Genomic DNA, 53,200 nt, shown 5'->3' with positions numbered 1-53,200 from the left:
TGGAATGGCCTCCTCGCGGATTTCAACGGCCTGGGGGAGCACCTCGACCTCCGTGTTGTAGGTTATCTGGACTATGCCCCTGGGAACGGTGTTCACGACCACGAACTTGAGCTCTCCGAAGCCTATGGGCATCGTTTCGAAGAGTCCCCTGAGCAGTTCGTCGAAGGGTGAACCCCCGTAGTAGCCGCCCTCGCTCCTGCTGCTTGCAACTATGAGGTCACCTTTGAGGACGGGCCTCCCGAGGAGGTTCTGCTTAACCATGTCCCCCGGTATCTGGATGAAGACGCCCTTTTGAGCCGGCGCCAGCACGACCTTCTTGGCCTCCTGAACCTCCGCTTTGGCAACGGTAACGTAGTCGCCGATGCTCACCCCTGCGTTCCTCCTTATGTAGCCATCCATCCTGATTATGTCGAGTCCCCTGTCGTCTGGATGGGGGTTCGCGACTATCGCGGCGGTGGTTCTCTCCCCAATGAGCTCGACTATGTCTCCGGGCTCGACGCCGAGCTGCTTCTGATACTTTCGGTCAAAGCGAACTATCCCCCTCCCAACGTCTCTCTTAAGGGCCTCGGCAACGCGGAGCTTTATCTTCTCGTACCTCTCCTCGTCCTTTCCAAAAATCATCTTGACCGCCTCCTCTGCTTTTCGATAGCCTCCTCAAGCGTCAGATTGCCCAGGGCCACCTCACGGGCGAGCTTTGAGGATATGGTGATGTTCCCGCTCAGCTCGCGGCTCCGTCTCTTTATGTCATCAATCTCACGCTTCGTAGGCTCTTTCGTCTCTATGAGCTCCCCGATGGGAACCTCCCTCCCCTCACGGAGCCCTATGTTTATGGCAGCCACGATGTCCTGAACCTGGGAGACCTCTATTCCCCCGACCTTGGGGGTAGTCCTCGACTCGTTGACCACGATGATCGGGTAATCGTATCCCAGCAGGTCTGCGAGGGCTTTCAGCATGAGAACCCTCTGCCTCTTGGCCCCGTGTCCGATTTTGATTTTAGCACCGGGGTACTTCTCCAGCAGGTCGAGTATTATTCCAACGTCCCGGGGGCTTTTGAGGTGGTGAACCTCAAGTACGCGGTTGTCGGCAACGACGCTCAGGCCGGGCCTCTCACCGGGGTCAATGGCTATGTACACCCTTTTAAACCTCTCCCTCCCTTCGAGCTTGGCGAGGAGTTCATCTATGAAATTCTCGTTCCTTACGATCACCTTGACCGGAAAATCCACCCCTGGATAGTCCCCCTCGCTCGTCAGGACGACCTCGACATCGAACGGTATCCTATCCCCCACCCTGATGCTGTGGAAGGGTATGCCGTACTCCTTCAGCACCCTTGTGGCCAGGTAGTAAACCCTGGCGTCGCTTGTTACGATGGCCACCCTCATGGTCTCTGATACGTCTCCACAATTAAAAACCTTTCTAACCGTTCTAATCAAAAATTTTGACCGTGAAAGGCTTCGATTCTGTAGAAAAAAGTTTATAAGCCATTATTAGCTATTGGGAAGGGGGATTGGAATGCAGCCTCCTAAGAAAAAGAAGAAGGTCGAGGAGTTTGAGGAGGAAGACCTCTTCGAGGAAGAGGAGGAGTGGGAATTCGAGGAGGACTGGGAGGACGAGGACTGGGAAGAGGAGTGGGAAGAGGAAGACTGGGAGGAAGAAGAGGAGTGGTGAGTTAAACGTTTCCTTTTACGCAACCCATTTATAGAACCGCGCTTTCTTTTCTCCGGTGATAGAATGGCGTTCCTGAAAGTTGTTCCTCTGGAAAAGGCGCTTGAGGTCATAAACTCATTTCCCCTGATGCCGGAAGTAGAAAAAGTTCCCCTGGGGGAGGCCCTTGGCAGGGTTCTTGCGGAGGACGTGGCTTCTCCCATAGATGTTCCCCCCTTCGACAGGGCAACCGTTGACGGCTACGCGGTTCGCGCCGAGGACACCTTCATGGCGAGCGAGAGCGAGCCGGTGAGGCTGAAGGTCGTCGGTGAGGTGAACGCCGGTGACTTTCCCGATTTTGAGCTCAAGCCGGGCGAGAGCGTCTACATCTCCACCGGTGCACCGCTGCCGAAGGGTGCCGACGCGGTGATACAGTTCGAGGACGTGAACAGGGAGGGCGATGAGGTGGTCATCTACAGGCCAGCATATCCTGGTCTCGGCGTCATGAAGGCCGGAGCGGACATTCCGAAGGGCAAACGCCTTCTGGGGAAGGGAACGAGGCTCGGCTTCAAGGAAACCGCCATTCTCTCCGCCGTTGGGATTTTTGAGGTCCCCGTTTTCAGGAAGCCCAAGGTGGCGGTGATAAGCACCGGCAACGAACTCGTCCTCCCGGGGGAGGCGCTAAAACCTGGCCAGATTTACGACATCAACGGTAGAGCAATAGCCGATGCCGTGAGGGAGCTTGGAGGTGAAGCCGTTTTCCTCGGCATAGCAAGGGACGACCGCGAGAGCCTCAAGGCCCTCATCGAGAAGGGAGTCGAGTGTTGCGATGTGGTGATCCTCAGCGGTGGTGCGAGCGGCGGGATAAGGGACCTCACCAGCTCGATAATCGAGGAGCTGGGCGAGGTGAAGGTACACGGCATAGCGATTCAACCTGGAAAGCCGACGATAATCGGTCTAATCAACGGAAAGCCGGTCTTTGGCCTCCCCGGCTACCCCACCAGCTGTCTCACCAACTTCACCCTGCTCGTTGCACCCCTGCTCAGAAAACTCCTCGGCAGGGAGAGCGAGGTCAGGAAGGTGAAGAAAAGGCTCGCCCATAAGGTCTTCTCCGTTAAAGGCAGGCGTCAGTTCCTCCCCGTCAGGATAGAGGGTGAAAAAGCTGTACCGATACTCAAGGGGAGCGGGGCAGTCACGAGCTTCATTGACGCCGATGGCTTCATAGAGGTGCCGGAGAACGTCGAGATACTTGATGCCGGTGAAGGTGTGGAGGTTACGTTCTTCGGCTGAGACCGTCGTTTTTCCAAATCCCCCATCAAAACCTTTTTTAAACTCCTTCACCTTCTCTTCCCAGGTGAAAGGTTATGCTGGACATAAAGCTCATCCGTGAAAATCCCGACTTGGTCAAGGGCGATCTCATAAAGCGCGGGGAGATAGAGAAGCTCAAGTGGATAGACGAAATCCTTGAGCTTGACAGGAAGTGGCGTGAGAACCTGAGGAAGATAAACGCCCTCAGAAAGGAGCGCAACCAGCTGGCGGTGCAGATAGGCAAGCGCAAGAAGGCCGGAGAGCCGATAGATGACCTCCTCGCGAGGAGCAACGAGATAGTGAAGCAGATAGAGGAGCTTGAGAAGGAAGTCGAGGAGCTGAGGAAGAAAATCGACTACTACCTCTGGCGCCTCCCGAACATCACCCACGAGAGCGTTCCCATCGGTAAGGACGACAGCGAGAACGTTCCTATAAGGTTCTGGGGCAAGGCGAGAGTTTGGGAAGGTTTCCTGGAGACGTTCAAGGAGCAGAGCCTTGGCAAGATGGACTACGAGGTTCTCGACTGGAGGCCGAGGCTCCACGTGGACATGCTTGAGCTTTTGAGGGGGGCGGACCTTGAGAGGGCCGCCAAGGTCAGCGGTTCGAGGTTCTACTACCTCATGAACGAGCTCGTCATACTTGATTTGGCACTCCTACGCTTCGCCCTCGACAAGCTTATCGAGAAGGGTTTCGTCCCTGTCATACCGCCGTACATGGTGCGCAGGTTTGTGGAGGAGGGAGTCACCAGCTTTGGTGATTTCGAGGACGTCATATACAAGGTGGAAGGTGAAGACCTCTACCTCATCCCGACGGCCGAGCACCCGCTGGCTGGACTCCACGCCAACGAGATAATCGAGGGGAAGGATTTGCCCCTCCTCTACGTCGGCGTAAGTCCATGCTTCAGGAAGGAGGCCGGAACGGCCGGGAAGGACACCAAGGGAATCTTCAGGGTGCACCAGTTCCACAAGGTCGAGCAGTTCGTCTATTCGAGGCCCGAGGAGAGCTGGGAGTGGCACGAGAAAATTATAGCAAACGCGGAGGAGATTTTCCAGGAGCTGGAGATTCCCTACAGGGTCGTAAACATCTGCACCGGCGACCTCGGCTATGTCGCCGCCAAGAAGTATGACATCGAGGCCTGGATGGCCGGTCAGGGCAAGTTCAGGGAAGTTGTAAGCGCGAGCAACTGCACCGAGTGGCAGGCGAGGCGCTTGAACATCCGCTACCGCGACAAGACCCATGAGAAGCCCAAGTTCGTCCACACGCTCAACTCGACGGCCATAGCCACCTCAAGGGCAATCGTTGCAATCCTTGAAAACTTCCAGACGGAGGAAGGAGTCGTCAAGCTTCCGAAGGCCATCTGGAAGTACACCGGCTTCAAGGAGATTCTGCCAGCGAACATGAAGGAGCGCTGTTGCGAGGGCTGAGGCATTTTTCTTTCCTTCGCTCGTTCACTGCTTGTGGGGGAGTTTTCATGCTGTATGCAGCCTCCTACGGATTTAGAAGTTCCTCCTGGAGGAAACCACCAAGAGGTTTTCGTTCCGGGCCATGTCTTCAAAATCTTCGTCGAGGGTTATTATTCCCTCGAGGTTGTAGAAGAGGGCCGTTGCACCTATCAATGCATCGTTGGGAAGGAGACCGTATTTTTCAATCAACTTTTTGGACAGGGAGAAGACGAACTCATTTGTCTCTAGAAACCGGAACAGTGAGAGGAGCTCGTAAACTGGCTCTTTCGGAACTGTCCTGACCAGCTCGGGCTTTTTCTTCAGTGTCCTGAAGCTTTTGCCGGTTTTAATTTTTAGATACACAAAAATTACCTCGGATGCAACGGTTTCATTTATGTAGCCAATCACGTTCTCCCAACCACAGCCTCAAGGAGGTCTGTGGCCTTTGGATTTCCCTTCAGGTGCTCGATGAGAACCGTTGAATCAACCATAAATCTCTTCATAGAGCTCCACCTTGAGTTCCTTGGCAGATTTCTCAGTTTTCATTATCCCTGCTGTTTGCTTTAGAATCTCCTGCCTTTTCTCGAGTTCCCGGAGGTATGCCCTAACCTTCTTCTCAAACTCCTTTGGAACCTTTACATTAACGGTTTCCACGCTCCCACCTACTCAATCTTCTCGCCGGGGAATATAAAGATTGCTAAACCCCTCCCCTCTCTCTAACCTTTCTCCTCACGTTGGGGTCGCGGTCCGCTATGAGCTTCAGTGCCTCCTCAAAGGTCATCCACTCTGGAACCTCTTCGTTCAGGTAGATGCCGGTCCTCCCAATCGCGTCCCTCCTCGTTAAAACGTGGACGCGCTCGGTGACGATGTCCACGCTCACGCCGAGGGTTCTGGCAACTTCACTCTCACGTCCGACCACTTCCCTCTCGATGTGCCCCCTTTCTGTTGGGATTATTAGAATAAGCTTCTTGTTTACGCCTGGAACGCGCTGCCCCGTCTTCAAGCCCCATAAATCTGTCATTCCTCCCCATTTGTAAAACTCCAGCTCCCTGCCAGTTGGCTCAACCAGGGGAAACGTTACAGTAGTTTCATCGTCTATCTCTATGACCCCCTTTATCAGGTGCCAGGGCGTCGCCATGACTATCTTCCGCCTGCCCACGAGGCCCTCAAGGGCCAGCTCAACTAGGTAGCTCGGAACCCTGTAGGGTATGAAGATGTCCACGTCGCTGTCCTTTCTTACGTCTCCCCTTGCCACGCTGCCGTAGATTTGGGGATCAAAGCTTTCAAGCCTTTCCATGATCGAAAGTGCCTTCTCCCTCTTTTCCCAGAGATAGCGCCATCTTTTGGGGGTATACACGACCTCCCTTTCATCCCAGACGCGAACAACCTTTTCCCTCGGCATCGAGCTAAGCTCGACCGGAACGTTTAAAGCCCTACCGATAGCGTTTTATATAGCCGGAACCAGTTTTGGGTGGTGAAAGAGATGCCAGTGCTTGGGTTCAACATAACCAAGATAGAGCTTGAGAAGGTTACCCTAGCGGTGCCCCAGGGCCAGATAGAGGTCAGGCTCTCCCCCAAGGTCAAGGAGATGCGCCTCGGGGAGATACGCACTCCAACCGGAAAGATGAACGGGATAGAGATACTTTTCAGATACGAGATTGATTACAACCCCAGAATAGCCCAGGGTGCGATTGAGGGCGCGATACTCTACCTCCCGCCCCAGAAGGATAAAATGGACGAGATACTGAACCTCTGGGAAGATGAGAAAAAGATAGACTCCCTAACCTTTGCCGAGGTCGTCAACTTCATAACCAAGGAGGTTTCTCCCATTCTCATGTTAATGGCCAAGGAGATGCGCCTGCCCTACCACATACCGCTTCCCAGGGTTGAAGTCAAGTCCCAGCCTCAGTGATTTCTTTCCCTTCTTCCCTTAATGATATATGCCCTCTGCCTCGTGGATTCTGTTTGCGGCATCTTTGAGGCCTTCTCTCATCATAGCGTTCTCCGCAAGTTCCAGAGCCCGCAGGTAGGCCTTCTTGTTGAAGTAGTACTCAACGGTCTCTATATCCTCCAGAACCTCCTCAGACCCGGTGGACGCCGCGAAGTGCTTGAGAGCGGCTATGCGGACTCTGACGCGGAACCTCAGGTCGCTCTTGGTTTCCAGGACACTCTTGTATGCCTCCATGGCTTCGTTGAGCTTGCCCATGCCTATGAGGGCTTCCGTTAGCTCGGTGAGCTTTTCGGCTGCCATCTCATCGTCGCCTTTACCCCTGTAGGAGCTCACTATCTGGTAGAGCATCCTCGCGGTGTTGAGCCCGATAAGCTTTGCCCTGCTGAAGTTCTTTGCGAGCAGATACGCGTACTGGGCCTTCACGAGGCAGCTGGTCGTCCTATCGAGGTCTCCGTGGGAGTAGGCTATCTTGCTCGCCTTCTCGAAGTTCTTGGCGGCGGTGTCCATCATCTCTATGAAGTGTATGTCGTATCCGAATATTGCCCTGATGAAGCCTGCCAGGCGGTAGAATGCTTCCGCTGCACCTCTGGCGTCACCTTTCTCCAGCCTGCTCTCGGCGATTTGGCCGTAGAGGGTTATCAGTGTCTCGGCAAGCCTTCTGTATGACTCAACGTCGTTTATGGTTCTGTAGTAGCGATAAGCCGCTTCGTATGCTCTTATGGCCATCGGTATATCATCGTTGTCCTGGTAGGAGTTGCCCAGATCCTCGTAGATGGCCGCGAACTCCTCGGCGTACTTCATCAGGTTTTTCTCATCGTTAAGCGTCATGAAAATCTCAAGGACGTTCGAGCAGTACTCATCAAGAATGTCCAGGTCAACTTCGGCCCGGGAGATTTCCTCCTCTATGAGGTCGATATACAGATAGGCGCTCTTCAGGAGGGAGGGGCGGGCCTTCTCAATGGCCTTCGTCTTTTTGAGAAGCACGTATCCCAGGTACTTGTAAAGCCTAGCCGCGTCCTCGGTTTTACCTTCCTCTTCATAACCTTTCGCGGCGCGAAGAACCAATTTTAGCCCGTCCTTGATTCTTCCCTCATTGAGCCTCTTAAAGGCGAGCTGTTCTAGCTCTTCTGGCCCCTCTAGTCCAATGTTCGCTGGCAAATTTCTCACCCCACATGATTCAAGTCCAGGGCTTGCTGGCTAAATTTAAGGGCTCCAGATATTTAAGCGTTGTCTATGCCCAGACTATCCTATAGCCGGCGGCCTTTCTCAGACGGTTCATAACGGCGAATCCAAGGCCCCTCTCCTCGATGCCCTCTGCGATTATGACATCAACGCCCCTCTTATCGAGCTCACGAAGGGCTCTGAAGAGGTTTCTCGCGACTTCTCCCTCACTCCTCCCCAGGTGGAAGAACTCGTCCGCATCGTACTCCTCCGTTGCCATGACCCCAACGCGGAGCCCCTTGGAGCGGTACTCCTCAACGAGCTCGGCTATTTTCATCCTCACGTTCTCACGCCTTCCCTCGACCACTATCACCTGCGCACTGGGCGAGTAGTGCTTGTACTTCATGCCCGGCGAACGGGCGACATCGACGAGCTTTCCCCTCACCGCGGGGTGTATCTCGACCTCACCTATGACCTCCTCGATTTTCTCCAGGGGCAGACCGCCGGGCCTCAGGAGGGTGGGCTTTTCGGAGCTCAGGTCTATCACCGTCGATTCCACTCCTATCCTCGTCTCGCCCCCGTCTATTATGGCCTCGATTTTTCCGTAGAAGTCGTCTATCACGTGCTCCGCCAGCGTTGGGCTGGGCTTCCCGCTTATGTTGGCCGAAGGAGCCGCAATCGGAGTGCTGGCGCGTATCAGGGCGAGCGCTATTGGATGCGCAGGCATCCTGACCGCGACGGTGTCGAGGCCGCCGGTGGTAACCAATGGAACTTCCTCCCTCTTCGGCAGAACCATCGTCAGGGGGCCCGGCCAGAAGCGCTCGGCGAGGAGCTTTGCCTCCTCCGGGACATCCCTCGCCAGCTTTTTCAGGTCGCGGAAATCGGCTATGTGAACTATGAGCGGATTGTCGGCAGGTCTTCCTTTTGCCTCGAATATCCTCTTCACGGCCTTCTCGTTGAGAGCGTCCGCCCCAAGGCCGTAAACAGTCTCCGTGGGGAACGCGACGAGTTTTCCCTCCAGTATGAACCTCGCGGCTATCCTTATCCTCCTCTCGTCCAGCCCATCTCTCATGTTGATTACTACCGTCATTCTCTCACCAAAGATCCACCGAGAGGAGGCCGTTAAAAACGTTATCCAACAACCTCTTCGTAGACCCTCTCGACCTCCCGGGCAACCGCGCTCCACGTGTACAAACCCGCTATCCTCCTTCCAATGGCCCCAGCTTTGGCGTTGAACTTTGGTTTCAGAAGCACCTTGACGGCCTCTACCAGCTCATCAAAGCTCTGGAAGGTCAGTCCGTTCTTCCCTTCGCGTATGAGCTCGGGAATCGCACTCACACGCCTTCCCACGGCGGGAACGCCCAGGCTGTTGGCCTCAAGCACAACCAGCCCAAAGCCTTCCCTCAGGGACGGCAGAACCAGCAGCTTGCTCCGTGCCAGCACTGCATCCACGTCATGGCGGTAGCCGGTGAACTTAACGTTGGAGGGTGCGGTTGCCTGGAGTTTTTTTCGGAGCGGACCCTCGCCAACAACCAAGAACTTTTCGTCCGGAAATTCACGGGCCAGCTCTATGAAGGTCTCCGGGCTTTTGTAGTCCCTGAGAGCGCCGATGAATGTTATGTACTCCCGCTTTCCCCCGGATGAGGGGAGGGACCTAACACCGTTGGGCACTACCCTGACCCTTTCCGCGCCGAGAGATGAGGCCTTCACCGCGAGCCAGTGACTGACGGCTATAATCGCATCGGCCTCAGCGAGGGTTCTCTTGACATAAAACCTGCCCAGGGTCAGCTTCGCCGTGTGCTCCAGGTCGCTGCCATGTGCGGTGACCACCAGGGGCAGTCCTGTTCTTCCTTTTGCGAGAACGGCGGCATAACTGGTTGTTCCAATGAAATGGGCGTGAACCAAATCAAAATCAAATTCTTCGTGCAACCTGCGTATTTTCCTCGCCCCCAGCAGGGCAAACGTTGTCCCCCTGATTCCGTACACCGGGGGGACAGTGACCTGGTGCACCAACCCCGCTTCAAAGGTTCTGGGCTCTATGGGCCCGTACGTGAGAACGTGAACCTCATGACGCTTTCTAAGCTCCCCCACAAGACTGTCCAGGTGATTGGCAACCCCTCCTCCGTGGGGTGGGTAGTGTCCTACCATCAGAATCCGCATTTTGACCGGAGAAAATGGAGAAGGGACGTTAAAAAGGCTTATGGTCTTTTGTGGTTCTTTCCGCCAGGTATTCCGGGCGAGGGCCTCTTGGTCGTCAGCTTGGCGATGGTCTCCTTTATCTCCGGAATCAGCTCGTTGAGGAGAAGGGAGTATTTGCCATCCTTGAGGGCCTCTTTTGCCTGGCTGATCAGGGATTCCAGCTCACTTACGTCGTAGCCCTTCCTCTTGAGGACCTTGGCCATAATCTCGAACTGCTGAATTTCCCTCTGGAGCTGCATGTTCGGCAGACCCTGATAGACGGTTCTCATCTCACGATAGGCCCGGGATATTACGAAATCCGCGTTGAAGCTTGCGACCATGGCCAGCTGGTAGGCTCTGGAATAATCGCCTGAGTTGTACGCGCTCCATGCTAGGTTGAGGGCATTCTTCGCTTCCTCCAGCTTTCTCCGGGCATCGGGCACCCTGAGACCGTCGAGCAGCTCCTCTGCGCGCTCTGTCTTGTTCTGGACGTTGATGAGCAGGGAATGAACCTCCCCTTCAGTGGGGGATCGGGCGAGAGTATCCTCTGTGTAGGAAGCGAAGTGGTTCCTCATCCAGGCATCAATCTCCTCACGATTCAGCGGGAACATCGGCTTTTCCCTTCCGGAATACGTCGCCGCGTACTTAACCTCGGATATGCGCACGAAACGCTCCAGGGCGGCTATCGTAACGTTTTCCCTCCCCTCGTCGGTCAGTATGAGAATCGGTTTTCCCTTGAACTCGTACGGTCTCAACTTCATGGCCTCAAGGTAGCCTTCAATGGCCAGCGCATCGCGCCCGTTGGCTATGACGATGGTTCCTATTTCGTCGAAGGCCTCAGGGAACTCCTCCCCAAGTGCCTGGATCACCACGAAGTTCGTCTCGTACCGGGTTTCGCCGTACCAGCGCTCGTAGGGGATTCCAAACTCGTCAAAATCCTTTGTGTACTCCTCCGGTATTGCCACCGGCCCGCCTATGATTATCACCCTTTCCGGCTCAACACTTAGTATCTCGGCGCTCACAGCGGGGTCGTACGTCCCCCACGGGCTGACTATGAGATGCACCCCGAGGAGGTCGGCCACGTTCTGGGCTATCGCCCAATCCGCCTCGTTGTCGCTGACCAGGATGACCAGCCTGGTGTTTTCAGCGAATGCGCGGGGAAGGGGCACGGCACCCAGGATGAAGATAAGACTCATAAGGATTACAAGGCCCTTTTTACCTATCACGTCTTCTCACCTGCTTTTACCTTGGAAAAAGGCTTATTTAAGCCTTTTTCACGCAATCGTTTGCCCCCGTTCGGAGCCAACAGAAACAGGGGGAGGAAAACCTCCCACCAGACGCCGCAGGATTAACGGACGTTCAAAAACGTTTACTCACGTTTAAAAACCTCTCTAAAAGCTTTTTGAGCGTAGCCGTTCAGGGTCAGGCCTTCACTCTTAGCCAGCTTTTCGAGCAGTTTCTGGGCGTGGCTTCCGTACTGGGCTGCCTTCTTCTCGCGCTCGGCTATCTCCCTTGGCAGGCCGAGTTTGAGGGCCACTTTCCTGAGAATGGCCTTTCTGACGCCGTTCTCAATCTTTGCTGTTACGGGAGTTCTCATAGCGATGGATACGACCGCCAGATCAAGGAACGGCACGCGCCCCTCAACCGAGTTGAGCATGGCTATCTTGTCGTCCCTGGCCAGGTTCCTCTCGCCCATCTCGATTAGGTCTCTCTCCATCAATGCAGGGTCTCTCAGGTACTTGGCGTAACCGCCGAACAGCTCGTCCGCACCCTGACCCGTGAGGAGAAGCTTGCATCCATCACTTCCGGCCAGCTTTGTGGCGAAGTAAATGGGTATGCCTATGGCGAGGTTCATGGCGTTCGGTTCCTCTATGGCGAAAACCACCCTGGGAACTGCCTCCCGGACGTCATCCATGTCAAAAACGTACTCCCTGAGGGGAAGCCCAAGGAGTTCGCTGGCTTTTCTCGCCCACTCAAGGTCTGGACTGCCCTCGGCACCGGCGGTGTACAGGACGACATCGGAGTGGCGGGATACCAGGAGTGCCACCAGCGAGCTGTCCAGTCCCCCCGAGAACAGGACTCCGGTTCTCTTTCCGGTTCGAACCCTCACAGCGTGCCTCAAGATGTTCAAAAGCGCACGCTCTCCGGCATCTGGCCTTAGGGTTGTCCCCCCAAGCTCCGTAAGACTGAAAATCCTCCTTCTCTCTACTCCCCACCGGGAGATTGAGACGAGCTCCCCCGGCTCCACTGGAATAGCGTTCTCCCCTATCGCCCAGAGGACCTTCCTCTCTGAGGCGAAGAAACCATTGGGAGAGTAGTAGAGGGGTCTTACTCCAACTGGGTCGCGGAAGAGGTAAATTCTCTCCCCATCGCTGAAGGCCACCGCGTAGTCCCCTTCGAGCATATTCATGGCCCTTCTCACGGCTTCCTCCACGCTCAGTCCCTTCCCCAGAAGGCTCTCAATCAGCCGGAGGATTACCTCGCTGTCGATGTCCGTCTCAAAGGAGACGCCCTTTCCCTCCAGATATGCCCGTAGATGGGCGTGGTTGTATATCTCTCCGTTGTGGACGAGGGCGAGGTCATTGTAGAAAGGCTGGGTAAACGATTTGGAGCCGGTTATCGCCAGCCTGCATTGTAGAAGGCCTATCCTTCCGTCGGGAATCTCTGAAACCCGCGAGAAATCGTCGGATTTGAACACCCCCTGCTCGGTCCACACACCGAAGGAGTCCTCTCCCCTGTGCTTTCCGGCCATTATCATTCTCACGAACCTTTCCCTTAATCCCTCACCGATTCCTCCCGCTATCAGACACATGCTCCCACCACATGAAGTTGGAGTACGATGCCAAAAGGCTTCTTCATTATCCCTTGAAAGAGTTTCCATAACCTTCGCGGGAAACTGAAAACCCGCTCAAAAACGACGTATCGCGCTGAACTACGTCAGGTCACCGCAGGTGCAGTAGTGCTCGTATGCGAGGGTCTCAAGGTCATCGAAGCCCTCCCCTGTCTTGGATGAGAGGTAGAGGACTCTGGTTGGGGGCGCCAGCTCCGGAAAAACCAGGCACATCCTGTGGGCGAGAAGTCCCTGAGTGGATGGTTCCAGCCGGAGTCTGGCGGTGAGGTACTCGATATCGTCCAGGTACCGTCTGTATTCATCGATGTTGCTCACTGTGTCAACCTTGCTCATCGCCGGTACGGTTGTTGTTCCGAGGCGCAGTTCTATCATCAGTCCGAAGAAGCGAGCGAAGCAGAAGTCAGCGGGCTTCCGCAGTATGTCTGGGCTGAACAGATAAACCGTGAGTGGCTCGGGGAGGTTCTCCATCAACCGGACGCCGAAGTCGTGGAAGAGGAACGTCTCCATCTGGCCGGGGGTGTCCAGGAGAACGTAGTCGCTCCTCCCGTTCAGCTTCATAATTGAGGAAATGTACTCAGAAACCCGCGGAAGGAGCCTGTCGTAGCTCTCCACTATGGCCCCGTTGGGACCGTAGCCTTCTTCCATAATCTCCCAGGCGGTCACATCGTCCCTAACGTCGAGGTCGGGCTTGTATGGCAATCTCTTCGCACCCGTATCCAGGTTGACGTACGAGACTCTGTAACCGTTCCCCTCAAGGTATTCCCCAAACGCCCTCGTCAGGGTGGTCTTTCCGCTTCCGGCGGTGCCCACGAACGTCAGTATCATCTCATCACCCTGGCTTTGAGGCCGGATATTCTGGATATCCTCTCAGCCAGCTCCATGAAGGCCTTCGCACCCTCGGAGTCGGGTTTGTATTCCACAACGGGGACGCCCTCAAGGGTCGCCTCCCTCACCGCGGGATCCTCCGGGATGACGGCAAGAAGGGGCAGTTCCATTACTTCCTCGGCCACCTCCGGCGGGATTTCCGTCTCGCTTCGTCCGTAACGATTCAGAACAAAGCCCAGAATTGCCAGGCCGGCCTTCCTTAAAACCATCCCCACCTTCATCGTATCGGTAACGCACGAGATTTCAGGGTTCGTGACAAGAAGAACCTCCTCTCCGCTCAGCATGGCGTTCATGGCGTCCATCTGAAGGCCCGCAGGAGAGTCTATGACAACGAAATCGAACTTATCCTTCAGCTTCTTTATCGTCTCGGGGAGCTTCCTGGGGTCGGCCCGTATGACGTGCTCCCAGTCTATTGATGCGGGAACGAGGTGAACGTTCTCGTAGGCAGTCGCGTATATTGCATCGCTTATGGTTGCCCTTCCAGCGAGAACATCGTGAAGGGTAGTGTAAGCATCGTCTATTCCCATCACAAGACTCAGGTTGGCCATGGTGAGGTCGGCATCAACGGCGCAGACGTGATAGTTCATCTTTCCGAGGGCGATGGCGAGGTTAGCCGTCGTTGTGGTCTTTCCCGTGCCTCCCTTGCCTGAGGCTATGGATATCAGCCTACCCATTGTCCCACCCATTTATTTTTCGGCTAAACCTTTATGAACCTTTAGCTGTAGCACCCCTTTGGAGTAACATAATCGAAGGAGAGTTTCGAATCTTCTGAGGTGAGAGAGATGAGGATGTTTGTTGCCGATACGAGCGTGATTGTTGACGGCAGGCTTACGCAGTTCCTCGCGGGTGTCGAGGGCGAGGTTAAGGTCATCATCCCGGAGGCAGTCATAGCGGAAATAGAGCACCAAGCCAACGAGGGGAAAGCGATAGGTCATGTGGGCCTTGAGGAACTCAAAAAGCTCCGTGAAATGGCCAACGAGGGCAGGATCGTTCTTGAGTTTCGCGGGGAGAGGCCCGAGCTCTGGCAGATAAAGAGGGCCAAGTCAGGGGAGATAGACAACATGGTCAGGGAGATAGCCAGAGAGCTCGGAGCCACACTGATAACCGGCGACCAGGTGCAGAGGGACATCGCAATAGCCAAGGGCATAGAGGTTATTTATTTGACCGCCCGGAAGGAGGTAAAGCACCGCCTTGAGGACTTCTTCGACGAGACCACGATGAGCGTCCACCTGAAGGCTGGCCTCAGACCCCTCGCGAAGAAGGGCCGTCCGGGGGAGTGGAGGCTCGTTCAGGTTCGCGATGAGATTCTGACCGACGGGGAGCTGGAGGAGATAGCGGACGATATAGTCGAGAGGGCGAAGAGAGACCCGGAGAGCTTCATAGAGCTCGACGAGCCCGGAGCTACCGTCGTTCAGCTCAGGAACTACCGTATTGTCATAGCCAAACCTCCCTTCGCGGACAGGATAGAGATCACCGCCGTGAGGCCGGTCAAGAAGCTCAGCATAGAGGATTACGAGCTGAGCGAGAAGCTCATGGAGAGACTCAAGGACAAGGCCGAGGGAATACTCATCGCTGGAGCACCGGGAGAGGGTAAGACAACCTTTGCCCAGGCTTTAGCGGAGTGGTACGCGGGGATGGGCAGGATAGTGAAGACCATGGAAAAGCCGCGCGACCTGCAGGTCGGGGAGGAGATAACACAGTACACTGCCTTAAACGGCAGAATGGAGAAGACCGGCGACATACTCCTCCTCGTCAGGCCGGACTACACGATATTCGACGAGATGAGGAAGACGAGCGACTTCAAGATATACGCCGATTTAAGGCTCGCTGGGGTTGGAATGGTCGGTGTGGTTCACGCGACCAAGCCTATCGACGCGGTGCAGAGGTTCATAGGAAGGGTCGAGCTTGGAATGATACCGCAGATAGTTGACACGGTGATCTTCATCAAGGCCGGCCGCGTTGCCAAGGTTCTCACGCTCGAATACCTCGTCAAGGTGCCGAGCGGCATGAGGGAGGAGGATTTGGCGAGGCCCGTCATAGAGGTCAGGGACTTCGAAACTGGCGAGCTGGAGTACGAGATTTACACCTACGGCGAGGAGATAAGCGTCGTTCCGGTCAAGAGAGAGGAGAAGGCTCCGGCATTAAGGCTCGCCGAGAAGAGGCTCAAGCAGGAGATAAAGAAGTTCCTGCCCGACGTTTATGCCGAGGTCGAGATAGTCAGCCCGCACAAGGCGGTCATTTATGCAGATGAGTTCGACATTCCGGCCATAATCGGCAAGAAGGGCAAGCGCATAACCGAGCTGGAGAAGAGGATAGGGATAAGCATAGACGTCAAGAGCTTCGCCGAGAGGGAGGCGGAGAGGCCGAAGGAGAAGATACCCGTCGAGGTTGAGGAGAAGAAGAAAACGATAGTCCTTAGAGTTTCCCCGGACTACGCCAAGAAGCCCCTCAAGTTCTACGGCGGCGAACAGTATGTCTTCACCGCAACGCCAAGCAAGAAGGGCCTCGTTAAGGTGAGCAAAAACACGCCCATAGGCAAGGAGCTCAAGAGGCTCATCGAGGCGGGGATACCGATATGGGCGACCGCCTGACCTGCTGACTTCGAAAACCTTTTATAGTTTGATTTCTTCTTTTATTTGGTGGTAAGCTTGGGCGCCGCCGACATCATAGCCATCATCGGGGCAGTCTTTTTCATCCTCCTGATACTCGTCCCCTTCATCCCAGGCGCCCCAGGAGTGGTGCCCCTCATAATCAAGTTGCTACCCCTGCTCCTTCTTCTGGCACTCATGGTCAAGACGTGGGAGATCAGCGATGACATCAGAAGCCTGAAGAGAGAGCTCGAGGCATTGAAGAAGGGAATGGAGGGAGGGGAGGGTGGAGAAGAGGCATGACGCCCTTGAGGCCGTTGGGGCGATTGTGGTCGGACTCGGGCTGGTATTGATGTTCGCAACGTATGGAGCCGGCCTTTTTGCCGGGGCCCTCCTGATGGGAATCGGCCTCGTCGTCTGGAAGATGGGTGAGATGCGGAGGGAGTTCAACGGGAAGCTCGAATCCCTGAGGATGGAGCTGGAATCTCTAAAGGGCCAGGGGGATGCCGCGGATGGCTGACCTCTCCGCCCGGGGATTTGCCGTGATAGTCCTTTCAATCCTCGCACTCGTGTATCCGGTGGGATGGTTTTTTGCCCTGATGATGGTGCTTCTCTTTGTTGTCGTTGGCTGGACGATGCTGAGGATAGTCGATGAACTGGGTGAACTGAACTCGGAGGTGCGGGAACTGCGGCGCGAGATAAAGGCTCTGAGGAGAAGGGTTGAGGTGGATGGCTGAGATGAGGCTCGTAAGGGATCTCTCCGTGCTCTTTGCGGTGCTGACATCGCTTGCGTTGGTACTCTGGGTCCGGCCGGAGAAGAGGGCTGATGCAGCCTTTCTCCTGGCAATAGCTTTCGTCGTTCTGATGTTCCTGCTGCTGGCGTTCGTGCGGGAAGTCGAGCGTCTGGAATCCAGAGTTATCGAGCTTGAATCTCACCTGAAAAAGCTTGAGGGACAGAGGGGTGATGGTGATGGTTTGGAAAGATAAGGTCTTTTGGTCCCTGGCTATCGGGGGGTTGGTTGTCTACCTCTCCGTGTTCCTGGTCGGCCCAAAGGCTCTGGTGGTTGGGAGTGTTCTATGGATACTCGCTCTCGTGTATTTGGCCGCTTCAAGCATCGAGAAGTGGGCTAAGTGCAGAAAAGAAACCACATGAGGGCTCCGCTGCGAGGGTACTCATCACGCCTCAGCTAGCGAAATTGTCTTCATCGCCGGGTTAAGTCCTCGCAAGATTTTTTAACCCTTTCCGAAAGGAGAGACCATGCTGGTTCTTGCATCGGCTTCACCCAGAAGGCGCGAGATACTCGCCAGGTTCATCGAAGACTTCGAGGTAGTGCCGAGCAGGGCCAGTGAGGAGTGCCACCTGAGGGACCCGGAGGATTATGCAGTTGAACTCGCCAGGAGGAAGGCACGGGAGGTCTACAACCGCGTCGGCGGGACAGTCATCGGGGCCGACACTGTGGTTTCGATAAATGGTCACATCCTCGGCAAGCCGAAAAGCGAAGAGCACGCCTTCAGGATGCTGAAGATGCTCAGCGGCAGGGTTCACCTCGTAACCACCGGCTACTGCATCATCCACCGGGGGAGAGAACACTGCGGGGCTGCCGTCACAGAGGTCAAGTTCCGTGAGCTGGACGATGGGCTCATACGGGAGTACATCGGAACCGGTGAACCGATGGACAAGGCCGGAGCCTACGGCATACAGGGCAAAGCGGGCATCTTCGTTGAGTGGATTCGGGGTGATTATTACAACGTCGTCGGCTTCCCGCTTGAGATTGTTTGGAAGCTGAGGGAGCTTGGATTTCGGGTTATGTAGCGGCTATCACGCTGTTCTATCCCCATTTTCGGTATTGGAGGATGGGACACGAGTTTAATGAAAACTCTGCCCTTTGAGGCTCCTGGAAGCTGATTTCTTCTCTCCTAAATTTGTAACCAATGGTAACACTCCTGCCACAATTTTAAAACGAAATTCTTTCGGAAAGTGGTCATGGGAGAGCAGAGGGCCCCAAGCAACCTGCACCCTGTTGAGAGTGGGGCTTTTGGTCCTAAAGGCTTTCTGGAGGGCATTGTCCCAAAAAACAGGGAAAGCCTCCCTCGGGAAGTCTATATGCCGTTCCAGAGCCCCATCAAAAAAGTCCCTGCAACAACCCCCTGCTGACAGGATCACGAACCAGCTGGCTCCAAACCAGAGGCCTCAGAGAGGCCGTTTACGGCATGTTTTCCAGAAAACCTTAAATATCTGAGGCTTTCTAACAATTTAATAGGCAAAAGAGGGCAAAAATCGCCCTGTTGCAATAAGACTCTGGGAGAATTGAAAGCTGATGGAGCGGTCAGGATGAGAACCACGACGAGGGTTGCAATAAGACTCTGGGAGAATTGAAAGGTATTCGATTAGTATAAAGGGCGGAGAACTGGGGAGGTTGCAATAAGACTCTGGGAGAATTGAAAGTTTGAACTTATAAGTCGCGTGCGGGCCGACCAGGCGGGGTTGCAATAAGACTCTGGGAGAATTGAAAGTCGAGGTTTCAACTGGCGGCGCGGTGGTGTTTAACGAGTTGCAATAAGACTCTGGGAGAATTGAAAGTTCTCTTCATTTTTTACCACCTCCAGGTTTTTTTAAAGTTGCAATAAGACTCTGGGAGAATTGAAAGTCGTTTTTATTATTGTTGCTGTCACACTTTCGCTTAAGTTGCAATAAGACTCTGGGAGAATTGAAAGCTACGATGTGCGTTTCTACTCAAAGAGGAGTGGACTGTTGCAATAAGACTCTGGGAGAATTGAAAGGGATTAGGGAAGATTTTAGGCGGCCTTGTAGCGGTAAGTTGCAATAAGACTCTGGGAGAATTGAAAGAGGTATAAGCGTTGTTAACAATGCTGGTAAATTCACAGTTGCAATAAGACTCTGGGAGAATTGAAAGTAAACCGCTCTTCATCTATCTCTTCCCACTTATACCGGTTGCAATAAGACTCTGGGAGAATTGAAAGCCGACATCGCGATCCCAATGGACCCCAGGATCCAGAGGTTGCAATAAGACTCTGGGAGAATTGAAAGCAGTTCATAAGCTTTCAACACTTTTGGCGGCATTGCGTTGCAATAAGACTCTGGGAGAATTGAAAGTCGTTTTTATTATTGTTGCTGTCACACTTTCGCTTAGTTGCAATAAGACTCTGGGAGAATTGAAAGAAGCCCACACGGTCAAATTTTGCCGAGCCCCCCAGGTTGCAATAAGACTCTGGGAGAATTGAAAGGAGACGGCTTACGAGATACTCGAAAGGGTGCTTAAGGTTGCAATAAGACTCTGGGAGAATTGAAAGTGACCTTAACAGCCCCGTAATTGAAGCTATTCACAAGTTGCAATAAGACTCTGGGAGAATTGAAAGATTTAGAGCACGTTACGGATGTGTTAGTTGGGACAGGTTGCAATAAGACTCTGGGAGAATTGAAAGAAGCGCTTTTATAAGGTCCTGGTCGGCTATTTGGAGGAGTTGCAATAAGACTCTGGGAGAATTGAAAGGTCGTTATTATCGCCGCGTTAATCGCCGCGTTGGTGGTTGCAATAAGACTCTGGGAGAATTGAAAGGTCATGGCGTTTTTCGACTGAAACCAGCTCTAGCTCTGTTGCAATAAGACTCTGGGAGAATTGAAAGAGGACTATGGGGTCAAGGTTCATGGCCATCACGCTCCGTTGCAATAAGACTCTGGGAGAATTGAAAGCTTGCTGATGGAGTTGTCATTGTGAACGGAACCATATGGGTTGCAATAAGACTCTGGGAGAATTGAAAGGGGTGGGTTTATATCGTTCCTTAACCGCCTGGTCGAGTTGCAATAAGACTCTGGGAGAATTGAAAGAAGAAGTGCTTGAAAGGATGAAAACGAAGTTTAAGAGTTGCAATAAGACTCTGGGAGAATTGAAAGTGTTACAAGGAGTAACGTCCTGTGCTCGGCCCCAAGTTCGTTGCAATAAGACTCTGGGAGAATTGAAAGGCATGTATCAAGATGCCGCCCTTCTCCAAAACCTCAAGTTGCAATAAGACTCTGGGAGAATTGAAAGAAGCTATACAATTAGTTGCCCAATACGTCAACAGCCGTTGCAATAAGACTCTGGGAGAATTGAAAGTTGAGATTGATGAAGACACTCTGATGTGGGTGCTCTGTTGCAATAAGACTCTGGGAGAATTGAAAGGGCGAACTCACCGAAGCCGGCGACGGCTTCATTCATGTTGCAATAAGACTCTGGGAGAATTGAAAGTGTCCTTTTTGCTCATGATGTAATGCACTAAGTAGCCGTTGCAATAAGACTCTGGGAGAATTGAAAGGTGCTTCCAGCTCGTTGATGATATCAGCAATTTCTGCGTTGCAATAAGACTCTAGGAGAATTGAAAGTCGGCCTTCCCGAGGAGTGGAGGAAGAAGATCGCAGTGTTGCAATAAGACTCTAAGAGAACCTGAAACTCTATAAAACCCCAGCGGAAGTTCGAGGGGGTGTGGGGGACGGAACGTCCCCCCAGACAATAAGACTCTGGGAGAATTGAAGTTCTCACAAAAACTCCCCGAACAACAGGTCTTCCCTCGTTCCTCCGGCCTTTTTGAAGACCTTTTCGCTCCAGGAGACGTTCCCAACGTCCTTTGGCCTGTGGGCATCGCTCGCGAAGGCCAGCTTTACTCCACGTTTTATGCACTCTCTTATGAAGCCAACATCGGGGGCGCGGTAGCGGGAGCTTATCTCAAAGGCTTTTCCGTTTGCTTCCGCCAGCTCTATAACCTCCATTAAGCTCTCCTCAGAGGGGTAGCCTATGTGTGGAAAGCTCGCCCCGAAGTGCCCGATTATGTCAACGTTCTCATCGAGGAGAGCAATCTTCACCAGCTCCACGTACTCCTCGGGATCGCTCAGCCAGAGATGGACGCTGGCTATGACGTAATCGAGCTTTTCCACAATCCCCGCGGCAATGTCAACGCCACTGTGGGTTATGTTGGCCTCTATCCCTGCCAGAACGGTTATCTCAGCCTCTTCCTTCCAGCGGTTGATGTCCCTGATGTAGCGGTTGAAGGCCCGGCCGGTGAGGTAGTGGCTGTGGTCGCTTATGCCGAGCAGCTTCAGTCCCCTCCCCTCGGCTGCGCCTATGTTGTCCCCTATCCCGCCAACGCCGTCTGAATAGACTGAGTGCGTGTGGATGTCATGGGAAAATTCGAGCATGTTAAGAACTCCTCGGCGGGATTAAAAAGCCTTCTGGACAAAATATCCAACGTAAAGCCCAACCTTGAGTTTTGACAACCTTTAAATACCGCTGAAACAAAACTCACCCGGTGGTGAAAATGGTCGAGCGCTCCAAGGTTAGGGTTCTCGTTGCAAAGCCCGGACTTGACGGTCACGACAGGGGAGCCAAGGTCGTCGCGAGGGCATTGCGCGATGCCGGTTTTGAGGTCATCTACACGGGCATAAGGCAGACCCCGGAGCAAATAGTGGAGAGCGTCATTCAGGAGGACGTGGATGTTCTCGGCATAAGCATCCTCTCCGGTGCGCACATGGTCCTGATACCCAAGATAATCCGCCTCCTTGAGGAGCGTGGCATAAAGCCCAACGAGGACGTGCTCGTCATAGCCGGTGGAATAATCCCGCCCGACGATGCGGAGGAGCTCGAAAAAGGCGGTGTTGCCAAGGTTTTCGGTCCGGGAAGTCCGATAGGTGACATAATAAGATTCATAGACGAGAACGTTCCGAAGCTCAGGAAGTTCAGGTCGGCCTGAACCCAACCTTTATAATTTCTTGCTGGATAATTTGTCCGAGTGGTGACGATGATAGACGACCTCATAGAACGCATGCTTAACGGCGACAAACGAGCCACTGCGAGGCTCATAACCCTCGTCGAAAACGACGAGGAAAAGGCCCGGGAGATAATCTCAAGAATCTACCCCCACACCGGCAACGCGTACATCGTCGGGATAACCGGACCGCCCGGGGCAGGGAAATCAACGCTTCTCGACAAGCTCATCAGGGTCGCCAGAGAAGAGGGAAAGGTCGTGGGCGTTATAGCCATAGACCCCACGTCGCCTTTTACCGGTGGGGCTTTGCTCGGTGACAGGATAAGAATGCAGCGTCACTCCACCGACCCCGGGGTTTTCATAAGGAGCATGGCCACGCGCGGCTCCCTTGGTGGCCTCGCCAAGGCAACGAGCGATGCGATAAAGGTTCTCGACGCCTATGGCTGCGACGTCATCTTCGTTGAGACCGTTGGTGTCGGCCAGATTGAAATCGACATCGTGAAGACCGCCGATACAGTGGTTCTAGTCACCGTTCCCGGGCTGGGGGACGATGTGCAGGCAATAAAGGCCGGCCTCATGGAGATAGCGGACATCTTCGTTATCAACAAGGCCGACAAGGAGGGGGCCGACGCGACCTACTTTGAGCTCAACCTCATGCTCGACCTGGAGAAGGAGCGCTGGGAGAAGCGCGGCTGGAGACCGCCGATAGTTGAAACCGTCGCCACAACCATGAGGGGAATTAGAGACCTCTGGGAGGCTATAAAGGAGCACCATGAATTTCTCGAAAGGAGCGGGGAGATAGAGCGTAAAAGGAAGTTCAGGGCCGAGGAAGAGGTCAAGACGATAGTCTCCGGCAAGATAGCCAGGATGATAAGCGAGAGGCTGGATGAAGAGGATGTGGCGTCTCTGATAGAGAAGATTGTGATGCGTGAAATCGATCCCTACTCTGCCGCGGATCTGGTACTTGAAAAAGCCCTGGGGGTGAAGGCATGATAAAGAAGATAGACCACGTTGGTATAGCCGTTAAGAACTTGGAGGAGGCCATCAAGGTCTGGGAGGGCCTCGGTCTCAAGGTCGAGGAGATCGAGGAGGTTCCGGACCAGAAGGTAAGGACGGCGATAATCCACGTCGGCGAGAGCAGAATTGAGCTCCTGGAGCCGACCGCCGAGGACTCGCCGATAGCCAAGTTCATAGCCAAGCGCGGTGAGGGCATACACCACATAGCCCTCGGCGTGGATAACATTGAGGAGCATCTTGAAAAGCTCAAGGAGGCCGGCTACAGGCTCATAGATGAGGAGCCGCGCATAGGTGCCGGCGGCGCAAGGATAGCCTTTGTCCACCCGAAGGCAGTTACAGGTGTGCTTCTCGAACTCTGTGAGAGAAAGGAATGATGTTCCGGAAATAGTGGCGTTTGGTACCATGCCCTTCTTTCATATTTAACTGAAAGGTTGGAACAGTTCTTTGCTTAGATTCACACCGTAACGTTTATTAGGCATGTTTGCAAACCTTCTGTGGCTGTAAGGTGGTAAGAACCATATCCAAGTCATGTGTACGAAGTGATGACTTATGATGTTTAGGGGGCGACCCCTCAGAAGGGAGTCACGGATACTGGACTATCGCCGTCTCAACGACATTCTGGTGAGGAATCCGAAGAGAGGGAAGATTCTTATAACAAGGAGGGCCCCCTTCGAGGTTAGCGCTCCAAATGTCTATCAGATTTGGATAACTAAAGTTTCTCATCCGAACGCGGTTCACCCATCGAGGCTACACGTTATCGAGCAGATCGTGTGGGACAGGCTCCAGAACGAGAAATCCGACGTTGTTCTCGATGCCGTTGAATACCTCATGATCGAGAATGGCGTTGAGCCAACTCTTCGCTTCGTCAGCAAGATACGGGACATGGCCGTCATGAAGAACTCCAACTTCTATGTCACGGTTAGTGATGGCCTGGATAACAGGCTACTCAACGTCCTCCGCAGAATAGTCGAGTGAGCGCACGGCAGGTAAAGTTATATAACCTACTTCATCATTCTCCAATTTAGGTGTAGGGCATGCCGTACATCGAGAAGATTGAAATGAAAGGTTTCAAATCCTACGGTAACCGAAAGGTAGTCGTTCCGCTTTCTAAGGGGTTTACAGCGATCGTTGGTGCCAACGGTTCTGGAAAGAGCAACATAGGTGACGCCGTTCTTTTCGTTCTCGGCGGCCTCTCTGCCAAAGCCATGCGCGCAACGAGGATAAGCGATTTGATCTTTGCTGGCACAAAAACTGAGGCTCCCGCTAAATACGCGGAGGTTGCAATGTACTTCAACAACGAGGACAGGGGTTTTCCCATCGATGAGGATGAGGTTGTGATAAAGCGCCGTGTCTATCCAGACGGCAGGAGCACATACTGGCTCAACGGTAAGAGAACCAGCAGGAGCGACATCCTTGACGTCCTCAGTGCAGCGATGATTTCACCCGAGGGCTACAACCTTGTCCTTCAGGGTGACATCACCAAGTTCATAAAGATGAGCCCGACCGAGAGGAGGATGCTCATAGACGAGATTTCCGGAATAGCCGAGTACGATGCGAAGAAAGAGAAGGCTCTCAAGGAGCTCAAGCAGGCGGAGGAGAACCTGGCGCGCGTTGACCTTCTAATCCGCGAGGTCAAGACCCAGCTTGACAAGCTCGAAAAGGAGCGCAACGACGCCCTCCGCTACCTTGACCTCAAGGAGCGCGTTGAAAGGGCCAGGGTTACCCTCCTCCTGGGCGAGATAAGGAAGCTCAAGTCCCTGATTGAGGAGAACAACCTCCGCGACAAGGAGATAGAGGCGGAGATAGCCGCCATAGAGGAGCGTCTCAAGGACATAGCCAAGGAGATAGTCGCCAAGGAGAAGGAACTGAACGCCATCGAAAAGGAGCTTGAGGAAAAGAGTGAGGACGGTATCCTGGAGGTCACGAGAAAGATCAGCGAGGTTCAGTCGAAGATCGAAATGGCGAAGAAGAACATCGAGCTGGCTCAGAAGGAGATAGAGGACAGCCAGCACAGGCTGGCTAAGACGAAAGAGGAGCTCAAAAAGGTCTCGGAGGAAATCGAGAAGAGCAGGAATGCCATTCAGCGCTGGAGCAAGAGGCGCGAGAAGCTCAAGGCGGAGATAAAGGAAAAAGAGGTCATCAAAAACGAGCTGGTGGTCAAGCTCGGTGAGATTGACAGGGATTTTGCCATAGCCAAGCAGGACTTCGACAAGGTCGTTGACGAACTGGAGGAGGCCAAGAAGGAGCTCTACATGAAGGAGAGCGATATTAAGAAGTTCGAGGAGGAGATAGAGCGTCTCAAAGGCAAGATTGCCCAGGATACTGCCAGGAGAACTGCCCTCAAGTCGAAAATAGATGATGCCAGGAAATCCCTTGAGGCGAAGCGCTCCGAGCTGGGAGAGATAGACGGGAAGATGTCAAAGGCCGAGGCAAGGCTCAGGAAGGCTGAAAAGGAGCTTGAGGAGAAGAGCAAAGCCCTCAGAAAGGTCGAGGACGAGCTTGCAAAGGCCAGGGAGGAGCTGATAAAGGCCGAAGCCCAGCGTGAGGTTCGTGGAAACCGCGCGGTCGAGTTCCTCAAGAGCCAGAACATCCCCGGTCTCTACGGTCCCCTCGGTGAGCTGATAACCGTTGCGGACAATGGCTATGCTCTCGCCGTTGAGGTTGCCCTCGGTGGAAACTACGACAACGTTGTTGTCGAGGATGACAAAGTCGCCGAGAAGGCCATCAAGCTCCTCAAGGAGAAGAAGCTCGGAAGGCTAACTTTCCTCCCGCTAAACAAGATTAAGCCACGTTCGATGCGCGAGAAGCCTTCCCTCGGGATTCCGGCGATGGACGTCGTCCAGTACGACCCGCGCTTTAAGAACGCCGTCGCCTATGCCCTCGGCGACACGCTCATCGTGAGCGATATGGACGAGGCCAGAACCGTAGGGATTGGAAAGGTCCGCATGGTGACCCTTAGCGGCGAGCTCCTTGAGAGGAGCGGTGCCATAACCGGTGGCCACTACAGGCCAAGGGGCAAACTCGGGATAAACGTCGATGAGATAAGGAAGCGTGTGGAAAAGCTCGAACGCGAGAAGGAAGCTCTGGAGTCGTCAATCAACGCCCTCAAGCTTGAGGTTAAGGGACTTCAGAACGAGCTTTTTGAGCTCCGCATGAAAAAGAGCGACCTGAGCAAGGACCTTCAGGTGGTTCAGAGGGAGATGGAGCGCCTTCTCTCGGAGGACAAAGCCCTTAAGGAGGAAATTGAAGAGAGCGAGAGGCTCATTGAGGTTCTTGAGAAGAGGATTCACGGGACGAAGGGCGATATGGCGAAGCTCCGCGGAAGAATAGAGCGCCTCGAAAAGAAGAAGGAGAGGCTCAAGAAGGCCCTTGAGAACCCCGAAGCGAGGGAGCTGAACCAGCGCATAAGGGAAGTGGAGCACGAGATAAGCAAGCTGAGGGAGGAGCTGAGCAAGGTTGAGAGCAAGCTTGAGAACCTTGAGATAAGGATAAATGAGGAACTTCTCCCGAGGAAGGCTGACCTTGAGGAGGAGATTGAGGGGCTGGTGAACAGGATAAACGCCCTCAAGGCAAACATCGCCGAGAACGAGAAGGCCATAGAGGAGTTCGAGAAGGAGCTGGAGAAGCTCAGAAAGGCCGAGGAGAGTGTGAAGGACGAACTTAAGGAGCTCCGCGAGAGGCGCGAGAAGGTCAGGAACGAGATAATAGACCTCCGCTCGGAGAAGGACGAGCTCAGCTCCAAACTCCAGGAGCTCCGCATTGAAGCCAACACCCTCAAGATAAAGCTCGCCCAGTACGAGGCAACGCTGAAGGAGAAGCAGGACGAGCTCAAGCACCACGACGCCAAGCTAATTCGGAGCATCAAGGAAGTGCCGCTGGAGCTCGAAGCCCTGAGGGAGCAGATAGAGAAGATGGAGGAGGAGATACGCTCCCTCGAACCGGTGAACATGAAGGCCATAGAAGACTTCGAGGTCGTTGAGAGACGCTACCTTGAGCTGAAGAGCAAGCGCGAGCAGGTCGTCGCTGAGAAGGAGAGCATAGAGGAGTTCATCGAGGAGATAGAGGGCCAGAAGAGGAACGTCTTCATGCAGACCCTCAGCGAGATAGCCAGGAACTTCTCGGAGCTTTTCGCCAAGCTCTCTCCGGGCGGGAGTGCGAGGCTCATCCTTGAGAACCCGGATGACCCATTCGCTGGAGGTCTTGAGATAGAGGCCAAGCCCGCTGGAAAGGACGTCAAGAGGATAGAGGCCATGAGCGGCGGTGAGAAAGCTCTAACGGCTTTAGCCTTCGTCTTCGCCATACAGCGCTACAAGCCGGCTCCCTTCTACCTCTTCGACGAGATCGATGCACACCTCGACGACGCCAACGTCAAGCGCGTCGCCGACCTCATCAAGGAGGCCTCCCAGAACAGCCAGTTCATCGTGATTACACTCAGGGACGTCATGATGGCGAACGCGGACAAGATAATCGGGGTCAGCATGAGGAACGGCGTCTCCCGCGTCGTTGCACTGAGCCTTGAGAAGGCCATGAAGATACTGGAAGAAGCGAGGAAGAGGAGCGAGGCCGAGCACGCCGAGATGTTCGGCCACCTGGGCGGGTGAGCTCGATGTTTGACAGGGAGGAATTCGAGCGATGGCTCTCCCAGGCAGAGTACACCCTCAGGAGTGCCGAGAACGACATGAAGTCGGGATTCTATTCGTGGGCATGCTTCAAGGCACAGCAGGCCGCGGAGTATGCCGTCAAGGCCCTGCTATTTGGGCTTGGAATCATGGCGTACGGCCACTCAATAAAGAGGCTACTCGACGTGCTCTCGAAGGAGGTTGATGTTCCAGAGGAACTCTTTGACAGCGCCAGATTGCTGGACCGGCATTACATCCCCCCAAGGTACCCGGATGCATATATAGAGGGCGCTCCCTATGAGTACTACGGGGAGAAAGATGCCGTGGAGGCCATCAACTCATCGCTTGCGATAATAGCCTTCGTCAGGAGGGTTGCCGATGAGGTCCAGTGAACTTCCCTACGGGCGGGAAATCCGGGAGTACGTTGAGGCCGTCAAAAAGGCCCTCAATCCAAAACTGATACTTCTGTATGGCTCAGTTGCCAGGGGGACGTTCGGTCTGGGAAGCGACGTGGACGTTCTGGTGGTTGCGGAGGACCTTCCCAGGAATCCGAACGAGCGTCTGAAACTTCTCTACGACCTCGACAGAACCCGTGCTCCGATTGATGCGAAGGCCTACACCCCCGGGGAGATCAGAAAAATGCTCCTCAGGGGGCATCCACTCATACTTGACGCCCTCTCCGATGGGAAGGTTCTCTACGCTGACGAGGACTATCTTGAGGAACTGACGGCGATGTTCAACGCCGTCAGAAGAAAGTTCCGCCGTTTTGAGCGGGGCTGGATTAGAATTGAGAGGTGAAACTTATGGAATCCCGTCGCGAGGAGGAGATAACGCCCGTTGACATTCTCCTCCAGCTCGTCACCATGGGTAAGGTTGATCCCTGGAACATAGACATAGTTGACCTGACCGAGAAGTACATCGAACGGCTCAGGGAGATGAAGGAGCTTGACCTCAGGGTTTCGGCCAGGGCGATACTGGCGGCGTCGATACTGGTGAGAATGAAGAGCGAGGCTTTGCTCCACGCGGACGAGGAGGAAGAGGGGGAACACCACGACGAGCGCATAAGGGTCGAGGTCGAGCCCCTCGCCCCGCCGCTCAGGAGGGTCGAGCGCTACTACACCTTCGACGACCTCCTGGATGCCCTGATGGACGCCCTGGAGGAGGCTGAGAAGAGAAAGCCCAGGAAGAAAAAGAAGGTCGAGATAGAGGAGGAGGTCTTCGTCGTCGATGACTTCCGCGTGGACATCGAGAAGCACGTCTACCGCCTCCACGAGATAGTCGTGAACATGTACCGGGAAACAAGGGAGCCAATAAACTTCTGGGATCTCGTCTTTGACCCGACTCCGAAGATAGTCGCCAGGACCTTCCTCTACCTCCTGTTCCTCTCCAACATGGGGAAGGTGGACCTGATTCAGGAGGAGCCCTTCGGGGACATACTGGTTGTGCCCGTGGAGGAGGCCTGATTTCTTTCCCCTCCCCTTGCCGGCCTTACCGTTATGACCAGTAGGGGTTCCTCGCTTCCTATGTAGAGGCTCCTCTTCTCCCTGTTCAGGTAGAAGCAGTACTCCCCTTCCGAAAGGTTCTGGACGAACTTTTCCGGCCTCGTATGCCTGAACACCCGTCCATCGAAGAAGACGCACTCGTATGCTCCGGAAATGCCCGAGACTCTCTCCCTGATCTCCTCCAGGGAAAGCCTCTCGCATTCGAGCCTGGCACAGACCAGGCTCTTTCTCCCGTCTGTGAAGATTACCACCTTTTCGTTCACGTCGATCCTTCGAGAGCGGTCGAGGAAGGCCCACAGCTCCGAGTAGATGCGCTCGAGCTTCCTCCTCTTCGCGAGCCTCTTGGCCAATCTTTCCTTCGCGTGCCTCGTGAGGAGCATGGCAGGGGTTCGTCCGAGAATTTATAAACTTCGCCGAGGATATAGGCATATGTACCTTCGTCGCGATATAATCGAGCCCCGCGTTTATCAGGAGGTCATCTACGCGCGCTGTAAAGAAACCAACTGCCTCGTCGTCCTGCCGACCGGATTAGGAAAGACCCTTATAGCAATGCTCATAGCCGACTACCGGCTCTCAAAGTACGGCGGTAAGGTCCTCATGCTCGCCCCGACGAAGCCCCTCGCGCTCCAGCACGCCGAGAGCTTTAGAAAGCTCTTCAACCTCCCGCCGGAGAAAATCAACGTCCTCACCGGCGAGCTTTCGCCCGAAAAGAGGGCTGAGGTGTGGAGGGAGAGTACCGTCATCACCGCCACGCCTCAAACTGTTGAAAACGATATTCTCACCGGAAAGATATCGCTGGAGGACGTTGTCCTGCTGGTTTTTGATGAGGCCCACAGGGCGGTAGGCAACTACTCCTACGTCTTCATAGCGAGGGAGTACCTCAAAACCGCCAGACATCCGCTTGTTCTCGGTCTCACCGCCTCCCCAGGAAGCGACGAGATGAGGATACGCGAGATAGTGAAGAACCTTGGAATAGAGCACATCGAGATAAGAACCGAGAGCTCGCCGGACGTCAGGCCCTACGTTCAGAGAATGACCTTCGAATGGGTCAGGGTTGAGCTTCCAGGCATCTACAAGGAAGTCCGCTCTCTCCTCCGTGAGATGCTGAAGGAGAGTCTCAAGCCCCTGGCCCAGTTCAAGCTCGTCTCGACCTATTCCCCCGACATCTCCAAGAGGGAAGTCCTCCAGGCGGGCTCTAAAATCAACCGCGAGGTTGCCATGGGCAACTACGAGCTGGGCCGGCTTAGAATGTACCAGGCGAAGGCTGTGAAGCTTCAGCATGCGATAGAACTGCTGGAGACGCAGGGGCTGACCGCACTCAGGGCGTACCTCAAGAAGCTCAGAGAGGACAGGCGGACAAAATCCAGCAAACAGCTCATGGAAGACCCGCGCATGAGAAAGGTCATCTATCTCCTCGTCCAGGCGAAGGAGCTCGGTCTCGACCACCCGAAGATGGAGAAGCTGAGGGAACTCGTGAGCGAGCAGCTGAAGAAAAAGCCGGACTCAAAAATCATCGTCTTCACCAACTACCGCGACACGGGGAGGAGGATAGTTGAGGAGCTCCGCTCTGCGGGCATCTCAGCCGAGCGCTTCATTGGTCAGGCTAGCAGGAGTAACGACAGGGGGATGAGCCAGAGAGAGCAGAAGGAAATCCTCGAGAGGTTCTCGCTGGGAGAGTTCAACGTTCTCGTGGCAACGAGTGTGGGTGAGGAGGGGCTGGACGTTCCGGAGGTTGATCTGGTGGTGTTTTACGAGCCGGTTCCTTCCGCCATAAGGAGCATCCAGAGGCGCGGAAGAACCGGCAGACACAGACCCGGCAGGGTCGTTATTCTGATGGCCAGGGGAACGCGCGATGAGGCCTACTACTGGAGCTCCCGGAGAAAGGAGAAGGGGATGTTTGATGCGATAAGGAAGATAGCGCGCGAACTTGAGAAAGCTCATCCACACCGGGCTGAAATAAGAGAAAAGGTCCCGGAGAGTGTTGAAATGCCCTCGAAGGGGAAGATAACCCCGCTTGATGCGTTTCTCAAGCCAAAGAAGAAGATGGAAAAGCCGAAAAAGGCCGAAAAGACCGAGCCTTCCAAGGAGGAGGTCTACGAAAAGCTCCCAATAAAGCCGGTCTTCGTGAGGAAGCCGAAGGGAATCGTCGTCTATGTGGACAACCGCGAGCTCAGGAGTGGCGTGCCCAAGCACCTCAAAGAGCTTGGCGCCGAGATTGAAGTCAGAACGCTCGACGTCGCTGACTATGTGGTCAGCGAGGAGGTGGGGATAGAGAGAAAGAGCGCCAACGACTTCATCCAGTCGATAATAGACGGCCGCCTTTTTGACCAGGTTGAGCGCCTCAAGAGGGCATATGAGAAGCCAGTGATAATAATCGAGGGCGAGCTCTACGGGGTAAGGAACGTCCACCCCAACGCTATCAGAGGCGCGATAGCGGCCGTTACCATTGACTGGGGCGTGCCGATACTGTTCTCGTCCGGAACCGAGGAGACTGCGCAGTTCATCTACCTCATGGCCAAGCGCGAGCAGGAGGAGCGGAAGAAGGAAGTCCGCCTGAGGAGCGAGAAGAAGGCTTTAACGCTCGCTGAGAGACAGCGTTTGATAGTTGAGGGCCTGCCCCACGTCTCATCGACCCTCGCCAAAAGACTGCTGAAGCACTTTGGTAACGTTGAGCGCGTCTTCACGGCTACCGAGGAAGAACTCCAGGAGGTCGAAGGCATTGGTCCAAAGAAGGCGAGGGAGATAAGGAAAGTAATAACGGCACCCTACGTGGAGGACGAGGACAAAGCTTAAGTCGAAATTCTGGAAAGATTATAGTGCCCCCGGGAAACCGCGGGGAGGTGAGCGCTTCGGCGAGCCGTGACCTCCCTTCGCTCCCCGGGGGCACACTTCTGGATTACCTCGTGACGATAGCGTTCACCCCTGCGGCGGCAAGGGTCAGCAGCTCGAAGACCTTGTAGGCTTCCTCAACGGTCTTCGCCTCGAACTCGACCGTTTTCCCGTCTATGCGATTCACGAACGGCAGCAGCTCGGCGGTGTCTGCCATATCGCTCCTCAGGAAGCGGACTTTTACATGGACCGGCTCTCTGGTAACGAGCGGTTTTGCCTCCCCTCTCTTCAGCCGCTCGACGGCCTCTATCACGCCCTCCCGCAGCATGGTCTTTATTCTCCTCATTCCAGGGCTCTTGGCGGCGTAGCGTGAGGGAGATTCCTTGAATGGGACGCCGAGGGCCCAAGGGGCAAATCTCCTGACGTCGGTCTCTATCAGCTTCTTGTCGCCCCCGACAAGGATCACGGGGATTCCCCAGCTTCCCAAAATGTAGGCGTTGAGCAGGAACTCGCTCACCTCAATCCCGTTGATTTCCAAACTGTCTATGCTCGCCCCGCTGTAGGTGTGGTCGAAGGTCGCTCTATCAGTCCCCGCCTTGGCGTGGTAGCCGAGGAATATCGCCGCATCGCTTCCCTTCGCGAAAGCCACCATGCTGAGCGGCCTCGGAAAGCCTCTCACCAGCTCAATGTAGTCCGGAGTGTCCTCGGGCAGTATGTTGACCATCGGGCCATGGCTGTCGGCTATGATGACCTCCTCAAAGCCCAGTTCGTGGTGGAGGGTCTCAGCCGTCACTTTGACTATCTCGGTTGCTATCTTCCGGGCCTCGGAGTAGAGGGCACCTTTAACGAATAGGTGCTCCCTGCTTACTATGTACGGCAGACCCTCAAGGTCGAGGGATATGAAGGCACGCACGGTTATCACCACGATAAAAATCGAAGCGATAAAAGAAAAGTCTTGCGGTGGGTCTTATAACCTGGGGGAATATACCTGGTGGGATTCAATAATTCCCGCTCATGAAAAGGGTTATATAGGCCTTCTTTCATAGAATAGAGTGGTGATAGGTATGCAAATTGTCGAACTCGACATTAAATTGCCCTACGAGGGAAGGGGAAAGATTCTAGGCCGCCTTTATGAGAAGGTTAGGGGCAAGATTAGGGACATACACTTCTTCCCGCCCACCCTGGAGGGCATCAGCGAAATCAGAATGGAGGTAGTCGAGGACGACGCTCCCAGGCTTCTTTCGGAGCTCAAAAAGATAATCAAAAACGGAAAGATAACCTTCAAGGTTCTCTCCGAGGCTTAACCCTTTATCCCCCTGTTCAGTTCTTCCAGCTTTTCTCTCGCACTCTCAAGCGAGTCCGCCTTTTCTATGGCAGTCCCCGTCACTATTATGTCGGCACCGGCCTCGACTGCCGCCCTCGCCTGCTCTTCGGTTCTTATCCCACCGCCGACGATAAGAGGAACGTCTATGACTTTCCTGACGAGGGATATCATCTCGGGGGGAACGGGCTGCGGTGCACCGCTTCCAGCTTCAAGATAGACGAAACGCATTCCGAGGTACTGGCCGGCTAGGGCGTAGGCCGCGGCTATCTTTGGCTTGTGTCTTGGTATCGGTTTTGCATCGCCCACCCAGCCGACGGTCTCGCCGGGCTCAATGATTAGGTAGGCCATTGGGATAGGCTCTATTCCGTAGCGCTTGACGGTAAAAGCTCCAAGCGCCTGAGAGCCTGTTATAAAAAATGGGTTGGTCGAATTGAGAAGGCTCATGAAGAAAATAGCATCGGCGTACCTGCTTATTCCACCGTGCGAACCCGGGAAGAGTATCGTTGGAAGGTTCGAGCTTTCCCTTATTGCCCTCACAACTCCGTCCAGAACGTCTCCCTCGGCCCCGGTGGAGCCACCTATCATTATTGCATCAACGCCTATCTCTTCGCTCATTCTCGCTATCTTGCCCGCCGTTTCGGGGTCAACGTCATCGGGGTCGAGGAGAACGAAGTGGAGCTTCTCCCTTTTGAGCTTCGCGTGAATGTATGATTCAACTCTCCCCAGTTCGAGCTTCATTTTTCTCACCGAATTCTATAGCTTCCCTCTCGCTTTTAACCCTTTTCCATTTCAGACCCAGCCCTTTGAGGATTCCGGTGAGAATGACATCCGGTTCTTCATCGAATCTGTAGAGGTTCGTTTCCACCCTGACGTCGCCGGCTCCAAAGCCTTTCACGGGCTCACCATACCTGGAAACCTCGACGGATAGTCTCTCCTCAAGCCTCTCCTCGCTTGGAATCATGTACGCCCTCAGGAGTTCCCCCTCCTTCAGGAGAAAGTCTATGTGCCAGTGGAGCTTTTTGTCCCTCCGGAAGTGTCTGGCGACCCTTTTCTCCAGGGAGTTCATGGCGGAGCCCACGTAGACGTAGTATCCGCCTCTCAGGCGAAATCTGCGCCCTTTCGTCGTTATCTCGCTTTCTTTGGGCAGGTAAATAACCAGGAAGTACGCACCCCTCATGAAAGTGACTCCCACTCAGAGTTTATAAACCCTCAATCCCAGTTGCATTAGGTGTGTGGTGAATGGACGAAAAGAAAAAGAAGCGCCCCGTTGATGAGTTTGCCTGGCAGGAATACGACAAAGAAGAATTTGAAGAGCGCTTTCCTGCTCTGGCGAGGGAGCTTGAGGAGGAGGGAGTTCCCATAGAGGCCTACAGAACCAACGAGGAGCAGGTTCTTGATGAGGAGGTGCGGGATTTCTCCGGCTACAATCCAACCGTTATAGACTTCCTCCGGAGATGCGAGACCGACGAGGAGGCCCTTGAGATAATCAACTGGATGGAGGAGCACGGGGAGATAACCCACGAGATGGCCAAGGAACTGCGCATAACCCTTGTCCAGAAGGGCGTGAGGGCCTTCGGCTCCAAAAAAGAGTGGGGATGGTACGAGAGGCACAGAAAGAGGGAATGAGTCAGATGTTCCCTATCCTCTGTAGAACCATTCCCTCTATCCTTATCGGCTCAGTTCTCCTGGCGAGTACTATCGCCTGATCGAGTCTGGCCTCGCTTTCGGCCCGTATCGTGAAGAGGGGGTCTCCTTCCTTGACCTTCTCTCCAACTTTCACGTAGAGCTCTATTCCCGCTCCCTTATCCTCTGGGGCGCCTGCGGCCCTCGCTATTCCAGTTATGGCCTTGTTGTCTATCCCGGTTATGTAGCCACTGATAGGGGCCGTGAAGGTGTACGTTTTGTCGCCTATGGGTATCTCCTCCGGTTTGATGTCTGGGTTTCCACCCTGCTCCTCTATGATTTCCCTCATCTTTTCGTAGGCCTTTCCGCTCTCCAGAATTTCCCTCGCCATCTTCTTGCCCATTCCCGTCGGTGCAACGCCGCCCATCTCAAGGAGTATTCCCGCCAGCCCTGTGGCCTTCTCTATCAGGCTTCCTGGCCCTTTTCCGGTCATGAGGGCCGAGAGGGCCTCTCTCGCCTCAAGCGCCGGGCCGACGGTGTGGCCAATCGGCTGACCGCCGTAGGTTATGGCCACCTCAACGTACTGGCCGAGCCTTCTGCCCAGCTCTATGAAGTCCCTTGCCAGGGCCCTTGCCTGCTCAACGGTCTCAACCTTGACACCCTTTCCGGTCGGGATGTCGATGAGCACGTACTGGCTTCCCATCGCGTACTTCTTCGACATTATGCTCGCAAGCATAAGTCCGGTGGGGTCAATGCTGAGGGCGCGCTCAGACTTTATCGTGATGTCATCGGCAGGGGCAAGGTTCAGAGCCCCTCCCCAGACCATACAGGCGCCTATCTTCTCTACGATGCGCTTTATCTCGTCGAGGGAGAAGCTTACCTCGGCGAAGACCTCGACGACATCAGCCGTCCCAGCGGCGCTGGTTATTGCCCTTGAGCTGGTCTTGGGTATAGTCAAGCCAGCCGCGGCAACGATGGGCACGACGAGTATGTTGGTCTTGTTTCCTGGAACGCCGCCTATGCTGTGGACGTCCATTATGGGCTTTCTGTCTATGTCGAGCATATCTCCTGTCTCGGCCATGGCTATTGTTAGAGCCGCTATCTCATCCATATCGAGGCCGTTTATCTCAAGCGACGTGACAAAGGAACTTATCTCGATGTCACGGAGCTTCCTGTCCACAATGTCCTTGACTATCGCCTCTATCTCGACCTTTCTGAGCTTTCCTCCGTGCATCTTTTTCTTTATGTAGCGAACGCTCTCCGGGGTGCCGCTTGGTATGACCGTAACGACTTCTCCCTCGGAGAAGCTGTGGAGTCCGAGTATGTCCCTGCTTATTCCTATCTCCCCTTCCTTCACGAGGTTGCTTACAACGACGCTTCCGTAGACCGTTTTCTTTCCAGCCTCAATCTTTACGAGGTCATCCGGGTGGAGCTTGGCTTTCTTGGCTTCCTTCTCGTTGATGAAGACTGAGTACCTCCCGCTGTACATGTCGAGTATTCTAACCTTGGCCTTCATACCTATCCCTCCCTTTCACACACGAGTTCACAGTATTGGACAGAAGAGTACTTAAATGTTTTCAACTGATTGGCCATCAAAATGAGCACAGCCGTTCATAGAGCTTGGCAGAGAAATGTAAAAGTGTCAGGTGCTGAGGCCATGGCCGTACTCTGCAACCGGAGTTGTGATGTTCTGAAGCTCGCCGGTGCTGAGGAGAACCCTCACGACATCTGGGACTATCTCCTTGACCGCAGGTGGCAGGAGCCCCTCTCCCCGGAGGTAGTAGCCAACGACCTCGCTCAGTGGGGCGCTTACGAGTCTGCCCTTGAAAACGCGGACTACCTTATTCTCCACCTCGACTATCCTGTCTGGATAGCCGAGCCTAACCTTCATAGCGCCCCACCTCCAAAACAGAATTAGTATAAGAGGGTTTTTAAAATTTAACGCCCCAGAAATGTTTAATAACAAAAGGGACAGAAAAGCTCAGAGGTTTCTGACTTCCTCGTCTATTGACTCCTCAAGGGTCTTCTCCCACTCTTCAACGTCGAAATCGACGAGCTCGCTCTCAAGGTCCTCCTTCAGGCTGGTGACACGCCTCTTAAGGGCGCTCTTGGTTTCCTCGTCGTAAACGACGTAGTACGGGTTGCTTTTGGCTGAGTAGTAGAGCATGAGGAGGACTATGTTGAGCACTATGAGGATTATCACTATTCCGTAGAGCAGTGCCTCGGCCATTACCTCTTCCCCCCAAACAGTGCTTTGAACACCCTCTTTATCGGGCTCTCTGGCTCGGGTGCCTGCCACTTGATTCCCGCGAGCTTGGCAGCGAGCTGCTTGATGGCTATCGCTGCCGGGCTGGTCGGGTTCTTGATGACGAGGGGCACACCGTAGGCGGAAGCACGCTTGACCTCCGGGTCCTCCGGTATCATTGCGAGGACGGGCACTTCGAGGATTGCCTCTATTTCCTCCTGGGTCAGTTCGGTCTTCTCGTTGGTTACCCTGTTAAGTATCGCACCGAGTGGAAGTGTTCCGAGTTTCTCGGCGATAAGCTTGGTTTTGAGCGAGTCGGTGATGGCAGATATCTCCGGGTTCGTTACGATTATAAGCTCCTTTCCAATGAGGAGCGCGGTAACGGACGTCATCTCAAGGCCCGCAGGGGCATCGATAAGGACGAAATCCGCCATTTGACCAATTTCTCTGATCAGCTGCCTGAGCCTCTCCGGCTTGGCCTTCTTTATCTTCTCAAGGCTCAGTCCACCGGGGATGACCTTAACCCCGGCCGGGCCCTCATAGATTGCATCCCTGAGATCGGCCTCTCCTGCCAGAACATCGTGGAGCGTTATTGGGATGTCCTCCATACCGAGAACAAGGCTGAGATTCGCCATGGTTATATCCGCATCCAGCAGGATGACCTCCTTTCCAAACTGGGCCAGGGCAACACCCAGATTGGCAACAGTCGTTGTTTTACCAGTTCCACCCTTTCCCGATGCAAAAACAATTGAGCGACCTTCCAAAGTTAACACCCCCGGTATGAGCGGTGACCGCCCTTTCCCATAAAGCGTTCCTGAACTTCTTCAATTTTATACGGAGTGATGCCTCTGTGTGTATGAAGTATGCAGGCAATGCTTTTATTTTTTGCGGTTCATCCAGAGATGGAAAAGAAAAGATGGAAGAAAAGCCATTCGCACCTTACTCCTGCCCGGTCTCTGCCTCGGCCTCCTTTTCAGCTTCCTCGCGTATCTCTTTCGCCAGTTTTATCTTTGCCACCTCGGCAGTCTCACCGAGGCTCCTGAAGAGCTTGAGCATCTCCATCGGTAGGGTGAGGACGATGACGTTGCTCTTGTCACTGGCCACGTCGCTTATCGTCTGAAGCGTCCTGAGCTGAAGTGCCATCGGATGTTCGCTGATTATCTCAGCGGCCTCGCGGAGCTTTTCAGCCGCCTGGCGCTCTGCCTCTGCAAGAAGTATCCTGGCCCTTCTTTCACGCTCTGCCTCTGCCTGCCTCGCCATTGCCCTCTGCATTCCGCTCGGAAGCTCGACGTCCTTTATCTCGACGGTGCTGACTTTAATTCCCCACGGGTCGGTTGCCTCGTCGATTATCTTCTGGAGCTGGAGGTTGAGCTTCTCCCTCTCGCTGAGCAGCTCGTCGAGGTGTGCCTGGCCTATGACGCTCCTCAGCGTCGTCTGGGCTATCTGGCTGGTGGCCATTATGTAGTTGCTGACCTGCGTAACCGCCTTTACAGGGTCTATGACCCTGAAGTAAACGACCGCGTTAACCCTGACCGGGACGTTGTCCTTGGTTATGGTTTCCTGGACCGGAACGTCGAGAACCCTTGTACGCAGGTCAACTATCACAGCTTTTTCGAATATCGGGATTATGAAGAACAGCCCTGGACCTCTGGCCCCCACTATTCTTCCGAGACGGAATATCACTGCCCTCTCGTACTCCTTGACTATCTTTATGGCGCTTGCCAGTATAATCAACACAAACAACAAAACTATGGCCAATACAATGTTTCCGGCACTTACAATGGCCATACTCACTCCTCCCTCCTTTCATCAATTCTTTCGACTATAAGGGTGAGTCCCTTGACTTCAACAACCCGGACTTTTTCTCCGACGGGTATCCTCTTTTCATCCTTGCTTTCCGCCTTCCAGAGTTCACCGTGGAGCTTGACGACTCCCTCGGGGTCAAGGTCTTCAACTACCTTGCCAACTTCCCCTACAAGTTCCTCCATTCCGGCCTCAGGTTTTTTCCTGTGTGCCCTGACCACGGTCGCTGCACCGAAGAGGAAGAACAGCCCGAGGAGTATCGCCATGACGATGATGGCTATTCTGAGTATCGAGTACGTTTCACCAGTCACCAGGTATTCACCCCCGTCTCCGCTGAAGAGCATGATTCCACCCAGGATGAACGTTATAACGCCCGCCACGGTGAACAGGCCGAAGGTCGGTGTCAGCGCCTCGGCTATGAAGAATATCATAGCGAGGACTATGAGTATCAGCGCGGCGCTGCTGTAACCGAAGTATCCCAGACCTATGAGGCCGAGAACCAGCATTATGGCGCCGACTGTCTCAGGAACGTGCCAGCCGGGGGTTAAAAAGCCGAATATGAGGCCGATGAATCCAAGGTTGAGGAGGAGGTACGCTATTGTGGGGTCGGTTATGTACTTGACGACCGTATCCCTGAAGGACGGCTCAATGTACACGAGTTCCGCGTTCCTGAGGTGCAGTGTCACCTTTCCCTTTCCGGCCACGGGAACTTTTGTCTCCATCCCGTCGGCCTTCTGGAGGAGTTCGTCAACGTTCGTCGCGATGACCTCGATGACGCCGTACCTCAGCGCCTCCTCCGGCGTTACGCTTCTGTCCTTGGTTATGAACTCCTCCGCGAGTGTCTCGTTCCTTCCGCTCATCCTCGCGAGCTCACGGATGTAGGCCACGTAGAAGTTGGTTATCTTTGGTGGGGCTTCAACTATACTCCCGTTCTGTCCGTAGCCGAGTATCGGCCTGCAGGCCCCTATGACCGTGCCCGGCGTCATTGCTATGAGATGAGAGCTGAGGGCTATGTACGTCCCGGCAGAGGCCGCCATTCCTCCCGAGGGGTGAACGTAGATTATGACCGGAACCTTCGCGTTCTGTATCCTCGTAACGATGGCCTGCATCGCATCGCCGCGCCCGCCGGGGGTGTTGAGCTCGATTATTATTGCCTCCGCGTTGTTCTTCTCGGCCTCGCTGATGTATCTGTCGAACTGGTCAACTGTGTAGCCGGTTATCATGCCGTCAACCTTGGCCACGTAAACAACGTTGCTCTGGGCATGGACGCTCGGAAGGAACATGATGAGCATTAGCAGGGCTATAAGGACAAACCTCGGCCTCATCCGTACCGCCTGATACTAATACTACTGGAGGGTTTAAATCTTTTGCCTGTCCTCCAAAAGTGATTTATATATTGGGCGCCAATCTTTTAATATGAGTTTGAAGACCCTGGCCAAGCTCTACCGGGTTTCCAAGGATAAGGAGAAAGTTGAGCGAGCATGGAAGCTCGTGAGGGAGGCGGCGAGGTATTCCAACCGCGAGCCGTACTGGGAGTTCCTCAAGCGGAACTTCGACGTCCGCGCCGAGGACATTAAAGATGCCCTTCGTTTTCTTGAAGAGAGGGGAGAACTTCAAATCAAGCGCTCGGTTGACGGAAGGAGGCTCTACGTCTCGACCCTAAAGGATATAAGGGAGAACCCCGTTAGGCTCGACCGATGGCTGGGATCGACCTCAAGAAAACAACCCACGAGATGATACGCAACGGCACGTGGATATTTAAGGACGGGACATTCTACCAGGCCTTTGAGGGCGGCATAGCCGGCTACGATGGGGAGAGTTTCATTTTTCCGGACTCCTGGGGCCGGCGGGAGAGAAAGGAAGCTAAGGAGAGGCTCATCTTCATCCTCGGCCTCGACACCGATCTGGACTCCTTCTACGCCGAGATAAGCGACTCCCCCTTTGCCTTCCTCATAGACGAGTTCTACGGTCTAACCATCCCTGCCGCGCCGAGCCCGTACCAGGCCCTGGTTGAGGTGATAGCCCAGCAGCAGGTCAGCTTCGAGTTCGCCCAGAGGACGATTAGAAACCTAGTTAAACTGGCCGGAGAACCTGTTGGGGGCATCTACGCCTTTCCGCACCCTGAGAGAATAGCCGCATTGAGTGAGGGAGAGCTCAAAAAAGCGAAGCTCGGCTATCGCGCCGGCTACATAAAGGGCCTCACGGAGCTGTACCTGAGCGGAAAGCTCGACCTTGAGCTCTGGGACTGGAGCGTTGATGACGCGATAAGGTATCTCACGAGGTTCCGCGGAATAGGGAAGTGGAGCGCCGAGCTGTTCCTGGCCTACGGTCTGAGAAAGAACGTCTACCCCGCCGGAGACTTAGGGCTGAGGAGGGGAATAGCAAAGATTTTTGGGAAGAGCCCTAAAGAGGTTAAGGAAAAGGACGTCCGCGAGGTTATTGAACCCTACGGGAAGTGGAAGGGGCTTCTGGCGTTCTACGTCCTCTGCTACGACAGGAAAACCGAGCTGGAGAGGAAGTTTAAAATACAAAACCGCCGAAGTTAGGCCGGTGGTGGGATGCTGGTGGACATGAAAACCCTCACCCTCATAATGGAAACCCGAAGGAAGAGGGCCCCCAAGAAAGGCTCCGCCGGAAAGATGCTCGGGATACTCGAGGGAAAACTACCGGAGGGCATGACGAGCGTCGAGCTGATAAGGAAACTCAGGGAGGAAGGGTATGATTAGGGTGTACATCGACACGAACGTCCTCCTGAACGTCTGGTTCAAGGAGGAAGACCCAAAAACCGGGGCCAGGTTGTGGGAAGCTCCACTGAAAATCCTGGAGCTCGTTGAATCCGAGAGGGTTGAGGGTGTAGTTTCGATATTCACGCTGATGGAGGGTGCCCACGTCTTCAAGAGAAACAACGTCAGCCCGGAGAGGGTCAAGGAGATCGAGGACGTTGGCATAGAGGTCTACGTCCCTAACGAGCTTGTTTTGATCGATGCCTTCTCCTTCCAGCTGACACTTGGAACTGACCCCTATGACTCGGTAGCACTCGCGTCTGCACTCGCATCGAAGTGTGACGTCCTCATAACCCTGGACAAGGACTTTCGGAGGAAAGCAGGGGGAGAGATCACGATGATGAGTCCCGAGGAATTCCTTGAATGGCTCCGGTCGCGTGAGGAACCATGAGGCTGGAGATAACCCTGCCCAGGGATAAGTTCAAGTCCCTGAAGGGGAGGAACGTTGAGGCACTCATCGAGGGGCACCTTTCAAGGGTTGAAGAAACGCTGAAGGCGGAGCGCGAGGAGTTCCTGAGGGAGAAGGTCTCCAAGCTGGAGGAGAAGCTCCGCGAGATGGAGGGGGAGATTGAAGAGCTTAAGGAGTTCTACGAGAAGGCTTTGAGGGACAGGGAGTTCATGATGGCCGAGCGCGACAGGCTGAGAAAGGAGAACGAGGAGCTGAGGAAGGCCGTTGAGGAGAGAAAGCGGGAGCTTGAGAAAGTTCACGGATCGTGAACAAGCCGTTCATGGAACGTGAACGAAAAGTTCATAAATCATGAACGAGAGCCGGTAACATGCATGAACTGGTATCAACCGAAGAGAGGATCAGGATCCTCGCCTACGCGCTTGAGCGCCATCGGGTGGGGGTCGAAGAAACCGCGAGGGCAACTGGTCTAAGTAAGGGCCTCGTCTCCAAAACCCTGCACCTTCTTGTGAAGTACGGCATGGCCAAGAAATCCGGCAGGGGATTCACTGTACTCAGCGTTCCGAGAACCCGGGAGCTCAAGAGGTTCATCAACTTTATGTGGCTCTCCAAAAAGCTGGAGCCCCTGAAGAGCGGGTGGGTCATTGCCCTCGGGGTGTACGGAAGCTTTGCAACCGGGGAAAATACGCCAGAAAGTGACCTCGACGTCTGGGTCTTCGTCGAGAGGCCGAGCATAGCCAGATCCGCCTCCCTGAAGAGGGAGATAGAAAAGTCCACCGGCAGGGAGGTCAATCTCCTCGTTCTCACGCCCGAGAGGGTTAGAAAGCTCAGGACCAACGACCCGGTTTTCTACTACTCACTCGCCTACGGCTCGATGATAATATGGGGGGAGAACCTTGAGCGGATTCGAGAGATGCCTCGAAAGGAACCTGTTGAGAAGGGTTCCCCCGTCCCTAGAGAAAGGCTGGTTGAGCATTAAACGCGCCGGGGACTGGCTCGAAGAGGCGAGGAGAAACCTCACCTACGGCTCGTACCGGACGTCCCTCATGGCATCTTATATGGCCATGTTCCACGCCGCCAGGGCGGTTCTTTTCCGCGACGGCTGGAGGGAGAAGAGCCACTACTGCATCGCCCGTTACCTTGAGGAATTCTACGTTAAACGCGGGAAGCTGGAGGGGACGTGGGTCGAACTCCTGGACAGAATGAGGGAGCTGAGGCACGAGGACCAGTACGACATAGTCTATGAACCCGACGCTGAGGAGGTCGAGGAGGCGATAAAAATAGCGGAGGAGTTCTTATCCCTCATGAAAAAACTCCTGGAGGAAAAAGTATGAGGCTCATCATCAGGCCCGAGAAGGGCTTCGGGAAAATCGAGGTTGAGCTCGATGAGAGCCTGTGGAAGAAGATTGAGGAGCTTGCCGAGAGCTACGGCGTTTCTCCCGAGAGGGTCGTTGAGATAGCTTTAACCGGCGAGTTCCGTGAGCCGAAAGGGAACCTTGAGGAGCTTGAGAGGAAAGCTGCAGAGCTTGAGGAGAAAACGTGGACGCTTGAGAAGGAGTATTCTTCCCTCCGCTTCAAGGCCTATGGCCTGAGCGAGGACAACAAGATACTCGCCATCGAGCTCTCGGGCCTGATAGCCGAGAACAGCGGGCTTAAGAGGTTTCTGAGAATGAAGCCCGAGCGCAACCTCGAGCTGAGAAAGCTTATATCCTACTACCTGCAAGGTTGAACCGCGGATGATGACAGCGAATTGCACTGATGTTGATGACGAGGACTGGCCCTGACGCCGTCCCGGGCGGGCCGTGACGATTCCAAGACGGGCTGAACCGCTTTGCGGTTGTGACGTACCCTATGAGCGCCGAGCCCGTCCGGGGCGTTTTCTCCGGCGCTTCTTCCTCGGTATCAGCCTCACCGGGCTGCCGCAGTCCGGACAGACGCCTTCCAGCGGCATCTCTGAGAAACGCTTCCCGCAGCCGATGCAGACGTAGTTCCAGCGGATGACTCTCTTTATCCCGCGCTTGAGTGTTTTGAACTCTATCCCCAGGGTTTTTGCAATGTTCTGCAGGTTATAGTCGTCGGTGAAGAGGACTCCCTTGAGCTCATACGCCAGGGCAAGAATCTCGATATCGGCTTCACTCAGCTCACCAAGCTCGCCGGTTCCCCTCGCCGCTTCCTTAACGGCCTCAATGCTCTCCTTTGAGGGAACGAGAACCTTGACCTTCCCTGCGCTTATCAGGCCTTCTAAGAAGAGCCTGGACTCGGGGTCTTTCACCTCCCTAACAACCCCCGGAGATGTGACGCCCTCAACGTCAAACCCCTGAATGAAGACCGCCGCATCGATGACCTGAACCTTCATGGCCTAAACTCGGAGAAACCCTTTTTTAGATTTCCGTCGAAATGAAGCCGGTGGTGGGAATGAAGGTCGATTTAAACTCCGACCTCGGCGAGAGCTTTGGGAGGTACAGGCTCGGCCTCGACGAGGAGGTCATGAACCACATCACGAGCGCCAACGTCGCCACCGGCTGGCACGCCGGCGACCCGGTGGTCATGAGGAAGACGGTAAGGCTCGCGAGGGAGAAAGGCGTTGCCGTTGGGGCACACCCGGGTTATCCGGACCTGCTTGGGTTTGGAAGACGCTACATGAGGCTCACCCCCGAGGAAGCGAGGAACTACATTCTCTACCAGATTGGGGCGCTCTACGCCTTCACGAGGGCTGAAGGGATCGAGCTCCAGCACGTCAAGCCCCACGGGGCACTCTACAACGCCCTTGTCAAAGAGGAAGAGCTCGCGAGGGCCGTCATCGAGGGGATAGCGGACTTCGATAGGAACCTGATATTCGTTACCCTCTCGGGCTCACGGCCGGCTGAGATAGCGGAGGAGCTGGGAGTTAAGGTTGCCCACGAGGTCTTCGCCGATCGCGCGTACAACCCTGATGGCACTCTAGTTCCCCGGTCGAGGCCGGGAGCGATCATACACGACAAGGAAGCGATAGCCGAGCGCGTCATCTCAATGGTCAAGAACGGTGGAGTCAGGGCGATAAACGGCGAGTGGGTCGAGCTCAAGGCAGATACCATCTGCGTCCACGGCGACAACCCGGAGGCGGTGGAGATAGCGAAGCACATCAGGGAGGTTCTTGAGGATGAAGGCGTTAAGGTAGTTCCCATGGGGGAAATCGTGCGGTGAGAACATGGAACCGACAATAAAACCCGCCGGCGACTCGGCACTGGTCATCTCCCTTGGTGAGGTCATAGACGATGAGGTAAACAGGAGAGTTCACGCGGTAGCGAGAGCGATAGAGAAAACCGGCTTTGAATGGCTCGTTGAGGTGGTACCGGCTTACTCAACCGTCTACGTTTTCTATGACCCTCTCAGGGCTGGCTATTCCGAGGTCGTCGCTGCCGTCAAGCCCCTTCTCCAGGTTACCAGCGAGGAGTTTGAGGGCAGGCTCCTTGAAATCCCGGTCGTTTATGGGGGTGAATACGGACCTGACATCGAGTTCGTGGCAAAGCACAGCGGCCTGAGCGTTGATGACGTCATTGAGATTCACTCCAAACCGGTTTACCGCGTCTACTTCCTCGGCTTTCTGCCGGGCTTCGCATACCTAGGCGGCATGGACGAGAGGATAGCCGCGCCACGCCTCGAAAGACCGCGCTTAAAGGTTCCCGCCGGAAGTGTTGGGATAGCAGGAAAGCAGACGGGCATCTATCCCATCGAGAGTCCCGGCGGCTGGCGGCTGATTGGAAGGACGCCGCTCAGGCTCTTCAATCCGGAGAAAGAGCCGCCGACGCTCCTCCAGCCGGGGGACAGGGTTAAGTTTGTGCCCGTTGATGAGTATGAGTTCAGGGAACTGTACGAGGGGGAATGGGGGCGGAGGGATGATTGAGCTCCTCAAGGTGCCATCGCTGCTCACCGTTCAGGACTCCGGTCGTTTTGGCTACAGAAAGCTTGGAATCCCTGTGGCTGGAGCGGTGGACGACGTGAGTGCAAGGCTGGCAAATTATCTCGTTGGCAATCCTGCGGACGCGCCGGTTCTTGAGTTCCTCCTCGCCGGGCCGACGATAAAGTTCAACGTCTCTGCTGTCTTTGCCGTTGCGGGAGACGTTGACTTAAGGCTCAATGGAGTTCCGATTGAACCCTGGACTAGTTACTGGGCAAAGCGCGGCGACATCCTTGAGGTTGGCACTTTAAAGAGCGGCCTTTACGGCTACATAGCATTCGCCGGCGGGATAAAATGCAGGCCTCTCCTCGGAAGCTGCTCAACCTATCCGAGGGCCGGCCTCGGAAGGACGCTGAAGGCCGGCGAGAGACTGAACCTCGGCCACGCGATACTGACAGGAAGGGATGGGAGACACCTCCCACCGGAGCTGAGGCCGGACTATTCGGCTGAGGAAAAGACCGTTCGCGTCGTTCTCGGCCCTAACCTCGACCACTTCACTGAGATGGGAATCGAGACCTTCCTGAGCGAGGCCTACACCGTGACGCCCGAGTCTGACAGGATGGGCTACCGCCTCGATGGGCCGGTGATAGAGCACTCCGAAAAGGGTGCCGACATAGTCACGGACGCGGTTCCTCTCGGTGCCGTCCAGGTTCCGGCCAGCGGGAAGCCGATAATAATGCTCCGCGACGCCCAGACGACGGGCGGCTACGCGAAGATAGCCGTCGTTGTGACCCCTGATTTACCGCTTGTTGCCCAGAGCCGGCCGGGGGAGAGGCTGAGGTTTGAGGCGGTGAGCGTTGAGGAGGCACAGGAACTCCTGAGGCGGCGTGAGAGGATGCTGGCAGCGATAAGGAGATTCCTTGACGGAGAGATGCGGGCCTACAGGATCAGAACAGGGGGAGAAGAGCTTATTGCGTTCGCAAAAGTGGAAAAAGAATAGGAATTATTTACTCCTTCTTGCGCATGACCTTGACGACCTTGTAGGTCTTGCCGTTGCACTCGACGTCATCGAGGATTTCTATTATCTTCACGTGGTCGCCCTCGAAGAGGCCTTCCGGCCTGAATAGGTCCGCCTTTTCCCCTTCGCTGCAGTCCGCGAAGTGGAGCTTTATCACAGAGCCAGCTATTGCAAGCCTCGGCTCTATTGCGACCTCTATGCTCGGTTCGACGACCTCGACGACGCGAACCTTTCCCTCGTGGAGGGGACAGGAGTGCGAGGGCATGCTCCTTACGCGGAGAATTTTATACCTCCTTCCCGGTTCGAGGTTCCCAACGCATACTCCTGCCAGCTTGCACGTTTTGCACGGTTCTGCCGGGCCGTAATATATGAATTCAACCCCAGGCCTTGCCAGCTTTTCCCCAACTAACGTGATTATTGCCATTCCAAACACCTCCGTGAGTGATGATCGTCAGATGACTCCGGTGATTTTAGCGGCCTTTTCGGCTGCCTCTCGCGTAAGACCGTCTTTTCCGAGGATCGTGTACCTCTCGGGCCTTATCGTGTGGGCAATCGTGAGGGCCTCAATGATATATTCCGGGTCGATTCCCAGCTCGTATGCGTTAGTTGGCGCCCCCACCTTCTTTAAGGTTTCCCTAATCCTCTCCCACTTGAGGCCGTGGAGGTAGGCCATTATTATCGTCCCAACGCCCACCTGCTCGCCGTGGAGGGCTGGCTTTGGCGCTATTGCATCAAGCGCATGGCTGAAGAGGTGCTCCGCCCCGCTGGCAGGTCTCGAAGAGCCCGCTATGCTCATCGCAACGCCACAGGAGATGAGGCCCTTCACCACCTTCCTCACGCTCTCCTCGTTGCCGAGCCGTATGATGTCCGCGTTCTTTATCACCATCTTGGCGCTCATCAGGCTGAGCGAGGCCGCATACTCGCTGTAGTACTCGCCCTTTATCCTGTGGGCCAGCTGCCAGTCCTTCACCGCCGTCAGGTTGCTTATCATGTCACCAACGCCGGCCGCGAGGTAACGGTAGGGGGCGGTTTTGATCACCTTGACGTCCGCTATGACCGCTATCGGCGGTACGGCTTTGACGGATGTCTTGGCCCCGAGATCCTTTATCGAGGCGTTGGCGCTCGCTATGCCGTCGTGGGAGGCCGTTGTCGGAAAGCTGATGAAGGGAATCCCCGCCCTAAACGAGGCGAGCTTGGCGACGTCTATTATGCTCCCGCCGCCGACCGCTATGAGCCAGCTGACGTTCTCATCCCTGATTTTAGCCAGTGTTCTCTCGACTTCCTCCATGCTGGCCTCCCTTATCACAAGGCCACTCACGTCAAACGATTCTCCGAGGCTCTTCTCGATGTCCCTGCCGGCTATCTCTCTGGTCTTCGGCCCGTAGAGTACCAAAGCCCTCTCGCCCAGGCCGAGCCTCCTCGCGACGTTAACGACTTCTCCCTTCAGATTCTCGCCCAAGAGCACTTCCCTGGGCAGCTGCATCAGATGCATCTCAATCACCGTCCGGATAACTATGGGTGGGAAAAGCTTTAAGGCTATCGGAACAACCGTCTATGGTGGTCGAATGGGGCTCTACGAGTTCTTTTACGAGTACTTCATCAGGCCTATACAGGAGAACCAGGGTTACAACCCCGTGAACACGGTTGTCTATGCCATAATACTCGGCATAGCGGTTATACTCCTCTACCGGATGCTCAAACGGATGGAAATAAAGGTTGACGACCGCTTCTTCAGGGCCCTCATTCCGTACATAATCCTCGGCCCGCTGATGAGGAGCATGACGGACGTGGGAATACTGCCGAGAACCTACCTGACCGTCAGCCCCGGCGGCTACTTCGTTATAGCGGCCTTTGCAATAGCTTCCCTCTACGTCGTCTGGAGGCACTGCCCCGGCGAGAGGCTCTATCCCCTCTATCGGGACTTCGGGTGGGTTCTGCTCGGCGGACTCGTCTTCGTCCTGATAATAAACCTGGATAAGGTTAGCTTCAATCCGGAGGTCTTCAGGTACTTTATCCCGGCGCTGGTGGTGGCGGAGGGCTTTATATGGCTCGTCTCGAAGAAGCTTGCCCTCGTCAGGGATAACTCGATCCTCTTCTACACGCACTTCTACGACGCGACGACCACCTTCGTGGGAATCCAGTTCCTCGGCTTCTGGGAGCAGCACGTCCTCGCGAGGTGGCTGATGGATACCTTCGGAACGCCGGCGGTGATATACGCCGAGAAGTTCCTGATACTGCTCCCCATCGTCTGGATACTCGACAGGGCCATGGCGGATGAGGACCCTGATTTAATAAACTTCGTGAAGCTCACCATGTTCATCCTCGGCTTTGGGCCGGGAACGAGAAACCTGCTGATAATGCTCATGGGTGGTTGATATGGAGATTCCATGGAACGAGATTGCCCTCGAAACCGCGAGGGAGGTTGAGAAGGAAGTGATGCCCCTTTTCGGCACGGCAAGGGCCGGTGAGACCATCGGGACGAACGTCAGCGGAGACGTTACGAAGTACGTGGACAAAGTGGCGGAGGACGTGGTCCTGAGCAGGCTCCAGCCCCTTGGGGTCAACATCGTCAGCGAGGAGATAGGCTTCATAGACAACGGGAGCGACTACACGGTCATCGTTGACCCGATAGACGGTTCCTACAACTTCGCCGCGGGGATACCAATATTCGCCTTTAGCTTCGCTGTGTTCAGGAAGAACAGGCCCGTTTACGGCGCGATATACGAGTTCGTTACGAGAACCTTCTACGAGGCCCTTCTGGGAGGGGGCGCCTACATGAACGGAAAGCCTATAAAGGTCAGAAAACCCGAGCGAGGGAAGGAGGCGCTGAGCTTCTACACGCGCGGCAGGTGTCTGGGATTAATAAGGAGGGTCAAACGGGTTCGCGTCCTGGGCGCGATAGCCGTGGAGCTGACGTACCTCGCCAAGGGTGCCCTCGACGGCGTCCTGGACATAAGGAACTACGTGAGGACGACGGACATAGCGGCGGGGGTGCTCATAGCCAGGGAAGCCGGAGCCATAGTTGCGGACGAGAGGGGCAGAGAGCTGGAGCTGAGGCTCGACGCCACGACCAAGACGAACGTCATAGCCGTTAACGACCGCTACCTGCTCAATATAATCCTGGAGGAGCTGGAAAATGGGCCTTGATGCTTATTTCCGCCGCTATGGGAAGGCAACCTTCACACTCTTCCTGATAAACATTGCCGTTTACATAGTCGAGGCAATTCTCAGCGGGAACCCCTTCAGTATAAGCATCGACGTCTTGGCAAGGCTCGGCCAGTGGAACTACGCCGTCCTCAACTACGGCTGGTGGTGGCAGCTCGTCACGGCGATGTTCGTGCACGTGGGAATACTCCACATAGGCTTCAACATGTACTTCCTCCTTATGATGGGCAGGCAGCTTGAGGGAATCATCGGGCCGAAGAGGCTCGTCATGGTCTATCTTGTCTCGGGTCTGGCCGGCAACCTGCTGACGCTCTTCCTGCTTCCAGCCAACTCGGTGAGCGCAGGCGCGAGCGGGGCCCTCTTCGGCATAGTTGGAACGCTGATAATCATAACCGGCGTCGTTGGTGGCAACATGCAGGGGGCACTAATAAACGCCTTCGTGCTCTTCCTGATAAACAGCATCATGCCGAGCGTCAACGTGTACGCCCACCTGGGAGGGCTTCTCGTCGGAATGGCGATAGGCTACTACTACGGAAAACGGATAAAGCGCCGCCTGATGGCAATGACCTACGGCTACGGATGGTAGCTCTTCTCCCGGGGCAATCCGCTCCCCTTTTCTGCCTTCGTCCCTCGTTCAAGCCTTTTGGCAATCGGGGCTAGAAAAGTTTCTGTGGTGCGGGGGCGGGGATTTGAACCCCGGAACCCCTACGGGACGGGACCCTCAATCCCGCGCCTTTGACCAGGCTCGGCAACCCCCGCGTTGCCAAAGTATAACGCTCGGAGAGGCTTTATAAAGTTTTCCCTGCTCTATTTTCTCCCTCTGACCAAAAAATTTATAAAGCAACCTCCCGTCTATGACTTCGGGTTGAGGGCCGGTAGCTCAGCATGGTTAGAGCGCGGGACTCTTAATCCCGTGGTCGGGGGTTCGAATCCCCCCGGCCCGCCAGACCGCGTTTCTTCTCGACGCGTTCCGTTTGAGAAGGGATGCGTTTGAGTAACGTAAGGAGTTAGGAAAATGAGTTTTGAAAGCTTGGGCTTATCCAAGGCCACGTTAGTGGCCGTCAGGCAGAAGGGTTTTGAGACCCCAACGGACATTCAGAGAGAGGTCATACCGCGTCTTCTATCGGGCGGCATGGATATAATCGGACAGTCCCAAACGGGAACTGGAAAGACCGCGGCATTTGCGCTCCCCATAATCGAGGCCATCGACCCGAAGGTCAAGGCGGTTCAGGCGATAATCCTCACGCCCACGAGGGAGCTTGCCCTCCAGGTGGCCGATGAAATCAAGAGCCTCCGCGGGAGGAAGAGGGTTTACGTTTACGCCGTCTACGGCGGCCAGCCGATAGGGCCGCAGATAAGGGCCCTCGAGCGAGGGACTCATGTCGTAGTTGGAACCCCCGGAAGGGTTCTCGACCACATAAGGCGTGGAACCCTCGACCTGAGCTCCGTCAGGTTCTTCATACTGGACGAAGCTGACAGAATGCTCGACATGGGTTTCATAGACGATATCGAGGCGATCTTCCGTGAGACTCCTAGGAAGAAGAGGGTACTTATGTTCTCGGCCACGATGCCGCGGGAGATAAGAAGGCTCGCGAGGCGCTACATGGGCGACTACGAGGTCGTGAGCGTGAGTAGCGACGAGCTCGTGCCCGAAATGGTGGACCAGGAGTACGTCGAGGTCGTTCCTGCGAGGAAGTTCACCGTGCTGAAGAAGATACTCGATGGGGACTTCTACGGCATAGTCTTCTGCGCCACCAAGAGGGAAACCAGGGAGCTGAGCGAGAAACTCAGGAGGCAGGGCTACAGTGCCGAGGCCTTGAACGGCGACATGAGCCAAGCAGCGCGCGAGAGAACCTTCTGGCGCTTCAAAACAAAGCGGACGAGAATTCTTGTCGCCACCGACGTCGCCGCGAGGGGCCTCGACGTCCAGGACATAAGTCACATCGTGAACTACTCCCTGCCCATGACAGCGGAGGACTACGTCCACAGGATAGGCAGGACCGGCAGGATGGGGAAGCGCGGAAGGGCGATAACCTTCATCATGCCCGGCGAGTTCAAGAGGCTGCGCTACATCGCCCAGGTCGCAGGGGTGGAGATAAGGAAGTCTGAGCTGAGCGAGGAGATACCGAAGGAGTACAGGGAGAGGTACGAACACGGCCGTTCCGACGGCTACAGAAGAAGTGGGAGAAGGGGAAACTCCCGCCATTCAGGAAACTCCCGGGGTTACTCTAAGAACTCCCGAGGTAGATGGTGACGACGAGGTCGTTGCCCTCTATCTTAACCTCTATCCACAGGCTGTCGCTTTTCTGAACGTAGCTTAAGAACTCCTGGTCTGAGAGCATCTGAGAAACCAGCCACTCGGTGTATTGTTCCTGGAAGAATGGGTGGTAGTAGTCTGCGAGATTGTAGTACGTGACCCCCCACGTCCAGCCCGCCTTGTAGCCTCCGGGAAGCTTTCCGTCCGAGAGACTGGTCAGGGATTCATCGGCTTTCAGGCCAAAATCGCCGTAGAAAACGTTCATCATTGAGTAGGCCAGGTTCCTGGCGTCAGCGTCAGTCATCGTGTAGTCCTGATTGAGGAACTCATACCCCCTGATCGTTCCCAGGTTTTTCACGTTCGCCTGATTTTCGCCGGGCGTTATCTCGTAGAGCGTGGCGTTGATTATCGTACTCCCCTGTCTCTCCCAGTAGCGGTAGTAGGCGCCAAGATCCATCGGGGGAAGGTGCTGGTCAAGGGCAAAGTACCAGCCGCCTATCTTCACCAGCGCCGTTGCATGCCCGAGGTCGGTGAGGTTTATCGCCATCGCATATACCGGCGAGTGGTTCATCGCGAGAAGGAGGGCATCGGTTAGGACCGTGTAGTCGGTGCACACTCCCTTTCTCCGCATTATCGTCTCGTAGGGGGTCTGAATGGTGTTGTTCTGCCCCTCAACGACCTCCTGCCTGCCGTCGGGGTATATTATGACCTTCGCAAAGGGCTGGCTGGCCTTTTCCCAGTCGTAGCTCAGCCACTCCCCCTCCCACTCCAGAACGTTCCAGGCGCTTTGTGGCAGGTTCTCACCCTTCAGTTGCTCTGCCAGGGGTGAAATCACATCGAGCTCCTTTCCGCTCAGCATGCATTCGAGGGCGTCCTTCAGGAGATAGCGCCAGAGAATTCCCGGACAGTTGAGCTCGGCGTCCTGACTTGGCAGGGATATCGTTGCGTTCTCCCATTTCACGAGGGGATT

Annotated in this window: 64 protein-coding genes, 2 tRNA genes and 1 CRISPR repeat array (2 of these 67 cut by a window edge); of the genes, 38 read left to right on the top strand and 28 right to left on the bottom strand. The window is 54.9% G+C overall.

Annotation, left to right across the window (positions count from 1 at the left end):
* Together E3E37_RS09055 and E3E37_RS09050 are read right to left on the bottom strand one after the other, a co-directional pair.
* Positions 1-621, bottom strand: the 5' portion of a protein-coding gene (locus E3E37_RS09055; protein WP_167716724.1) for a CDC48 family AAA ATPase. The gene continues 1,896 nt to the left of window position 1, outside the view; only the first 621 of its 2,517 coding nucleotides appear in the window; it begins with the start codon at positions 619-621; its stop codon lies beyond the left edge, outside the window.
* The gene (locus E3E37_RS09050; protein WP_167716722.1) at positions 618-1,379 is read right to left on the bottom strand and encodes a hypothetical protein; all 762 of its coding nucleotides are present in this window, start codon (positions 1,377-1,379) and stop codon (positions 618-620) included. The genes E3E37_RS09055 and E3E37_RS09050 overlap by 4 nt, the downstream gene beginning before the upstream one ends.
* Positions 1,380-1,509: 130 nt before the next feature.
* On the opposite strand from E3E37_RS09050, the gene E3E37_RS09045 reads away from it, so the two are divergent.
* From E3E37_RS09045 to serS, 3 genes are all read left to right on the top strand, one after another.
* Entirely contained in the window at positions 1,510-1,665 is a 156-nt protein-coding gene (locus E3E37_RS09045; RefSeq protein WP_167716720.1) for a hypothetical protein, read from the top strand.
* Between the two features lie 63 nt (positions 1,666-1,728).
* Complete coding sequence (gene glp, locus E3E37_RS09040; RefSeq protein WP_167716718.1) at positions 1,729-2,931, top strand: gephyrin-like molybdotransferase Glp; 1,203 nt, start codon at positions 1,729-1,731, stop codon at positions 2,929-2,931.
* Positions 2,932-3,005: 74 nt separating this feature from the next.
* On the top strand, positions 3,006-4,373 hold the full coding sequence (gene serS / locus E3E37_RS09035; protein WP_088864984.1) for a serine--tRNA ligase: 1,368 nt from the start codon (positions 3,006-3,008) through the stop codon (positions 4,371-4,373).
* Between the two features lie 72 nt (positions 4,374-4,445).
* On the opposite strand, the gene E3E37_RS11675 is transcribed toward serS, so the two are convergent.
* The 3 genes from E3E37_RS11675 to E3E37_RS09020 form a co-directional block, all read right to left on the bottom strand.
* Positions 4,446-4,799: a type II toxin-antitoxin system VapC family toxin gene (locus E3E37_RS11675; RefSeq protein WP_371731711.1), complete on the bottom strand. Its 354-nt coding sequence runs from the start codon at positions 4,797-4,799 to the stop codon at positions 4,446-4,448.
* A gap of 75 nt (positions 4,800-4,874) precedes the next feature.
* Positions 4,875-5,045, bottom strand: coding sequence for a hypothetical protein (locus tag E3E37_RS09025; RefSeq protein ID WP_167716716.1), 171 nt, complete (start codon positions 5,043-5,045; stop codon positions 4,875-4,877).
* Between the two features lie 43 nt (positions 5,046-5,088).
* The gene (locus tag E3E37_RS09020) at positions 5,089-5,793 is read right to left on the bottom strand and encodes a nucleotidyltransferase domain-containing protein (protein WP_167716715.1); all 705 of its coding nucleotides are present in this window, start codon (positions 5,791-5,793) and stop codon (positions 5,089-5,091) included.
* An 81-nt stretch (positions 5,794-5,874) separates the two neighbouring features.
* Between E3E37_RS09020 and E3E37_RS09015 the strand changes: the two genes are divergently transcribed.
* A complete protein-coding gene (locus E3E37_RS09015) occupies positions 5,875-6,303 on the top strand; it encodes a hypothetical protein (RefSeq protein ID WP_167716877.1) in 429 nt (142 codons plus the stop codon).
* 18 nt (positions 6,304-6,321) lie between these two features.
* On the opposite strand, the gene E3E37_RS09010 is transcribed toward E3E37_RS09015, so the two are convergent.
* The 7 genes from E3E37_RS09010 to minD (E3E37_RS08980) form a co-directional block, all read right to left on the bottom strand.
* On the bottom strand, positions 6,322-7,509 hold the full coding sequence (locus tag E3E37_RS09010; protein WP_371731710.1) for a hypothetical protein: 1,188 nt from the start codon (positions 7,507-7,509) through the stop codon (positions 6,322-6,324).
* Between the two features lie 64 nt (positions 7,510-7,573).
* Entirely contained in the window at positions 7,574-8,593 is a 1,020-nt protein-coding gene (locus E3E37_RS09005) for an L-threonylcarbamoyladenylate synthase (RefSeq protein WP_167716714.1), read from the bottom strand.
* 41 nt (positions 8,594-8,634) lie between these two features.
* Positions 8,635-9,663: a glycosyltransferase family 4 protein gene (locus E3E37_RS09000; protein ID WP_167716713.1), complete on the bottom strand. Its 1,029-nt coding sequence runs from the start codon at positions 9,661-9,663 to the stop codon at positions 8,635-8,637.
* 38 nt (positions 9,664-9,701) lie between these two features.
* A complete protein-coding gene (locus E3E37_RS08995) occupies positions 9,702-10,907 on the bottom strand; it encodes a cell wall-binding repeat-containing protein (RefSeq protein ID WP_371731709.1) in 1,206 nt (401 codons plus the stop codon).
* Between the two features lie 143 nt (positions 10,908-11,050).
* A complete protein-coding gene (locus E3E37_RS08990) occupies positions 11,051-12,493 on the bottom strand; it encodes an asparagine synthase-related protein (protein ID WP_167716712.1) in 1,443 nt (480 codons plus the stop codon).
* Positions 12,494-12,613: 120 nt separating this feature from the next.
* Complete coding sequence (locus tag E3E37_RS08985; protein WP_167716711.1) at positions 12,614-13,357, bottom strand: ATP/GTP-binding protein; 744 nt, start codon at positions 13,355-13,357, stop codon at positions 12,614-12,616.
* Positions 13,354-14,091 carry a cell division ATPase MinD gene (gene minD, locus E3E37_RS08980; protein WP_088864977.1) on the bottom strand — a complete coding sequence of 246 codons (738 nt, stop codon included), beginning with the start codon at positions 14,089-14,091 and terminating at the stop codon, positions 13,354-13,356. The genes E3E37_RS08985 and minD (E3E37_RS08980) overlap by 4 nt, the downstream gene beginning before the upstream one ends.
* Before the next feature lie 108 nt (positions 14,092-14,199).
* Here minD (E3E37_RS08980) and E3E37_RS08975 point away from each other — a divergent pair, with 108 nt between their 5' ends.
* The 7 genes from E3E37_RS08975 (at position 14,200) to E3E37_RS08945 (ending at position 17,818) form a co-directional block, all read left to right on the top strand.
* Positions 14,200-16,008: a PINc/VapC family ATPase gene (locus tag E3E37_RS08975; protein ID WP_167716710.1), complete on the top strand. Its 1,809-nt coding sequence runs from the start codon at positions 14,200-14,202 to the stop codon at positions 16,006-16,008.
* 48 nt (positions 16,009-16,056) lie between these two features.
* Positions 16,057-16,308: a hypothetical protein gene (locus E3E37_RS08970; protein WP_167716708.1), complete on the top strand. Its 252-nt coding sequence runs from the start codon at positions 16,057-16,059 to the stop codon at positions 16,306-16,308.
* Positions 16,292-16,525 (top strand): hypothetical protein, encoded by a 234-nt coding sequence (locus E3E37_RS08965; RefSeq protein WP_167716706.1) that lies wholly within the window; start codon positions 16,292-16,294, stop codon positions 16,523-16,525. The genes E3E37_RS08970 and E3E37_RS08965 overlap by 17 nt, the downstream gene beginning before the upstream one ends.
* On the top strand, positions 16,509-16,742 hold the full coding sequence (locus E3E37_RS08960; protein ID WP_167716704.1) for a hypothetical protein: 234 nt from the start codon (positions 16,509-16,511) through the stop codon (positions 16,740-16,742). The genes E3E37_RS08965 and E3E37_RS08960 overlap by 17 nt, the downstream gene beginning before the upstream one ends.
* On the top strand, positions 16,735-16,992 hold the full coding sequence (locus tag E3E37_RS08955; RefSeq protein WP_157723235.1) for a hypothetical protein: 258 nt from the start codon (positions 16,735-16,737) through the stop codon (positions 16,990-16,992). Before E3E37_RS08960 ends, E3E37_RS08955 begins: the two co-directional genes overlap by 8 nt.
* Positions 16,976-17,158, top strand: coding sequence for a hypothetical protein (locus E3E37_RS08950; RefSeq protein WP_088864971.1), 183 nt, complete (start codon positions 16,976-16,978; stop codon positions 17,156-17,158). The genes E3E37_RS08955 and E3E37_RS08950 overlap by 17 nt, the downstream gene beginning before the upstream one ends.
* 105 nt (positions 17,159-17,263) lie before the next feature.
* The gene (locus tag E3E37_RS08945; RefSeq protein WP_167716702.1) at positions 17,264-17,818 is read left to right on the top strand and encodes a Maf-like protein; all 555 of its coding nucleotides are present in this window, start codon (positions 17,264-17,266) and stop codon (positions 17,816-17,818) included.
* 472 nt (positions 17,819-18,290) lie between these two features.
* A CRISPR array of direct repeats spans positions 18,291-20,453; the repeat unit is 30 nt; unit sequence GTTGCAATAAGACTCTGGGAGAATTGAAAG.
* Positions 20,454-20,539: 86 nt separating this feature from the next.
* Here the strand turns inward: E3E37_RS08945 and E3E37_RS08940 are convergent.
* A complete protein-coding gene (locus tag E3E37_RS08940) occupies positions 20,540-21,196 on the bottom strand; it encodes a PHP domain-containing protein (RefSeq protein ID WP_167716700.1) in 657 nt (218 codons plus the stop codon).
* Between the two features lie 119 nt (positions 21,197-21,315).
* Between E3E37_RS08940 and E3E37_RS08935 the strand changes: the two genes are divergently transcribed.
* The 8 genes from E3E37_RS08935 (at position 21,316) to E3E37_RS08900 (ending at position 28,861) form a co-directional block, all read left to right on the top strand.
* Positions 21,316-21,747: a cobalamin B12-binding domain-containing protein gene (locus tag E3E37_RS08935; protein WP_167716871.1), complete on the top strand. Its 432-nt coding sequence runs from the start codon at positions 21,316-21,318 to the stop codon at positions 21,745-21,747.
* Positions 21,748-21,795: 48 nt separating this feature from the next.
* A complete protein-coding gene (meaB, locus tag E3E37_RS08930; RefSeq protein ID WP_167716869.1) occupies positions 21,796-22,755 on the top strand; it encodes a methylmalonyl Co-A mutase-associated GTPase MeaB in 960 nt (319 codons plus the stop codon).
* Positions 22,752-23,153 carry a methylmalonyl-CoA epimerase gene (mce, locus tag E3E37_RS08925; RefSeq protein ID WP_088864966.1) on the top strand — a complete coding sequence of 134 codons (402 nt, stop codon included), beginning with the start codon at positions 22,752-22,754 and terminating at the stop codon, positions 23,151-23,153. The genes meaB and mce overlap by 4 nt, the downstream gene beginning before the upstream one ends.
* 175 nt (positions 23,154-23,328) lie before the next feature.
* Positions 23,329-23,754, top strand: coding sequence for a DUF835 domain-containing protein (locus tag E3E37_RS08920; RefSeq protein ID WP_088864965.1), 426 nt, complete (start codon positions 23,329-23,331; stop codon positions 23,752-23,754).
* A gap of 59 nt (positions 23,755-23,813) precedes the next feature.
* Entirely contained in the window at positions 23,814-27,380 is a 3,567-nt protein-coding gene (smc, locus tag E3E37_RS08915; RefSeq protein WP_167716698.1) for a chromosome segregation protein SMC, read from the top strand.
* A 5-nt stretch (positions 27,381-27,385) separates the two neighbouring features.
* A complete protein-coding gene (locus E3E37_RS08910; protein WP_088864963.1) occupies positions 27,386-27,790 on the top strand; it encodes a HEPN domain-containing protein in 405 nt (134 codons plus the stop codon).
* Positions 27,777-28,196 carry a nucleotidyltransferase domain-containing protein gene (locus E3E37_RS08905; RefSeq protein WP_088864962.1) on the top strand — a complete coding sequence of 140 codons (420 nt, stop codon included), beginning with the start codon at positions 27,777-27,779 and terminating at the stop codon, positions 28,194-28,196. The genes E3E37_RS08910 and E3E37_RS08905 overlap by 14 nt, the downstream gene beginning before the upstream one ends.
* Before the next feature lie 5 nt (positions 28,197-28,201).
* Complete coding sequence (locus E3E37_RS08900) at positions 28,202-28,861, top strand: ScpA family protein (protein ID WP_167716697.1); 660 nt, start codon at positions 28,202-28,204, stop codon at positions 28,859-28,861.
* Here E3E37_RS08900 and E3E37_RS08895 read toward each other — a convergent pair.
* Entirely contained in the window at positions 28,810-29,280 is a 471-nt protein-coding gene (locus E3E37_RS08895; RefSeq protein WP_167716695.1) for a hypothetical protein, read from the bottom strand. The genes E3E37_RS08900 and E3E37_RS08895 overlap by 52 nt on opposite strands.
* A gap of 49 nt (positions 29,281-29,329) precedes the next feature.
* Between E3E37_RS08895 and E3E37_RS08890 the strand changes: the two genes are divergently transcribed.
* Positions 29,330-31,693 carry a DEAD/DEAH box helicase gene (locus E3E37_RS08890; RefSeq protein ID WP_167716692.1) on the top strand — a complete coding sequence of 788 codons (2,364 nt, stop codon included), beginning with the start codon at positions 29,330-29,332 and terminating at the stop codon, positions 31,691-31,693.
* A gap of 103 nt (positions 31,694-31,796) precedes the next feature.
* On the opposite strand, the gene E3E37_RS08885 is transcribed toward E3E37_RS08890, so the two are convergent.
* On the bottom strand, positions 31,797-32,642 hold the full coding sequence (locus E3E37_RS08885; RefSeq protein WP_167716867.1) for a M55 family metallopeptidase: 846 nt from the start codon (positions 32,640-32,642) through the stop codon (positions 31,797-31,799).
* 151 nt (positions 32,643-32,793) lie between these two features.
* Here E3E37_RS08885 and E3E37_RS08880 point away from each other — a divergent pair, with 151 nt between their 5' ends.
* The gene (locus tag E3E37_RS08880) at positions 32,794-33,033 is read left to right on the top strand and encodes a hypothetical protein (RefSeq protein ID WP_088864957.1); all 240 of its coding nucleotides are present in this window, start codon (positions 32,794-32,796) and stop codon (positions 33,031-33,033) included.
* Here the strand turns inward: E3E37_RS08880 and E3E37_RS08875 are convergent.
* The gene (locus E3E37_RS08875) at positions 33,030-33,791 is read right to left on the bottom strand and encodes a geranylgeranylglyceryl/heptaprenylglyceryl phosphate synthase (protein ID WP_167716865.1); all 762 of its coding nucleotides are present in this window, start codon (positions 33,789-33,791) and stop codon (positions 33,030-33,032) included. The two genes, E3E37_RS08880 and E3E37_RS08875, sit on opposite strands and share 4 nt — an antisense overlap.
* Positions 33,766-34,230: a DUF123 domain-containing protein gene (locus E3E37_RS08870; protein WP_167716690.1), complete on the bottom strand. Its 465-nt coding sequence runs from the start codon at positions 34,228-34,230 to the stop codon at positions 33,766-33,768. The genes E3E37_RS08875 and E3E37_RS08870 overlap by 26 nt, the downstream gene beginning before the upstream one ends.
* Positions 34,231-34,292: 62 nt before the next feature.
* Here E3E37_RS08870 and E3E37_RS08865 point away from each other — a divergent pair, with 62 nt between their 5' ends.
* Positions 34,293-34,679, top strand: coding sequence for a DUF2095 family protein (locus E3E37_RS08865; RefSeq protein ID WP_088864954.1), 387 nt, complete (start codon positions 34,293-34,295; stop codon positions 34,677-34,679).
* Between the two features lies 1 nt (position 34,680).
* Here E3E37_RS08865 and E3E37_RS08860 read toward each other — a convergent pair whose 3' ends face one another.
* The 6 genes from E3E37_RS08860 to E3E37_RS08835 all read right to left on the bottom strand — a co-directional run bounded on the left by E3E37_RS08860 (position 34,681) and on the right by E3E37_RS08835 (position 40,049).
* Complete coding sequence (locus tag E3E37_RS08860; RefSeq protein ID WP_167716688.1) at positions 34,681-36,192, bottom strand: AMP phosphorylase; 1,512 nt, start codon at positions 36,190-36,192, stop codon at positions 34,681-34,683.
* A gap of 126 nt (positions 36,193-36,318) precedes the next feature.
* Positions 36,319-36,567, bottom strand: coding sequence for a hypothetical protein (locus E3E37_RS08855; protein WP_167716686.1), 249 nt, complete (start codon positions 36,565-36,567; stop codon positions 36,319-36,321).
* 90 nt (positions 36,568-36,657) lie between these two features.
* Entirely contained in the window at positions 36,658-36,906 is a 249-nt protein-coding gene (locus tag E3E37_RS08850) for a hypothetical protein (protein ID WP_088864951.1), read from the bottom strand.
* Positions 36,906-37,685, bottom strand: a complete 780-nt coding sequence (minD, locus tag E3E37_RS08845) for a cell division ATPase MinD (RefSeq protein ID WP_088180740.1) — start codon at positions 37,683-37,685, stop codon at positions 36,906-36,908. The genes E3E37_RS08850 and minD (E3E37_RS08845) overlap by 1 nt, the downstream gene beginning before the upstream one ends.
* Before the next feature lie 175 nt (positions 37,686-37,860).
* The gene (locus tag E3E37_RS08840; RefSeq protein ID WP_088864950.1) at positions 37,861-38,709 is read right to left on the bottom strand and encodes a slipin family protein; all 849 of its coding nucleotides are present in this window, start codon (positions 38,707-38,709) and stop codon (positions 37,861-37,863) included.
* A gap of 2 nt (positions 38,710-38,711) precedes the next feature.
* Positions 38,712-40,049 (bottom strand): nodulation protein NfeD, encoded by a 1,338-nt coding sequence (locus tag E3E37_RS08835; RefSeq protein WP_167716684.1) that lies wholly within the window; start codon positions 40,047-40,049, stop codon positions 38,712-38,714.
* Between the two features lie 91 nt (positions 40,050-40,140).
* Between E3E37_RS08835 and E3E37_RS08830 the strand changes: the two genes are divergently transcribed.
* The 8 genes from E3E37_RS08830 to E3E37_RS08795 are packed head-to-tail and all read left to right on the top strand — an operon-like array spanning position 40,141 to position 43,642.
* The gene (locus E3E37_RS08830) at positions 40,141-40,461 is read left to right on the top strand and encodes a hypothetical protein (protein ID WP_167716683.1); all 321 of its coding nucleotides are present in this window, start codon (positions 40,141-40,143) and stop codon (positions 40,459-40,461) included.
* Positions 40,422-41,270: a DNA-3-methyladenine glycosylase gene (locus E3E37_RS08825; RefSeq protein WP_167716681.1), complete on the top strand. Its 849-nt coding sequence runs from the start codon at positions 40,422-40,424 to the stop codon at positions 41,268-41,270. The genes E3E37_RS08830 and E3E37_RS08825 overlap by 40 nt, the downstream gene beginning before the upstream one ends.
* Positions 41,271-41,282: 12 nt before the next feature.
* Positions 41,283-41,450, top strand: coding sequence for a hypothetical protein (locus E3E37_RS08820; RefSeq protein ID WP_014789462.1), 168 nt, complete (start codon positions 41,283-41,285; stop codon positions 41,448-41,450).
* Positions 41,443-41,898, top strand: coding sequence for a PIN domain-containing protein (locus E3E37_RS08815; protein ID WP_167716679.1), 456 nt, complete (start codon positions 41,443-41,445; stop codon positions 41,896-41,898). The genes E3E37_RS08820 and E3E37_RS08815 overlap by 8 nt, the downstream gene beginning before the upstream one ends.
* On the top strand, positions 41,895-42,224 hold the full coding sequence (locus E3E37_RS08810; RefSeq protein ID WP_167716677.1) for a hypothetical protein: 330 nt from the start codon (positions 41,895-41,897) through the stop codon (positions 42,222-42,224). Before E3E37_RS08815 ends, E3E37_RS08810 begins: the two co-directional genes overlap by 4 nt.
* A 59-nt stretch (positions 42,225-42,283) precedes the next feature.
* Entirely contained in the window at positions 42,284-42,892 is a 609-nt protein-coding gene (locus E3E37_RS08805; protein ID WP_167716675.1) for a nucleotidyltransferase domain-containing protein, read from the top strand.
* On the top strand, positions 42,882-43,247 hold the full coding sequence (locus E3E37_RS08800; RefSeq protein WP_014789465.1) for a HEPN domain-containing protein: 366 nt from the start codon (positions 42,882-42,884) through the stop codon (positions 43,245-43,247). The genes E3E37_RS08805 and E3E37_RS08800 overlap by 11 nt, the downstream gene beginning before the upstream one ends.
* A complete protein-coding gene (locus E3E37_RS08795; protein WP_167716671.1) occupies positions 43,244-43,642 on the top strand; it encodes a hypothetical protein in 399 nt (132 codons plus the stop codon). Before E3E37_RS08800 ends, E3E37_RS08795 begins: the two co-directional genes overlap by 4 nt.
* Before the next feature lie 120 nt (positions 43,643-43,762).
* On the opposite strand, the gene E3E37_RS08790 is transcribed toward E3E37_RS08795, so the two are convergent.
* Positions 43,763-44,269: a type II toxin-antitoxin system VapC family toxin gene (locus tag E3E37_RS08790; RefSeq protein WP_167716669.1), complete on the bottom strand. Its 507-nt coding sequence runs from the start codon at positions 44,267-44,269 to the stop codon at positions 43,763-43,765.
* Positions 44,270-44,328: 59 nt separating this feature from the next.
* Here E3E37_RS08790 and E3E37_RS08785 point away from each other — a divergent pair, with 59 nt between their 5' ends.
* Genes E3E37_RS08785 through E3E37_RS08775 form a run of 3 tightly spaced genes read left to right on the top strand, consistent with a single transcriptional unit; the run spans position 44,329 to position 46,790 of the window.
* Positions 44,329-45,096: a LamB/YcsF family protein gene (locus E3E37_RS08785; protein WP_167716862.1), complete on the top strand. Its 768-nt coding sequence runs from the start codon at positions 44,329-44,331 to the stop codon at positions 45,094-45,096.
* 4 nt (positions 45,097-45,100) lie between these two features.
* Positions 45,101-45,796 (top strand): 5-oxoprolinase subunit PxpB, encoded by a 696-nt coding sequence (gene pxpB / locus E3E37_RS08780; RefSeq protein ID WP_088864941.1) that lies wholly within the window; start codon positions 45,101-45,103, stop codon positions 45,794-45,796.
* The gene (locus tag E3E37_RS08775) at positions 45,789-46,790 is read left to right on the top strand and encodes a biotin-dependent carboxyltransferase family protein (protein ID WP_167716667.1); all 1,002 of its coding nucleotides are present in this window, start codon (positions 45,789-45,791) and stop codon (positions 46,788-46,790) included. Before pxpB ends, E3E37_RS08775 begins: the two co-directional genes overlap by 8 nt.
* Before the next feature lie 7 nt (positions 46,791-46,797).
* Here the strand turns inward: E3E37_RS08775 and E3E37_RS08770 are convergent, their stop codons facing one another.
* Together E3E37_RS08770 and E3E37_RS08765 are read right to left on the bottom strand one after the other, a co-directional pair.
* Positions 46,798-47,232, bottom strand: coding sequence for a UPF0179 family protein (locus E3E37_RS08770; RefSeq protein ID WP_088864939.1), 435 nt, complete (start codon positions 47,230-47,232; stop codon positions 46,798-46,800).
* A gap of 27 nt (positions 47,233-47,259) precedes the next feature.
* Entirely contained in the window at positions 47,260-48,300 is a 1,041-nt protein-coding gene (locus tag E3E37_RS08765; protein ID WP_167716665.1) for an NAD(P)-dependent glycerol-1-phosphate dehydrogenase, read from the bottom strand.
* Positions 48,301-48,373: 73 nt separating this feature from the next.
* Between E3E37_RS08765 and E3E37_RS08760 the strand changes: the two genes are divergently transcribed.
* Genes E3E37_RS08760 through E3E37_RS08750 form a run of 3 tightly spaced genes read left to right on the top strand, consistent with a single transcriptional unit; the run spans position 48,374 to position 50,559 of the window.
* Positions 48,374-49,183 carry a DUF63 family protein gene (locus E3E37_RS08760; protein WP_088864937.1) on the top strand — a complete coding sequence of 270 codons (810 nt, stop codon included), beginning with the start codon at positions 48,374-48,376 and terminating at the stop codon, positions 49,181-49,183.
* 1 nt (position 49,184) lies between these two features.
* Positions 49,185-49,955 carry a bifunctional fructose-bisphosphatase/inositol-phosphate phosphatase gene (locus E3E37_RS08755; RefSeq protein ID WP_167716663.1) on the top strand — a complete coding sequence of 257 codons (771 nt, stop codon included), beginning with the start codon at positions 49,185-49,187 and terminating at the stop codon, positions 49,953-49,955.
* Positions 49,945-50,559, top strand: coding sequence for a rhomboid family intramembrane serine protease (locus tag E3E37_RS08750; protein ID WP_167716661.1), 615 nt, complete (start codon positions 49,945-49,947; stop codon positions 50,557-50,559). Before E3E37_RS08755 ends, E3E37_RS08750 begins: the two co-directional genes overlap by 11 nt.
* Before the next feature lie 85 nt (positions 50,560-50,644).
* On the opposite strand, the gene E3E37_RS08745 is transcribed toward E3E37_RS08750, so the two are convergent.
* Positions 50,645-50,732, bottom strand: a tRNA-Leu gene (locus E3E37_RS08745).
* 110 nt (positions 50,733-50,842) lie between these two features.
* On the opposite strand from E3E37_RS08745, the gene E3E37_RS08740 reads away from it, so the two are divergent.
* Together E3E37_RS08740 and E3E37_RS08735 are read left to right on the top strand one after the other, a co-directional pair.
* A tRNA-Lys gene (locus tag E3E37_RS08740) sits at positions 50,843-50,919 on the top strand.
* A 69-nt stretch (positions 50,920-50,988) separates the two neighbouring features.
* The gene (locus E3E37_RS08735; protein ID WP_167716659.1) at positions 50,989-52,227 is read left to right on the top strand and encodes a DEAD/DEAH box helicase; all 1,239 of its coding nucleotides are present in this window, start codon (positions 50,989-50,991) and stop codon (positions 52,225-52,227) included.
* Here E3E37_RS08735 and E3E37_RS08730 read toward each other — a convergent pair.
* Positions 52,202-53,200: the 3' portion of a transglutaminase-like domain-containing protein gene (locus tag E3E37_RS08730; RefSeq protein WP_371731708.1), read on the bottom strand. 12 nt of this gene lie beyond the right edge of the window; the window shows 999 of its 1,011 coding nt (coding positions 13-1,011); its start codon lies off the right edge, out of view — the gene reads right to left on this strand; its stop codon occupies positions 52,202-52,204. The two genes, E3E37_RS08735 and E3E37_RS08730, sit on opposite strands and share 26 nt — an antisense overlap.

It is taken from the genome of Thermococcus sp. ES12 (genome assembly GCF_012027515.1).
In the GTDB taxonomy this organism is placed as follows: Archaea; Methanobacteriota_B; Thermococci; order Thermococcales; family Thermococcaceae; genus Thermococcus; species Thermococcus barossii.
Note: the sequence above shows the minus strand (reverse complement) of the source record. Positions and strands in the feature narration are given on the sequence as shown.

What these genes read in the sequence shown, in the direction of transcription:
- E3E37_RS09050 (WP_167716722.1), bottom strand. Translation starts at nt 1,379, where the DNA reads ATGAGGGTGGCCATCGTAACAAGCGACGCCAGGGTTTACTACCTGGCC.
- E3E37_RS09045 (WP_167716720.1), top strand. Translation starts at nt 1,510, where the DNA reads ATGCAGCCTCCTAAGAAAAAGAAGAAGGTCGAGGAGTTTGAGGAGGAA.
- glp (WP_167716718.1), top strand. Translation starts at nt 1,729, where the DNA reads ATGGCGTTCCTGAAAGTTGTTCCTCTGGAAAAGGCGCTTGAGGTCATA.
- serS (WP_088864984.1), top strand. Translation starts at nt 3,006, where the DNA reads ATGCTGGACATAAAGCTCATCCGTGAAAATCCCGACTTGGTCAAGGGC.
- E3E37_RS09020 (WP_167716715.1), bottom strand. Translation starts at nt 5,793, where the DNA reads ATGCCGAGGGAAAAGGTTGTTCGCGTCTGGGATGAAAGGGAGGTCGTG.
- E3E37_RS09015 (WP_167716877.1), top strand. Translation starts at nt 5,875, where the DNA reads ATGCCAGTGCTTGGGTTCAACATAACCAAGATAGAGCTTGAGAAGGTT.
- E3E37_RS09005 (WP_167716714.1), bottom strand. Translation starts at nt 8,593, where the DNA reads ATGACGGTAGTAATCAACATGAGAGATGGGCTGGACGAGAGGAGGATA.
- E3E37_RS09000 (WP_167716713.1), bottom strand. Translation starts at nt 9,663, where the DNA reads ATGCGGATTCTGATGGTAGGACACTACCCACCCCACGGAGGAGGGGTT.
- E3E37_RS08990 (WP_167716712.1), bottom strand. Translation starts at nt 12,493, where the DNA reads ATGTGTCTGATAGCGGGAGGAATCGGTGAGGGATTAAGGGAAAGGTTC.
- E3E37_RS08985 (WP_167716711.1), bottom strand. Translation starts at nt 13,357, where the DNA reads ATGATACTGACGTTCGTGGGCACCGCCGGAAGCGGAAAGACCACCCTG.
- minD (WP_088864977.1), bottom strand. Translation starts at nt 14,091, where the DNA reads ATGGGTAGGCTGATATCCATAGCCTCAGGCAAGGGAGGCACGGGAAAG.
- E3E37_RS08975 (WP_167716710.1), top strand. Translation starts at nt 14,200, where the DNA reads ATGAGGATGTTTGTTGCCGATACGAGCGTGATTGTTGACGGCAGGCTT.
- E3E37_RS08960 (WP_167716704.1), top strand. Translation starts at nt 16,509, where the DNA reads ATGCCGCGGATGGCTGACCTCTCCGCCCGGGGATTTGCCGTGATAGTC.
- E3E37_RS08955 (WP_157723235.1), top strand. Translation starts at nt 16,735, where the DNA reads ATGGCTGAGATGAGGCTCGTAAGGGATCTCTCCGTGCTCTTTGCGGTG.
- E3E37_RS08950 (WP_088864971.1), top strand. Translation starts at nt 16,976, where the DNA reads ATGGTTTGGAAAGATAAGGTCTTTTGGTCCCTGGCTATCGGGGGGTTG.
- E3E37_RS08945 (WP_167716702.1), top strand. Translation starts at nt 17,264, where the DNA reads ATGCTGGTTCTTGCATCGGCTTCACCCAGAAGGCGCGAGATACTCGCC.
- E3E37_RS08940 (WP_167716700.1), bottom strand. Translation starts at nt 21,196, where the DNA reads ATGCTCGAATTTTCCCATGACATCCACACGCACTCAGTCTATTCAGAC.
- E3E37_RS08935 (WP_167716871.1), top strand. Translation starts at nt 21,316, where the DNA reads ATGGTCGAGCGCTCCAAGGTTAGGGTTCTCGTTGCAAAGCCCGGACTT.
- meaB (WP_167716869.1), top strand. Translation starts at nt 21,796, where the DNA reads ATGATAGACGACCTCATAGAACGCATGCTTAACGGCGACAAACGAGCC.
- mce (WP_088864966.1), top strand. Translation starts at nt 22,752, where the DNA reads ATGATAAAGAAGATAGACCACGTTGGTATAGCCGTTAAGAACTTGGAG.
- E3E37_RS08920 (WP_088864965.1), top strand. Translation starts at nt 23,329, where the DNA reads ATGATGTTTAGGGGGCGACCCCTCAGAAGGGAGTCACGGATACTGGAC.
- smc (WP_167716698.1), top strand. Translation starts at nt 23,814, where the DNA reads ATGCCGTACATCGAGAAGATTGAAATGAAAGGTTTCAAATCCTACGGT.
- E3E37_RS08910 (WP_088864963.1), top strand. Translation starts at nt 27,386, where the DNA reads ATGTTTGACAGGGAGGAATTCGAGCGATGGCTCTCCCAGGCAGAGTAC.
- E3E37_RS08905 (WP_088864962.1), top strand. Translation starts at nt 27,777, where the DNA reads ATGAGGTCCAGTGAACTTCCCTACGGGCGGGAAATCCGGGAGTACGTT.
- E3E37_RS08900 (WP_167716697.1), top strand. Translation starts at nt 28,202, where the DNA reads ATGGAATCCCGTCGCGAGGAGGAGATAACGCCCGTTGACATTCTCCTC.
- E3E37_RS08895 (WP_167716695.1), bottom strand. Translation starts at nt 29,280, where the DNA reads ATGCTCCTCACGAGGCACGCGAAGGAAAGATTGGCCAAGAGGCTCGCG.
- E3E37_RS08890 (WP_167716692.1), top strand. Translation starts at nt 29,330, where the DNA reads ATGTACCTTCGTCGCGATATAATCGAGCCCCGCGTTTATCAGGAGGTC.
- E3E37_RS08880 (WP_088864957.1), top strand. Translation starts at nt 32,794, where the DNA reads ATGCAAATTGTCGAACTCGACATTAAATTGCCCTACGAGGGAAGGGGA.
- E3E37_RS08875 (WP_167716865.1), bottom strand. Translation starts at nt 33,791, where the DNA reads ATGAAGCTCGAACTGGGGAGAGTTGAATCATACATTCACGCGAAGCTC.
- E3E37_RS08870 (WP_167716690.1), bottom strand. Translation starts at nt 34,230, where the DNA reads ATGAGGGGTGCGTACTTCCTGGTTATTTACCTGCCCAAAGAAAGCGAG.
- E3E37_RS08865 (WP_088864954.1), top strand. Translation starts at nt 34,293, where the DNA reads ATGGACGAAAAGAAAAAGAAGCGCCCCGTTGATGAGTTTGCCTGGCAG.
- E3E37_RS08860 (WP_167716688.1), bottom strand. Translation starts at nt 36,192, where the DNA reads ATGAAGGCCAAGGTTAGAATACTCGACATGTACAGCGGGAGGTACTCA.
- E3E37_RS08855 (WP_167716686.1), bottom strand. Translation starts at nt 36,567, where the DNA reads ATGAAGGTTAGGCTCGGCTATCCAGACAGGATAGTCGAGGTGGAGAAT.
- E3E37_RS08850 (WP_088864951.1), bottom strand. Translation starts at nt 36,906, where the DNA reads ATGGCCGAGGCACTGCTCTACGGAATAGTGATAATCCTCATAGTGCTC.
- E3E37_RS08840 (WP_088864950.1), bottom strand. Translation starts at nt 38,709, where the DNA reads ATGGCCATTGTAAGTGCCGGAAACATTGTATTGGCCATAGTTTTGTTG.
- E3E37_RS08835 (WP_167716684.1), bottom strand. Translation starts at nt 40,049, where the DNA reads ATGAGGCCGAGGTTTGTCCTTATAGCCCTGCTAATGCTCATCATGTTC.
- E3E37_RS08830 (WP_167716683.1), top strand. Translation starts at nt 40,141, where the DNA reads ATGAGTTTGAAGACCCTGGCCAAGCTCTACCGGGTTTCCAAGGATAAG.
- E3E37_RS08825 (WP_167716681.1), top strand. Translation starts at nt 40,422, where the DNA reads ATGGCTGGGATCGACCTCAAGAAAACAACCCACGAGATGATACGCAAC.
- E3E37_RS08820 (WP_014789462.1), top strand. Translation starts at nt 41,283, where the DNA reads ATGCTGGTGGACATGAAAACCCTCACCCTCATAATGGAAACCCGAAGG.
- E3E37_RS08815 (WP_167716679.1), top strand. Translation starts at nt 41,443, where the DNA reads ATGATTAGGGTGTACATCGACACGAACGTCCTCCTGAACGTCTGGTTC.
- E3E37_RS08810 (WP_167716677.1), top strand. Translation starts at nt 41,895, where the DNA reads ATGAGGCTGGAGATAACCCTGCCCAGGGATAAGTTCAAGTCCCTGAAG.
- E3E37_RS08805 (WP_167716675.1), top strand. Translation starts at nt 42,284, where the DNA reads ATGCATGAACTGGTATCAACCGAAGAGAGGATCAGGATCCTCGCCTAC.
- E3E37_RS08795 (WP_167716671.1), top strand. Translation starts at nt 43,244, where the DNA reads ATGAGGCTCATCATCAGGCCCGAGAAGGGCTTCGGGAAAATCGAGGTT.
- E3E37_RS08790 (WP_167716669.1), bottom strand. Translation starts at nt 44,269, where the DNA reads ATGAAGGTTCAGGTCATCGATGCGGCGGTCTTCATTCAGGGGTTTGAC.
- E3E37_RS08785 (WP_167716862.1), top strand. Translation starts at nt 44,329, where the DNA reads ATGAAGGTCGATTTAAACTCCGACCTCGGCGAGAGCTTTGGGAGGTAC.
- pxpB (WP_088864941.1), top strand. Translation starts at nt 45,101, where the DNA reads ATGGAACCGACAATAAAACCCGCCGGCGACTCGGCACTGGTCATCTCC.
- E3E37_RS08775 (WP_167716667.1), top strand. Translation starts at nt 45,789, where the DNA reads ATGATTGAGCTCCTCAAGGTGCCATCGCTGCTCACCGTTCAGGACTCC.
- E3E37_RS08770 (WP_088864939.1), bottom strand. Translation starts at nt 47,232, where the DNA reads ATGGCAATAATCACGTTAGTTGGGGAAAAGCTGGCAAGGCCTGGGGTT.
- E3E37_RS08765 (WP_167716665.1), bottom strand. Translation starts at nt 48,300, where the DNA reads ATGCATCTGATGCAGCTGCCCAGGGAAGTGCTCTTGGGCGAGAATCTG.
- E3E37_RS08760 (WP_088864937.1), top strand. Translation starts at nt 48,374, where the DNA reads ATGGGGCTCTACGAGTTCTTTTACGAGTACTTCATCAGGCCTATACAG.
- E3E37_RS08755 (WP_167716663.1), top strand. Translation starts at nt 49,185, where the DNA reads ATGGAGATTCCATGGAACGAGATTGCCCTCGAAACCGCGAGGGAGGTT.
- E3E37_RS08750 (WP_167716661.1), top strand. Translation starts at nt 49,945, where the DNA reads ATGGGCCTTGATGCTTATTTCCGCCGCTATGGGAAGGCAACCTTCACA.
- E3E37_RS08735 (WP_167716659.1), top strand. Translation starts at nt 50,989, where the DNA reads ATGAGTTTTGAAAGCTTGGGCTTATCCAAGGCCACGTTAGTGGCCGTC.